Below are 56,432 nucleotides of genomic sequence, written 5' to 3' on the forward strand. Positions count from 1 at the left end.
CCTCGGTGATGGGCGTCAACGTGCAGCGCTACAAGGGCCGGGTGTTCCTGGTCAGCTCGATGTACGCCGGGCTCTCCGGGGTGATGTACGCGCTGTCGATCGGCAGCGTGGCACCGGAGTCCTTCGGCCTGGAGGTCTCCATCCAGTACCTGGCGATGATCGTGCTGGGCGGGCTGGGCTCGGTGGGCGGCGCGGCGCTGGGCGCGGTGTTCGTCAGCGCGCTGCCGCTGGTGTTCCAGCGCTACGCCGACGCCGTCCCCTTCGTCAGCGGCGTCGGCGAGGGCGGGCTGGCCGCCGGTGAGGCCGCCCGCTTCCTCTACGGCGGGGCCATCGTGCTCGTCATCCTCTTCCAGCCCGCCGGGCTGGCCGGCCTCGGCCAACGCTTCCGCCGCAGCGGCCGGGACCCCGGCGGGGGTCGGGCCGCCTCCCGCTCCGCCGCCTCGACCAGCACCTCGACCACCGACGTCCCCTCCGATCCACCGGCACAAGGGAGCACCTCATGAAGCTCGGCAAGCGATCCGGCAGCGCCGCCGTCCTGGCGGTGGTGGTCGTCACGGCGGCCACCGGCTGCAGCAACAAGGCCCAGGACTCCGGTGGCGGCACGGCCGCCGGCGGTGACGCCGAGGAGGTCGCCACCGACATCGGCATCGAGGGCACCACGATCTCGCTGGGGGTGCTCACCGACCTGACCGGCGTCTTCGCCGCGCTGGGCAAGGACATCACCAACGCCAACACGATGTTCTGGGCGGACAACCAGGTCTGCGACACCTACGACGTCGAGCTCAACGTCCAGGACACCGGCTACGTCCCGCAGCAGGGCGTGCAGCTCTACAGCGGGATGAAGGACGGCATCCTGGCGATGCAGCAGACGATCGGGTCGCCGATCAACACCGCGCTGGCCCCGGAGTACGAGGCCGACCAGATCGTGAACTTCCCCTCGGCCTGGGCGCAGACCCTCACCGAGATCCCCGGCACCGGGGTGGTCGGCGCGACGTACCAGGTGGAGATCGCCAACGGCTACGACTACATGTTCCGCGAGGGGCTGCTGGCCGAGGGCGACACCGTCGGGCACATCTACTTCGAGGGCGAGTACGGCGCCAACGGCCTGGCCGGCACCCAGGCCGTCGCCGAGGAGCGCGGCCTGGAGGTCGTCGAGGCGCAGATCAAGTCCACCGACCAGGACATGAGCTCGCAGATCACCCAGTTCCAGGCCGCGGGGGTCGACCTGGTCGCGCTCACCGTGGCACCCACCCAGCTGGCGTCGGCGGCGGTGGCGATGGAGGCGCAGGGGCTGGACGTGCCGATCCTGGGCAGCAACCCGGTCTTCGCCCCCGGCCTGCTCGCCGGCCCCGCGGCGGAGAAGATCAAGGCGGACCTGTACGTGGCCTCGCCGGTCTCCGCGTTCGACGCGCACCCCGAGCTGCTGGCGCAGTACGAGGAGGCCTACCCCGACGCGACGCCCAGCCTGGGCGTGCTGGTCGGTGTCGGGATGAGCGAGATCATGAAGCAGGTGCTCGACGCGGCCTGCGAGAACGGTGACCTCACCCGCCAGGGCGTGCTCGACGCGTTCACCGGCCTCGAGGACGTCGACACCGGCGACGTCGTGGTCCCGATCCGCGGCTTCGAGCCGGGCGCCTCCCCGAGCCTGCAGAGCTTCATCCTGCAGCCGGCCGACGTCCCGGGTGGCGCCCGGGTGCTGGAGGAGGCCTTCGAGGGCGAGTTCGCCGCGGCGATCGCCGGCTGAACGAGGACCCCTCCGCGATGGGGCCGTTCCAGCACTCACCACGGCGCCCTCTCCCCTCGGGGAGGGGGCGCCGTGGCGTGTCACAGCTGGCCGCGCCGCACGGCCGGCACCAGCCGGAGGGCGAGCAGGCCGCTGAGCGCGGCGCCCACCGCGAGCGGCACCGTCGCCGAGGTCGCCTCCGCCGCGGTGGCGATCAGGAAGGGCGCGGCGAACCCGACGTAGGCGCAGGCGAGGAACAGCGAGGCCAGCGCCCCGCGGCGGGACGGCGCCGCGAGCCGGGCGCTCAGCGTCAGCCCGGCAGCCAGGCACAGCCCGCCGCCCGCGCCGAGCAGCGGGGAGGCGGCCACCAGCCACGGCAGCGCCTCGGTGGCGGCGAACGCGGTGGCGGCGGCAAAGCCGGCCGCGCCCAGGACGGCGCCGAGCACGGCGGTCCACGGGCCGAGCCGCCGCTGCAGCCCCGCGACGAGCGTGCCGGCGCCGAGGGTGGCCCCGGCGACCACCCCGGTGACGGCGACGGCCGGACCGGGCAGGTCGACCAGCAGCGGCACGGCGGAGACGACGGCGGTCGGGAACGCGTAGACGCAGACCGCCACCGGGGCCAGCACGGTGACCACCACCGCGCCGTCGCCGGGGCGGACCAGCGGCACCGCCACCGGACGTGGGCCACCCGGACCGTCGACCGGCACCACCGGCACGGTCTCCGGGAGCCGGGTGGCCAGCGCCAGCCCGGTGGCCGCCAGCGCGGCGTGCAGCAGGTAGGGCAGCACGGTCGGCGCCGGGGCGTACTCCCCGAGGAACCCGCTGACCAGCGGCCCGAGCGAGAAGCCACCCGTCATCGCGAACGCCGCCCGCCGGCCGCCGGCCCCCTCACCGGAGGCCAGCGACAGCTCGCCGACCCAGGCGCTGCCGACGCTGAACACGATGCCGCTCACCACGCCCTGCACGAACCGCGCGGCGAACAGCAGCCCGAGCGAGCCGCCGGCCAGCGCGAAGGCCAGCGAGGCGAGCACGGCGAGGGCCATCCCGGGCAGCGCCACCCGGCGGCGGCCCAGCCGGTCCGACAGCGGGCCGGCGAGCAGCAGCGCCGGCACCAGGCCCGCGGCGTAGCAGCCGAACAGCGCAGTGAGCGCCTCGGCGGAGAGGTCCAGCCGCTCCTGGTAGACCAGCAGCAGGGGCGTGGGCACGTTCGTGCCCGCGGCGACGGCGAACAGCGCGAAGACCGCCCGCCGCCACGTCACCGGGGCGACCCTACGGACCCGCGGGAGCCGGGGAGGTCAGGCGGCCGCGGCAGCGGTGTAGAGCTGCTCGAGCTGGGCGCCCACGGTGTCGGCGTCGTGGTGCTCCCGGACCCGGGCCAGGGCGGCCGCCGACAGCGCCGGGTAGCCGTCGGGCTGGTCCAGGAACGCCTCGATCCGGGCGACGGCCTGGTCGGCCAGCGACTCGTACAGCGCGTCGAGCGCCTCCCACGACCGCTCGTGCAGGTGCACCCAGTCGCCGACGGCGTCGACCGGCACGTCCAGCACGTGGCCGTTGACGCCGTCCTGCACGACCTCCGGCAGCGCTCCGTTGCCGCTCACCAGCGCCGGGGTGCCCACGCTGAAGCCCTCGAGCACGCTGAACCCGTAGGTGTCGTGCACGGTCGGCAGCAGGGTGAAGGTGCTCTCCGCCATCAGCCGCACGACCTCGCTGTTGGGCAGCGCCCGGTGCGCCGTGACGTTCGGGGCGTCCATCAGCGCGACGTCGGCGGCGTAGCGACCGGCGTCGGGGTGGTCGGCGTACACCGCGGCGCCGTACTGGAACGCCGACACCACCGTCACCTCGACCGGCAGGCCACGCTCCCGGGCCTTGCGGGCGATGCGGACCGCCACCACCCCGCCCTTGCGGGCCCACTGCCGCCCGACGAAGAGCAGGCGCACCGGGCCGGGCGTCCAGGCCTTGGGCTCCTGCTGCACGACCGGCAGGTTGGGGTGCACGACCCGCATCTTGGCCTCGAGCGCGGGCAGCCCCGGCCAGCCGGCGTTCAGCGCGCGGGTGCGCCGCACCGCGTACTCCGACAGCGCGATGACCCCGCGGCAGTTGTCCCGCAGCAGGCGCTCCCGCAGGACCCCCCGGGCCAGTCCCTCCGCTCGGCCGTAGGTGCGCGGCAGCGCCGACTCGAAGGTGACCAGGTGCGGCTTGGCCGTGAGCGGCACCTGGTTGAAGGAGTGCATGACGTCCCAGCGCTCCCGGGGGTCCCAGGTCGCCAGCCCGTCCAGCGGTCGCCACAGCCGGCGCAGCTTCGCCGGTGGCGTGCGCCGCAGCACCTCGTGCTCCCGGGGCCGGCGCGGGGTCGTGAAGACGGCTCCGTAGTTGCCGGTCGGGACGAGGACGCGGGCCATGGGCCGGACTATAGGGGCGGCCGGCAGCCCGGGGGCCAGCCGCGAGGACGCCCCGGAGTGGTCCCTGCCACCCCGGCCGGGGTGGTCAGGCGGCGTCGTCCCGGGCGGCGTCCGCGGGCTGGGTGAGGTCGAGGTCCAGCAGCGCCTCGTTGGTCTGCAGGCTGACCAGCCAGGGGCCGACCACCTCGGCCAGCGGCCGGCCGGTCTCCTCGGTGATGCCGAGCAGCTGGGCCGCGACCAGCCCGCGGGCCGCCTGGTAGACGTCGGCCGCGGACACCGACAGCTGCAGGTCGGTCAGCCACAGCCGGCCGTCGGGCAGCACCCGCACCTCCGGTTGGTCGCCCCAGCGCAGGTCGGCGGCCGCGCTGCTCACCAGCGAGATCGCCGCCCGCAGCTCGGTCACCCGCCGCTGGCCGCTCACCGCTCGCCGTCCCGTGCGCCGTGCCCGCCGGCCGCGCCCCTGCTCCGTTCGACCACCATCCGGTCTGCTCCCCTCCGCCGCCTGCACCCGGTCGCTCCGTGCCGGCCAGCCTGGCGGCGGCAGGGGGCAGCGGACGGCAGGCCGCGGGTGGCGTGCACCCTGCCGGGGCGGGTGGGACGAACCGTTGCCCGCCGGACTCACCGGGCACCCGGTTGCGCACGACCCGATCGCCCGGCTCAACTCGCGTCCGGCGCTGCCGATGACATCGGGGAACCAGGACGGCCGGATGCGGCCGTCCTGGCACACCGGCGGAGACGTCCCGCCCGGTGGGCCCGGCGATGGAGGACAGGCATGTGGCGGCGCACCGCGAACTCGGCGTCGAACGCGACGCTCCCCGAGCAGATGCCCCGGGACGTGGAGGCCGTCGAGGCGGTCATCGACCGGCTGGACCGCGGCATCAGCAACGAGCTGCACGGCCACCAGCTGATCATCGAGAGCCTGGTCCGCGAGCTGGGGATCGGGTACGGCGCCGTCTGGCTGCCGGCCGAGGACTCCGCCTTCCACCGCCGGGGTGAGTACGGCCCGCTGGTCACCGGCGTGGGCTCCGGCCCCGGTGGGCAGGTCGACCGGATCACCCCGGACGACGGCTTCGGCGGCGAGGCGATCCGCACCCGCCGGACCCTGGTGCTCGACGCCACGTCCGACCCGCGGACCTGCCTGCGCTGGGGCGGGGCGCAGTCCGCCGGGGCGACCAGCGGCTGCCTCCTCCCGCTGGTCGAGGACGGCCGGGTCACCGCGCTGTACGAGTACTACTCCGTCGGCCAGCTGCCGTTCGTCGGCGGCCGGCAGGGCAAGTGGGACTCGCTGGCCCGGCTGATGAGCCACGCCCGCAAGTCCGCGCTGGCCCGCACGTCGCTGCAGGAGAACCTCGACGACCGGGTCGCCGTCACCACGGTGGTCGCCGAGCTCGGTGCCGCGAGCGACCAGCAGGGCGCCCTGCGGATCGCGCTGGACACCGTGCGCGAGGCGTTCGGCTGGGCGTACGGGTCGTACTGGGCGCTCGACGAGCAGGCTCACGTGCTGCGCTTCCAGCAGGAATCGGGCTCGGCCGGTGAGGAGTTCCGGAAGGTCACCCTGGCGGCGTCCTTCGCCGAGGGCGTGGGCGTCTCCGGGCGGGCCTGGCGCAACCGCGACCTCTTCTTCGTCCAGGACATCGGCGAGATGACCGACTGCGTCCGCGCACCCGCGGCCCAGCGCGCCGGGGTGAAGTCCGGCGTCTGCTTCCCGCTGATCGTCGGCGGCCGGGTCATCGGCACGATGGACTTCTTCGTCACCGAGACGATCGAGCTGTCGGACTCGCGGGCCTCCGCGCTGCGCAACGTGCAGCAGCTGGTCTCCCAGCGGGTGGACGTGCTCCGCCGCACCGAGGAGTCCGCCGACAACGCCCGCGAGCTGCTGGACACCGTCGCCCGGCTGCGCGAGGCCGCCGACGACGCCGGCCGGGTGGCCGAGAGCGCGGTCAGCCAGGCGTCGACGATGACCACCGAGGTGGAGGCGCTGGACGAGGCGTCGGCCGCCGTCGGCGAGGTCATCCGGATCATCTCCGGCATCGCCGACCAGACCAACCTCCTCGCGCTCAACGCCACCATCGAGGCCGCCCGCGCCGGTGAGCTGGGCAAGGGGTTCGCGGTCGTGGCCAGCGAGGTCAAGGACCTCGCCCGGGAGACGGCCAACGCCACCCAGCGGGTGTCGGACCAGATCGCCGGCATCCAGGCCAGCAGCAAGGCGGTCGCCTCCGGCATCCACACGACCGGGGAGATCATCGGCCAGCTGGACGTCGTCCAGGCCCGGATCGGCGAGGTGCTGGAGGAGCAGGCCCGGATGGCCTCGGCCTTCGAACGCCAGCCCTAGCCGAACGGCCCCGACGGCCCGCCACCCCACCGGGTGGCGGGCCGTTCTGCCGTGCGCAACAGGTCACCCGTCCGAGGAGGTTCCGGACGGCGCCCGGCTGGGCATGATCGCGACCATGCAGCTTCCCAAGCCACGGGGCCCCCTCAGCGCCGGACTGTGCACCGACCTGCTCGGCGGGAGTTCGATCAGCGCCACGACCACGGCCGCGGCCGACGCACTGCTCGCCGAGGTCACCGACCCGCTCACCGACGACGACCTCCAGCTGAGCCTGGCGATCTGCTACGAGCTGCACTACCGCGGCTTCGACGGCGTCGCCGACTCCTGGGAGTGGGACCCCGAGCTGCTGCGGCTGCGCGCCCTGCTGGAGCAGCGGCACACCGCCGCGCTGCGCGAGCTGACCGGCGCCCTGACGGTGACCGACGAGCCGGTCGACCAGCAGCTGGCCGCGCTGATCGCCGCCGACGACGGCCCCTCGCTGTCCCGGTACCTCGCCAAGAGCGGCACCGTCGAGGAGTGGCGCGAGTACCTGACGCTGCGGTCGGTCTACCACCTCAAGGAGGGCGACCCGCACACCTTCGCCATCCCCCGGCTGTCCGGGCGGGCGAAGGCCGCGATGGTGGAGATCCAGGCCGACGAGTACGGCGGCGGCTCCGCCGAGCGCATGCACAGCCAGCTGTTCGCCGGGATGATGCGCGACCTCGGGCTGGACACCGGCTACGGCGCGCTCTGGGACGACGCCCCCGCCGTGGCCTTCACCTCGGTCAACACGATGTCGCTGTTCGGCCTGCACCGCGGGCTGCGCGGCGCCTGCCTCGGGCACCTGGCCGCGGTGGAGATGACGTCGTCGGAGCCCAGCCGCCGCTACTCCTCGGGGCTGCGCCGGCTCGGGTTCGACGAGGGGACGTCGGTGTTCTACGACGAGCACGTGGAGGCCGACGCCGTCCACGAGCAGATCGCGGCGGTCGACATGTGCGGCTCGCTGGTCGCCGAGGACCCGTCGCTCACCGCCGACGTGCTCTTCGGCGCGCAGTGCTCGCTGGCCCTGGACGGGCTCACCGCGGTGCACCTGCTCGGCGCCTGGGAGTCCGGCCGGTCCGCCCTGCGGCAGGAGCCCGCGCTCGCCGCGTGACGAAGGACCCCTTCGCCCCCCACCACTCGCAGGCTCGCGGCGGGCCCCTGCGAGGGGGCCGCTAGCGCTCGTGCGCGGCGTCGCGGAAGAGCTGCGCGGCCGGTCGCGGCCGCGAGGGGGCGCTGGGGGCGTGGAAGCCCGCGCGCTTGTGGGTGCCGTCGCAGAACGGCTTGATGCCGGACTTGCCGCACCGGCAGAGCGCGACGGTCTTGCGCCCCGGGTCGATCTCGTTGCCCTCGGTGTCGAGGATCGTGAACTCGCCGCGGACGATCAGCGGGCCGTCGCGGTAGGGGGTGATCGTGGCGGTCGGCTCGTCGGCCGGCGGCAGGTCCCGCACCCGCTCGTCGGTCACGTCGTCGGCGGCCGGGAGCTGGGCCGGGGTCATGTCGGGCACCGGCTGACCGTGCCCCGCGGCGGCCCCGCTCAACCCCGGTCCCCCGTGCGGACGGCCTGCACGGCCGCCGCGGTGGCCGCCTCGCCGTCGGCCAGCAGCCCGCCGACGACCCCGTCGACGTCGGCGGCCGACCGGTTCTGCGACAGCTTCCACTTGGCCTCGACCCGGCTGATCCGCACCTCGACGCCGACGATCGCCCGCAGCTGGCCGGTGACGAACCGCTCCGGGGCGTCGGTCACCGCCCACGGCTCGGCGCGGTGCCCCTCGTGCGCCGCCGTCAGCCGCCCGACGTGCGCGGCCAGCCACCCGGGGTCCTCGTGCACCACCAGCTCGCCGTGCACGTGCGCCAGGACGTAGTCCCAGGTCGGCACCACCCGGCCGTGCTCGGCCTTGGTCGCGTACCAGGACGGCGAGACGTAGGCGTCCGGCCCGCGGACGATGACCAGCACCTCCCCCACCGTGTCCCGCCACTGGGGGTTGTTGCGGGCCAGGTGACCGCTCAGCGTCCCGGCCTGCGGGTCGTGCAGCACCGGCAGCGTGGTCGCGGTGAGCCCGGCCGGCGTGCTGCTGACCAGGTCGACGGCGCCGGGGGCGGCGAGCAGCTGGGCGACGGCGTCGTCCGGGGCGGCGAAGTGCGCGGGCACGTACACGGTCAGGGCTCCTCGGTGCGGCCGTAGAAGACGTGCTCGACGACGCTGCGGGCGTGCCGGGTGACCCGCCGGTAGTCGTCGAGGAACTGCCCGGCGTCGACGTCGGCGCCGTAGCCGCACGCCCGGGCGACGCCGTTGAGCTCCAGGCCCTGCCGGGGCAGCTGGTCGCCGGGGCGGCCGCGGACCAGGAACACCGCGTTGCGCGCCCGGCTGGCCAGCTCCCACGACGCCTGCAGGGCGCCGACCTGCTCGCCGTCCAGCAGGCCGGCGTCGCGCAGCGCGCCGAGCGCGGTGACCGTGGAGGTGACCCGCAGCGCGGGGTGGGCCGCGGCGTGCTCCAGCTGCAGCAGCTGGACGGTCCACTCCACGTCCGCCAGGCCACCGCGGCCGAGCTTGGTGTGGGTGGCCGGGTCGGCGCCGCGCGGCAGCCGCTCGCTGTCGACCCGGGCCTTGATCCGGCGGATCTCGGCGACCTGCTCGGAGCTGAGGCCGGCCCCCGGGTAGCGCAGCGGGTCGACCAGCGCGATGAAGTCCCGGCCGAGGTCCTCGTCGCCGGCGACGGGCTCGGCCCGCAGCAGCGCCTGCACCTCCCAGGTCGACACCCAGCGCTGGTAGTACTCGGCGAACGCGGACAGGCTGCGCGACAGCGCCCCCTGCCGGCCCTCGGGGCGCAGGTTGGCGTCGACCTCGAACGCCGGGTCGGGCGCCGGCGCGCCCAGCAGCCGGCGCAGCGCGTGGGCGACCGCGTTGGCGGCCTGCGCGGCCTTCCCCTCGTCCCGGCCGGGCCGCACCCGGTGCACGAACAGCACGTCGGCGTCCGAGCCGTAGCCCATCTCCGCCCCGCCGAGCCGGCCCATCCCGATGACGGCGACGTCCACCGGCACCTCCTCGGCGGTGGTGCCCGAGTCGGCGGCCCAGCTGCGCACCGCGGCGTCCAGGCCGGCGCGCAGCGTGGCGACCGCGACGTCGTGCAGCGCCCGGCCCACCCGCAGCACGTCGAGCCGGCCGAGCAGGTCGGCGCAGGCGATCCGGAGCAGCTCCTGCCGGCGCAGCGAGCGCAGCACCTGGACGCCGGCCGTGGCGTCACCGGCCCGGGCCACGGCCTGCCGCCAGGCGGAGGTCAGCGCGTCGGCGCTGCGCGGCTCGAGCTCGGCGTCGTCGGCCAGGATCCGCATCGCCTCCGGGGTGCGGGTGAGCAGCCCGGCGACGTACTGGCTGGAGCCGAGCAGCACGGCCAGCCGCTCGGCGGCCTGCCCCTCGTCGCGCAGCAGCCGGAGGAACCACTGGTCGTTGCCGAGCGCCTCGCTCACCCGCCGGTAGGCCAGCAGGCCGGCGTCGGGGTCGGCGCAGGAGGCGAAGGTCTGCAGCAGCACCGGCAGCAGGTAGCGCTGCATCGACGCCGACCGGCTCAGGCCGCCGGTCAGCGCGGTCATGTGCCGCAGCGCGCTCTCCGGGTCCGCGAAGCCCAGCGCCCGCAGCCAGGCACCGGCGGCCTTGGGCCCGAGCGCGAGCTGCTCGCCGGGCACCCGGGCCACCGAGGACAGCAGCGGTGCGTAGAAGAGCTTCTCGTGCAGCCGGCGCACCACTCGGGTGTGCAGCGCGAGCTCGGCCTTCAGCACGGCGACCGAGTCGCCGCGGGAGTCGGGCCGGTAGCCCAGCGAGCGCGCCAGCCAGCGCAGCTGGTCGCCGGCGACCGGCAGCAGGTGCGTGCGCCGCAGCCGGAGCAGCTGCAGGCGGTGCTCGACGGTGCGCAGGAACCGGTAGGAGGCGACCAGCGTCGAGGCGTCGTCGCGGCTGATGTAGCCGCCCGCCCCCAGCACGGTCAGCGCCGGGATGGTGCCGCCGACCCGCAGCGAGACGTCGGCCCGGCCGTGCACCAGCTGCAGCAGCTGGACGCTGAACTCGACGTCGCGCAGCCCGCCGCGGCCGAGCTTGAGCTCGCGGTCGACCTGCGCGGCCGGGATGTTCTGCTCGACCCGGCGGCGCATCGCCTGGATCTCGGCGACGAAGCCGGGCCGGTCACCGGCCTTCCACACCAGCGGCCAGAGCGCGTCGACGTACTCCCGGCCCAGCGCCGGGTCCCCGGCCACCGGGCGCATCTTCAGCAGCGCCTGGAACTCCCAGGTGCTGGCCCACTGCTCGTAGTAGGCGCTCATGCCGGCGACCGTGCGCACCAGGACCCCGGCCTTGCCCTCCGGGCGCAGCGCCGCGTCGACCTCCCAGGCGGCCTGGTGGCAGATCCGCATCAGCGCGCCGGCCACCCGGGTGGCGCTGCCCAGGGCCGCCGCGTCGTCGGCGCCGGACTCGACCGGCTCGGCCACGAAGACCACGTCGACGTCGCTGACGTAGTTGAGCTCCCGGCCCCCGGTCTTGCCCAGCGCGATGACCGCCAGCCGGCAGGGCACCGCGTCGGCCGGCTGCTCGGCCACGGCCAGGGCCAGCCCGGCGGTGAGCACCGCGCCGGCGATGTCGGCCAGCTCGCCGGCCACCTCGTCGGCGGGCAGCCCGTCGCCGAGGTCCCGGCCGGCCAGCGACAGGATGGCGCGCAGGTAGGCGTGCTTGAGGTCGCGCACCCGGCTGGCGTCGGCGTCCGGGGCCGCGGTGCCCAGCCGCACGCCCCACGGCGGGTCACCGGGGTCGGCGCCGACGGCGAAGAGCATCTGCTCCTCGAGCTCCTGCGGGCCCGGCCGGGTGCTGCGGTCCTCGGTGTCCAGCACCACCCAGTCGGCCGGGTGCGCGGCCAGGTGGTCGGCGAGCCCCGCGGAGGCCCCGAGCACGGCCAGCAGCCGGGACCGCACGGTCGCCGAGCCCCGCAGCCGGGCGAGCAGCCCGGCGGCCAGGCCGCCGTCGGGGTCGGTGCCGTCCAGCGCCTCGACCAGCCGGGCCAGCGAGCGGAGCGCGAGGTCCGGGTCGCCGGTGCGGGCCAGCGCGGAGATGACCGGCGCGGCCTCGGGGTCGGCCGGCTCGTTGCGCTCCAGGTCCCACAGCCCCAGCGCCGGGTCGCTGAGCAGCCGGGCGGCCCGGGCGCCGTCCTCGAAGCCGAACCGGACCAGCCGGACGACGGCCCGGCGGGGGACGTCGTCGTCGGGGACGGTGCCGGGCGCGATCGCCACGGTCAGCCGCCGGACGCCGGGTGCCCGCTGTGCGCCCGCGCGCGGACCAGGTCGGCGAACCGGCCGGCGAACGGCGCCCAGACCTCGGCGAGGTCGGGGTGCACGGCGGCCGCGCGGGCGCAGATGGTCTCGACGTCCAGGCCGCTGCTGCCCACCCCGGCCGGGTCGTGCTCGGCCCACTGCCGGACCAGCGCCTCGTCGGTCTCGATGTGGAACTGCAGGCCGTAGACGTGCTCGCCGACCCGGTAGGCCTGGTTGTCGTAGCGCGGGTTGCTGGCCAGCAGCGTCGCGCCGGCCGGCAGCCGGTCGATCTCGTCGTGGTGCCACTCCAGGACGTCGGGCGAGAGCGGCAGCGGGCCGAACAGAGGGTCGGCGTCGGCCGCGTCCCGCTTGGCCACCAGGGTGGCCCCGACCTCCGGACCGTCCGCCCCCACCCGGGTGCTGCCGCCGCCGACCTGGGCCAGCAGCTGGGCACCGAGGCAGACCGCCAGCGTCGGGACGTCGGCGGCCACGGCCTGGCCGAGCAGGTGCCGCACCCCGACCAGCTCCGGGGAGGTCTCCTCGTCGTCCAGCGAGGACTGCGGCCCGCCGAGCACCAGCAGCCCGTCGTGCCCGGTGAGGTCCTCGGGCAGCGGGTCGCCGGCGGACAGCCGCCGCTCGTCGAGCTCCAGCCCCGCGTCGCGGAGCCACTGGCCCAGCCGGGTGGGCGGGTCGGTGTCGGAGGGGACGACGACGAGCAGGCGGGTCACGCAGATGAGGCTAGTTCCCCGCCCCCCGGCGCAGACATGGCCATCTCCGCGGGCCATCGGGCACCGGAGATGGCCATGTTCGGGGCCGGTCGAGACCCGGAGATGGCCATCTCCGGGCGAGGGGGTCCTCTTACAGGCCGGGGAGGTAGCGCTTCAGCTCGAAGGGCGTGACGTTCTGCCGGTAGGAGTTGAACTCCTCCCACTTGTTGCGCAGGAAGAAGTCGAACACGTGCTCGCCGAGGGTCTCGGCGACCAGCTCGCTGCCCTGCATCGCGGTCAGCGCCTCGCCCAGGGAGACCGGCAGGTCCTCGTAGCCGGCGGCGCGCCGCTCGGTGTCGGTGAGCGACCAGACGTCGTCCTCGGCCTCCGGCGGGAGGTCGTAGCCCTTCTCGATGCCGCGCAGCCCGGCCGCGAGCAGCACCGCGAAGGTCAGGTAGGGGTTGCACGCGGAGTCCGGCGAGCGGACCTCGACCCGCGCGGAGTTGCCCTTGTTCGGCTTGTAGGAGGGCAGCCGCACCAGCGCCGAGCGGTTGGCCCGGCCCCAGGTCGCCGCGGTCGGGGCCTCGGTGCCGGCCAGCAGCCGGCGGTAGGAGTTGACCGTCTGGTTGGTGACCGCGGTCATCTCCCGGGCGTGCACCAGCAGGCCGGCGATGAACTGCTTGCCGGTGGTGGACAGCCGCATCGGGTCGGCCGGGTCGTGGAAGGCGTTGCGGTCGCCCTCGAACAGCGACACGTGCGTGTGCATCGCCGAGCCGGCCAGCTCGGTGAACGGCTTGGGCATGAAGGTGGCGTGCACCCCCTGGGCCAGCGCCACCTCCCGGACGACGTGCCGCAGCGTCATGATGTTGTCGGCCATCGACAGGGCGTCGGCGTAGCGCAGGTCGATCTCCTGCTGGCCGGGGGCGACCTCGTGGTGGCTGAACTCCACCGAGATGCCCATCGCCTCCAGCGCGAAGACGGCCTCGCGGCGGAAGTCGTGCGCCACGTTGTGGGTCGACAGGTCGAAGTAGCCGCCGGTGTCGGCCGGCTCGGGCGGGCTGCCGTCGCTGGGCAGGTCCTTGAGCAGGAAGAACTCGACCTCGGGGTGGGTGTAGAAGGTGAAGCCCATGTCGGCGGCCTTGGCCAGCGCCCGGCGCAGCACGTGCCGCGGGTCGGCCCAGGCCGGCGAGCCGTCGGGCAGCGTGATGTCGCAGAACATCCGCGCCGTGTCGCTGGGCTGGCCCTTCGTCGCCGGCATCACCTGGAAGGTGCCCGGGTCGGGCTTGGCCAGCATGTCGGACTCGTAGACCCGGGCGAAGCCCTCGATCGCCGAGCCGTCGAAGCCGATGCCCTCGGCGAAGGCGGCCTCGATCTCGGCCGGGGCGACCGCCACCGCCTTCAGGTACCCCGAGACGTCGGTGAACCACAGCCGCACGAAGCGGATGTCGCGCTCCTCCAGGGTGCGCAGGACGAACTCCTGCTGACGGTCCATGCTGGGCATCGTCGTCTCCGGGCATGTCGGGGTTGTTACGGCGGCGGTGGTGCGGCACCCCCAGCCTGCCTCCTCGGGGTGGCGCCGCGCACCAGGCCCCCGGGGGTGTCGCCCAGGTCAGCTCGCCGGGGGCACCAGCGCGGACCCGGCCTGCCACTGGTCCCAGCTGGCGTTCCAGTCGCCGTAGCCGTCCCAGACCTCCAGCGCCGGGCCGGCGTTGGCCACCTCGACGACGTCGCCGCGGCCGAAGTTGTCGTAGAACCAGCCGGCGTTCGCGGTCGAGACGTTCAGGCAGCCGTGGGAGACGTTGCGCCGCCCCTGGTCGCCGACCGACCAGGGCGCGGCGTGCACGAAGATGCCCGAGTTCGACAGCCGGGAGGCGTACTCGACCGGGGTCTCGTAGCCGCCGGGGGCGTCGAGCGGGACGCCGTAGCTCGCCGAGCGCATCGTGTAGTTGCGCGACTGCTGCATGACCACGTACGTGCCGGTCGGCGTTGGGCTGCCGCTCTTGCCCAGCGAGGTGGGCATCTCCTTGACCAGCTGGTCGTCGACGTAGAGCCGCAGCACCCGCTCGGTGGCGTCGACGACGGCGACCTTCTTGGCGCCGACATCGAACTCGACGTGCTCGCTGCGCTGACCGCGGATGCCCGCGCCGACGTCCAGGCCGTACACGTCGACGTCGACCGCGACGTGGGTGTGGGCCGGCCAGTACTGCTGCGGGCGGTAGTGCACGGTGCGGTCGGACAGCCACGACCAGGAGCCCACGACCGGCGGGGTCGTCGTCACGTGCAGCTGCCGCTCGACCGCGGCCCGGTCGGTGACGTCCTCGTCGAAGGTGACAGAGATGGGCTGGCCGACGCCCACCGTGCCGGAGTCGGCGCTGGGGAAGACCGACGCCAGGGTGAGCGTCCTCGGGCTGACGGTGGTGATGGTGCCACCGGCCTGGGTCGGGGTGCCCTCGGCGTCCACCGCGGTCGCCGCGACCGTGTAGGTGGTGCCGTAGGCGAGCTCGGCCGAGGCCGTCCACGTCGCCGCACCGGCGTCCAGCGCACCGGGCAGCGCCGCTCCGTCCTCGTCGGTCACGGTGACCGCGGTCAGCGTCCCGTTGCCCGCGTTGACGTGCAGCGGGGTCACCGGCGCGACGTCGACGCTGTCCAGCGGCGGGTCGGTGCTGATGACCGCGGGCTCCACCGGGTCGGGCTCCTGGGCCGTGCTCGTCGCGGCGGCCGCGGGCTCCGGCGCACCCTCCTCCCCGCTCTGGCAGGCCGGCAGCGCGAGCACGGCGAGAGCGGTCAGGACAGCGGCGGAGCGGCGGGACCGGGAGCCGGTCATGGAGAACCCCAGGGCTTCGAGGAGAACGACATCTCCCGTATCGGCGAGACGAGGCAGGAGTGTGACATGCCTCAACCGGCGGACCTGGTCCCCGCCTGGTCACTGACCGGGGACGACGACCAGACTGTGGCCGTGACTGCACCGGTACAGCTACGCGTCGCGCTCGCCCAGGTCGACACCCGGGTCGGGGACCTGGCGGGCAACGCGGACCTCGTCGTCGACTGGACCCGGCGGGCGGCCGAGGACGCCGCGCACCTGGTCGTCTTCCCGGAGATGACCCTCACCGGCTACCCCGCCGAGGACCTCGTGCTCCGCGAGTCCTTCGCCCGGGCCAGCGAGCAGGCCCTGGTCGACCTCGCCGGCCGGCTCGCCGCCGACGGGCTGGGCGGCACCGCCGTCGTCGTGGGCTACCTGGCGCACACCGAGGGCAGCGGTCCGGCCCCGGTCGACCGGGCGCCCACCGACGCCGACGACGTCCCCGGCGACGCCAACCCGCGCCGCGGCGCCCCGCGCAACGCCGCCGCCCTGCTGCACGGCGGCGCCGTCGTGGCCCGCTACTACAAGCGCCACCTCCCCAACTACGGCGTCTTCGACGAGGCGCGGTACTTCGTGCCCGGCACCGAGCTCCCGGTCGTGCGACTGCACGGCGTCGACGTCGCCCTGACCATCTGCGAGGACCTCTGGGTGGAGGGCGGCCCCTGCGGCGTCGCCGGCCAGGCCGGGGTCGACCTGGTCGTCTCCCCCAACGCCTCCCCGTACGAGCGGGCCAAGGACGACCTGCGGCTGCCGCTGGTGCAACGGCGGGCAGCCGAGGCGGGGGCGACCATCGTCTACTGCAACCAGGTGGGCGGTCAGGACGAGCTGGTCTTCGACGGCGACTCGCTGGCCGTCTCGCCGTCGGGTGAGCTGCTGGCCCGCGCACCGCAGTTCGTCGAGCACCTGCTGACCGTCGACCTGGCGATCGACCCGGCCACCGTGCCCGAGCGGCGGGAGGGCCGGATCGGCCCGATGACGGTCACCCGGCACCTGGTGTCGGACTCCCCGGTCGCGCCGTTCGAGCCGTGCCCGGGCACGGTCGTCGAGCCGCTGAGCGACTGCGAGGAGGTCTGGCGGGCGCTGGTGCTGGGCCTGCGCGACTTCATCGACAAGAACGGCATGCCCTCGGTGGTGCTCGGCATGTCCGGCGGCATCGACTCCGCGCTGGTCGCCGCGCTCGCGGTCGACGCGCTGGGCGCGCACCGGGTGGTCGGCGTCGGGCTGCCGTCGAAGTACTCGAGCGAGCACTCGCTGTCCGACGCGGAGGACTCGGCGAAGCGGCTGGGCATGCACTACTCCGTCGTCCCGATCGCGCCGATCGTCGAGGCGTTCGCCGGGTCGGTCGAGCTGTCCGGGGTGGCGGCGGAGAACCTGCAGGCCCGGGTGCGCGGCACGCTGCTGATGGGGCTGTCCAACCAGCACGGCCACCTGCTGCTGGCCACCAGCAACAAGAGCGAGGTGGCCGTGGGCTACTCGACGCTCTACGGCGACGCCGCCGGTGGCTTCGCGCCGATCAAGGACGTGCTCAAGACGCTGGTCTGGGACCTCGCCCGCTGGCGCAACGCCCACGCCCGGGACCGCGGCGAGGTCGAGCCCATCCCGCAGAACTCGATCGACAAGCCGCCCTCGGCGGAGCTGGCCCCCGGGCAGCAGGACAGCGACTCGCTGCCCAGCTACTCCGAGCTCGACGCCGTCATCACCGACTACGTCGACCGGGACCTCGGGATGGCCGAGCTGCTCGAGCGCGGGCACGACCCCGAGGTCGTCGCCCGGGTGCTGCGGCTGGTCGACACGGCCGAGTTCAAGCGCCGGCAGTCGGCACCGGGCACCAAGATCTCCCTGAAGGCGTTCGGCCGTGACCGGCGGCTGCCGGTCACCAACCGCTGGCGGGAGAGCCTGCCCAGCGTCCGCGAAGGAGCAGCAGGATGACCGAGTCGGTGTTGTACGGCGGGGGGTCGACCGCCCGGGTGCGCGTGCACCACCTGCAGCAGGCCAAGGAGCGCGGCGAGAAGTGGGCGATGCTCACCGCCTACGACACCTACGCAGCAGGGGTCTTCGAGGAGGCCGGCATCCCGGTGATGCTGGTCGGTGACTCGGCGGGCAACGTCGTCCTCGGCCACAGCTCCACGGTGCCGGTGACCGTCGAGGACCTGCTGCTGCTCACCAAGGCCGTCACCCGGTCGACGTCCCGCTCGCTGATCGTCGCCGACCTGCCCTTCGGCAGCTACGAGTCCGGCCCGCAGCAGGCCTTCGAGACCTCGGTGCGGCTGATGAAGGAGGGCGGCGCCCAGGCGGTCAAGCTCGAGGGCGGGGTGCGGGTCGCCCCGCAGATCCGGCTGCTCACCGAGTCGGGCATCCCGGTGATGGCGCACATCGGCTTCACGCCGCAGAGCGAGCACGCCCTCGGCGGGTTCCGGGTGCAGGGCCGCGGGGCGGGTGCCGAGCAGCTGCTCGCCGACGCGCACGCCGTGCAGGACGCCGGGGCCTTCGCCGTGGTGATGGAGATGGTGCCCGCCGAGATCGCCGGTCAGGTCACCAAGGAGCTGGCCATCCCGACCATCGGCATCGGCGCCGGCCCGGACTGCGACGCCCAGGTGCTCGTCTGGCCGGACATGGCCGGGATGACCGCCGGGCGGGTGCCGAAGTTCGTGAAGCGGTACGCCGACCTGCGCGGTGAGCTGCTGCGCGCGGCCCAGGAGTACGCCACCGAGGTCCGCGAGGGTGTCTTCCCCGGCCCCGAGCACTCCTTCGACTGACGCCCTCCGGACGTCACCGCGGCCAGGAGCCTCGAAGGACCCCCTGCCCCCCACCACTCGCGAGCTCGCGGCGGGCCCCTGCAGGGGGCCGGGCGACCTACGGTCGCGTCACCTCAGACATCCGTGATGCGGACGCCGGCGTGGGCCTTGTAGCGGCGGTTCACCGAGACCAGGTTGATCGTCAGCGCCTCGACCTGCCGCGCGTTGCGCAGCCGCCCGGCGTAGACCCCGCGCATGCCCGGCAGCCGCCCGGCGAGCGCCTGCACCACGTCGGTGGCCTCGCGGGTGTCGCCGACGACCATCACGTCGCCGTCCAGGGTGGGCTGGGAGAGGTCCTCCAGCGTCACCGCCGACAGGTGGTGGAACGCGCCGACGACGGAGCTGTCGGGCAGCAGCACGGCCGCCTGCTGGCAGACGCTGCCCTCGGGGACGTCGAGCACGTAGGCGCCGAGCTCGTCCCAGCCCATCGGGACGACGCAGTCGACGACGACCTTGCCGGCCAGCGGGGTGGCCAGCTCGGCGAGGGTGTCGGCGTGCCCGGCGTACGGGACGGCGATGACCACCAGGTCTGCGGCGCCGGCGACGTCGACGTTCGACCCGCCGCGCACCGACACCTCGACCCCGCCGGCGGCCGCCCCGGCGCGGGTGGCGACCTCGGCGGCGACCTCCTCGGCGCGCTCGGCGTCCCGGGACCCCAGCAGCACGCGCTGCCCGGCCGCGGCCAGCCGCACCGCCAGGCCACGGCCCTGCGGCCCGGTCCCCCCGAGCACCCCGACCACGAGGTCCTCCACCGCACGTCCGTCCGTCACGACCCCTCCAGTCCCTGCCGGCCGCCCGGCCGGGCGCGCCACCTCGCGACGATCATGCCCCGGCCGGCGCCCCCCGGCCGATCGGGTCAGCGGTCGCCCTCCTCCCAGGCGCGGTCGGCGGCGTCGGCCGCCTCGTTGCGCTCGGCGACCTTCTGCAGGGCGTGCTCCGCCTCGGCGCGGGTGGCGAACGGACCGAGGCGGTGGCGCTCGGCGCAACCGTCCCGGGTCTCGACGGTGTGGTGCTTGAGGCAGAAGAACCAGGGGCCCTCGTCCAACGTCGTGCTCCTCTCAGCGCGCGCGTCCAGGTCACCAGCCTCGCACCCGCGCCCGCGTCCGCGCTCCTCCGCAGGGGCGGCCGTACCTCCCGGCCGGGTTCCGGATATGCGGTGACCAAGTGCCTTCTGCCCGGGCCGCCAGTGGTGCATCCTGCAGCCATGTCGGGTCAGCAGCGGCCGGTGGCCCGGCACCGTCGCGCGCCCGCGGGTGACCTGTTCCTCGTCGAGGACGCAGCGGTCGCACCGGACACCTCGGAGACCCGGCTGGCCGCCTTCTGCCTGGCCGCGCTGCTGACCGCCGGGGCCGCGCTGGGCTCGCTGAACCTGCTGATCGACGGCGTGCTGCGCCCGGGCCCGACCCGGCTGCTCTACGCCGCCACGATGGCGCTCCTGCTGCTGCTTGCCGTCGCCCTGGTGCTGCGCCGCCGGGTCGACCCGGCGACCACCGCCGCGCTGGTGGTCGTGGGCGACGTCGTCTACGTCGTCGTCGCCGAGTCGACGCTCGACCCGCTGCTGTACGCCTCGCCGCTGATGCTGCTGTTCTGCTGCGCCGCCGCGGCCTGGTTCCTGGGCCCGCGGATGCTGGCCGTGCACATGGTGCTGGTCGTGGTCGCCTGCGCCCTGGCGCTGGGCCGCAGCTACCCCGACACCGCCGGGCTGGTGGTCCAGGTGACGGTGAACGCCGCCGTCCTGGACCTGGTCACCCTCGGGGTCTTCCTGCTCCGCCGGTGCAGCGCCTGCTCGCGCGCACGCTCGCGCTGTCCTCCACCGACCCGCTCACCGGGCTGGCCAACCGCCGCTCGCTGGTCGAGCAGGCACCGCGGATCTGGCGGCAGGCCCGCCGCGACGGCCAGCGGGTCGCCGTCCTGGTGCTCGACCTCGACCACTTCAAGCGGCTCAACGACGCCTACGGCCACGCCACCGGCGACGCCGTGCTGCGCTGCGTCGCCGCTGCCCTCGGCGCCACCGTCCGCCCGCCCGACGTGCTGGCGCGCACCGGCGGGGAGGAGCTGGTGGTGCTCGGGCTGGTCTCCGACCCCAGCGAGGCCCGCCACCTGGCCGAGCGGCTCCGGCTGGCGGTGTCCTCCAGCGGCGTCGGGCTGCAGTGCGAGGTCACCGTCTCGATCGGCGTGGCGCTGGCCCGGCCGGGCGACGGCGAGGAGCCCGGCGACGCGCTGTGGCGGCTGGTCGACCGCGCGGACGCCGCGATGTACGAGGCCAAGCAGCACGGCCGGGACCGGGTCGTGGTGGCCGGTGCCGCCGTCGTGCCGCTCCCCCGGGCCACCCCGCGCAGCGCCGGCGGCATGGCCTGACCTGCACCGATCCCGCCCCCGAGCGGTGCGGGGGCGCGTTGTCTGCTTTCCTGCTGGCATGACCGTGACCGCCGACCGGACCGTCCCGGACCCCACCCGCACCGTGCCGCTGCCGCTGCGCGAGCAGGCCGACGTGCGCGACCGCTGGCTCACCCAGCGGCTGCTGGACGTGCTGCCCGGGCTGATGGACCGGGCCGGGATCGACCTGTGGGTCGTGGTCGGCCGCGAGTACAACGAGGACCCGGTGCTGCAGACGCTCCTGCCGGCGACGTGGCTGTCGGCCCGGCGGCGGACGATCCTGCTGTTCCACCGCAGCGACGACGGCGTCACCGCGGCCGCGGTCTCGCGGTACCCGGTGGGCCAGTTCATGCCCGCGTGGGAGGCCGACGAGCAGCCCGGCCGCACCAACGAGGAGTCGCAGTGGGCGGCGGTCCGCCGCTTCGTCGACCAGGCCGCGCCGCGCACGATCGGCATCGACGTCTCGGCGACCTTCGCGCACGCCGACGGGCTCTCGCACACCGAGCACGACCTGCTGGTCGCCGCGCTCGGGCCGCACGCGGAGAAGCTGGTGTCGGCCGAGGCCGTGGCCATCGGCTGGCTGGAGACCCGGCTGCCCGAGGAGATCGCGGCGATGCACGCGATGAACCGGCTGGTGCACCAGGTGATCGACGAGGCCTACTCCCCCGCGGTCATCACCGTCGGGCAGACCACGGCCGCCGACGTCGCCTGGTGGATCCGGCAGCGCTTCGCCGACCTGGGCGTCGACGGCTGGTTCCAGCCGACCGTCGGCCTGCAGCGGGCCGGGTCCCCGCTGGCGGAGGTGCGCGGCACCGCGGTGCCCAGCGTGCCCTGGGACGCCGTGATCGAGCCCGGCGACCTGGTGCACTGCGACGTCGGCCTCTCCACGCTGGGGCTGACGACCGACACCCAGCGCAACGGGTACGTGCTGCGGCCCGGGGAGACCGCGCCGCCGGCCGGGCTGGTGGCCGCGCTCGCGGTCGGCAACCGGATGCAGGACGTGACGACGGCGGCGCTGCAGCCCGGCCGCACCGGCGACCAGGTGCTGGCCGCGGCCCGTACGGCAGCGGCTGCCGAGGGCATCGACGGCGACGTCTACTCCCACCCGGTCGGCGTGCACGGCCACGGCGCCGGCCCGGCCATCGGCATGTGGGACCAGCAGGACGGCGTGCCCGGGGCGGGTTCGGCGGAGGTGCGCACGGACACGGTGTGGGCGCTGGAGCTGTGCGTGCGGGTGCCGGTGCCCGAGTGGGGCGGTCAGCTGGTGCGGATGGCGCTGGAGCAGGGCATCGCGCTCACCGACCGCGGGGTGGAGTACCTCGACGCCCGGCAGACCGAGCTCATCCTGATCCCGTCGTCCTGACCGGGGCCGCCCCGTCCCGGTCGGCGAGCTCGGCGCGCAGCCGGCGGACCTCCTCGGCGAGCTCCCGCACCTCGGTCAGCAGGGCGGCGTCGTCCGCGTCGTCCTGGGCCTGGGCGGCCTCGGCGACCCGGCCGACGAACCAGGAGGCGACGGCGGCGGTGACCACACCGAGCAGCGCGATGCCGCTGACCATCAGCAGCACCGCGACCAGCCGCCCCTCCGGGGTGACCGGGTACTCGTCGCCGTAGCCGACCGTGGTGATCGTGGTGACCGCCCACCACACGGCGTCGCCGTAGCTGGTGATCGAGGCACCGGGGGCCGCGCGCTCGGCGTCGTAGGCGGCCAGCGAGGCCATGAAGACGACGAGCGAGGCGGTGGCGGTGACGTAGGCGGCGACCCGGCCGTGCAGCGTGCTGGTCAGCCGCCGGTCGATCACCCGGGCGACCCGGACCAGGCTGATGATCCGCAGCGGCCGCAGCAGCGGCAGCAGCACCGCGACGCCGTCGACCCAGTTCTCCCGGACGAACCGCCAGCGGTGCCGGGCCAGCCCCAGCCGCAGCAGGTAGTCGGCGAGGAACACCGGCCACGCCACCACGGTGACGACGTCCAGCGTGCTCAGCAGCCACCCCGGCAGGTCCGGCCGCAGCACGCCCCAGGCGTAGGCCGCCACGAACAGCAGGGCCAGCACGACCAGCGGCCACTGGCTGAGCTCCTCGTACCGGCGGCGCAGGTCGTCCTTGCTCACCCGGTCAGTCTGGCCGGGTCACCTCCCGCGGGACCGGGCGGTCTCCCGGTCGTTGGCCTTCTGGACGGCGTCCACGAGCTCGGCCTTGGTCATCGACGACCGGCCGGGCACGTCCAGCCGCCGGGCCAGGTCCATCAGGTGCTCCTTGGTGGCGTTGGCGTCCACCCCGCCCTTGGTCTCCCGGTCGGTGCCCGCGCCGCCCTCGGCCTGCGGGTCGCTCGGGCCCTCGTGGTCCTTGGGCTCCCAGTGGTCGCCGACCTTCTCGTGGGTGTGCTTGACCGCCGCCCACGCCACCCGGTTCGCGCGCTGCTCGTCGCCGTAGGACTCGGCGGCCGAGTCGTGCGCCTTGGCGAAGGTCCGCTGGGCCTTCTCGTCGGAGCGCTGCAGGGTGCTGGGGATCTCGTCCTGGCGGGCGTCGCCGCTCTTCGTGGTCTTGGGCATGGCCCCTCCTCCCGGTCGGTCGTGCGTCCTACCCCGGGCCGGCGGACCTGACGCCTCCGGGTGAGCCGGCTCGTCACCCGGTCCGCCCGCACAGCCCCGCCCCCTAGGCTGGGCGACCGGACGAGGAGGACCAGTGCCGGACAGCCGGACCCGCGGGGTCACGATCGCCACCATCGCCACGGAGGCAGGTGTCTCCGTGCCGACCGTCTCCCGGGTGCTCAACGGGCGCTCCGACGTGGCGCCGCACACCCGCGAGCGCATCGAGCAGCTGCTCCGCGACCACGGCTACCGCCGCCGCGGGCAGCGCCCGAACACCACCGCACGCCTCATCGACCTGGTCTTCAACGACCTGGACAGCCCCTGGGCCGTGGAGATCATCCGCGGGGTCGAGGACGCCGCCCACGCCGAGGGCGTCGGCACCGTGGTCACCGCGATCCACCGGCGCGCGAGCGACACCCGGTCGTGGCTGGACAACCTCGCGGCCCGGGCCAGCGACGGGGCGATCCTGGTGACCAGCGACGTCGACCCGGCGCTGCACGCCGAGCTGCAGCGGCTCCACGTGCCGGCGGTCGTCGTCGACCCGGCCGGCGTGCCCGCGCTCGACGTGCCGACCATCGGGGCGACGAACTGGGCCGGCGGGCTGAGCGCCACCGAGCACCTGATCGGGCTGGGCCACCGGCGGATCGGCGTCGTCGCCGGCACGCCGACCCTGCTGTGCAGCCGGGCCCGGCTCGACGGGCACCGCGCCGCGGCCGAGGCGGCGGGGCTCACCGTCGACCCGGAGCTCGTCGTCGTCGGCGACTTCAGCCACGAGGCCGGCTTCCGCGCGGGCACGCAGCTGCTCGACCGCCCGGAGCCGCCGACCGCGATCGTCGCGGCGAACGACCAGATGGCCTACGGGGTCTACGAGGCCGTCCGCCGCCGCGGCCTGCGGGTGCCGGAGGACGTCAGCGTGGTCGGCTTCGACGACCTGCCGGGGGCCCGCTGGGCCTCCCCGCCGCTGACCACCGTGCAGCAGCCGCTGTCGGAGATGGGCGCGCTGGCCGCCCGCACGGTGCTGCGCCTGGTGCGCGGCGAGCACCTGGAGACCCCGCGGCTGGAGCTGGCCACCCGGTTGGTCGTCCGGGAGAGCACCGCACCGCCGCGGGCGGGCTGACCGCTCAGGGCAGGTCTGCGGTCTCCGCCGACTGCCGGTGCCCGCCCTGGGCGTCGTCGGGGTCGGCGTGCACCGTGCGCTCCTCGGACTCGGCCAGGATGATCGCCGCCTGCTTCTCCGGGTCGGCGCTGGGCCCGGCGGAGCGCTCCTCAGGCAGCAGCTGCGACCGGGTCTCGACGTTGTGCTCGGTGACGTTGGCGAGCGCCTCGGGGGACGGTTCCTTCATGTCGGGCATGCCCCTGCCCCTACCCCGATCCCCCGAGGCGCTACACCGCGGTGCGGCCCGTCCCGAGGCTCACCCCGAGCTCGCGAGGGGTGAGGAGGACGGGGTCCTTCGTCAGAAGCGCTGCTGCTCGGTGCCCAGGCCGAGCGCCTGCGCGACCTCCTGCACGTTGGTGAACTCGGTGCCGGCCGGCAGCCGGCGCAGCTGCCCCAGGACGGCGTCCGGGGCGTTCGACTCCTGCGCCTTGCTGACCAGGGTGTCCCGGTCGGCCGGCCACACCTCCTTGCCCAGCGCCTCGGCGAGGGCGGCCCGCCGCTCGATGTCGGCCGGGTCGGTGCCCGACGGGGTGGCGGGCTGGTGGGGGTCGGTCATGGGTGGTGCTCCGTTCTGTGGGTCAGCCGCGGCGCGGCTGGGGTCGGGGGCTGACGGGACGTCAGCTGGGGGTGGAGGCGTCGGTGTAGCGCAGGACGGCGGCGACCGGGATGTCGCCCGGCATGGCGCCGCGCGGGACGACGACGACGGCGGCGTCGCTGCCCACCGCCGCGTGCAGCAGCGCGCGCTCGGCGGGCACCTGCGCGGCGTCGCTGACCCCCAGGGCGGCCATGTCCTCGCTGCTCACGCCCACCTCGAGCGGGGAGCTGCCGACGAACAGCTGCTCGTCGTCGGGCTGGTCGGCCAGCACCAGGGTCTCGACCTGGGCCTTGCGCAGCGCCTCGACGACCAGCGCCGTCCCGGTCACCGCCAGCCCGTGGGCCGATGCCGACTCGATCTGCTCGATCGCGCGGGCGGACTCCTGGGCCTCGTTCTCCGCGATCAGCTCGGTGGCCCGGGCGTCGATCACCGAGCGGTCGGCACCGGCGGCCCGCCCACCGCCGTCCATGGTGACCAGGACGTCGGAGACCTCCTTGCTGGCCTTGTCCGCGATGAGCTGGCGGGCCCGGACGTCGCCGGCGAGGAGCACGAAGCGGGAGCCGTCGCGGGTGACGACGTCGTGCACCTGGTCGGCGACCCGGCCGGCGTTCTCCTCCCACTGGTTCTCCGCGGTGTGCATGTAGGTGTTGTGCGCCCAGCCGCCGACCTGGACCTTCCGCATGTGGAAGGTGTCGCCGTCGACCTGCTGGGTCTCGACCTGCTGGCCGGTGCCGCCGGCCACCGAGATGTCGGCGCCCACGCGGTCGGCGACCACCACGACGTGCGGCACGCGGCCGGCGAGCTGGCGGAGCACGGGCAGCAGGTCGGGCGTCGGCGACCACGCGGTCACCGGGTCGCGCGGGGCGTCGGCGAGGGCCTCGTCGAGCACCACCGTGCCGTCGGCGGCCACGATCAGCGCGCGGCCGCGGAGCGTGGCGATCTGGCCGCCCTCGTTGGCCTGCAGGAGGGTGCCGCGCACCGCGTCGACGACCGGCTCGGGCGCGCCCTGGGCGGCCAGCTCCTCGCTGATCGCGCGGACCCGCAGGTCGAGCTCGGTGTCGGCGTTCTCGGTGACGTGGGTGACGTCGGCGCAGACCGTCGCGTACGGGCCGGGCGCGGCGAAGACCGGTGCCAGGAAGGTCACGTCCATGGGACGGGGGAACTCCTTCGGTGCGTGCGGGCAGGGGCCGGTGCTGGGCCCCGTGTCGTTCGCCGGTCGGGCTACCCACCGCCCCCTGCCTCACACCCTGGGGTGTCAGCACCAGTCGGCCGGGTAGGCGGTTCCGGACCTGTTCCCCCGAACGGAAGGAGCCGGGATGTCCGAGCGCACCGACCTCCCCGTGCCCGACTACGACCACCTGCCCGTGGGCAGCCTCACCTCGCGCATCCGCACCCTGGACGCCGACGACCTGCAGACCCTGCTGAGCTACGAGAAGGCGCACGCCAACCGGATCCAGGTGGTGCAGGCGATGACCCATCGGCTGGACGAGCTGAAGTCCGGCGCCCAGCCCTCCGGCGGCGACCCGGCGGCGGCCCAGCCCGAGCACGCCGCCGCCCCGGCCGGTGGCTCCCAGGTCTCCGAGGCGACGTCCGGTCCCCCGGTGAACCCGCCGTCGCACGGCGACCCGACCAACCCGGCCCAGCCCCGCTGAGCCCTCGGGTGCGCGCCCGGCCTGCCGGACGCGCACCCGCCGGCCGGGTCAGCGGCGGACCGCTCCGCCGAGCAGCCGCTCGACCAGCCGCTGGTGGCCCGGCCACGCCGCCAGCACCACCTCGCGGGGCACCTGCCGGGCGGCGTAGCGCAGCGCGAGCGCCACCACCACGACGTCGTCCAGCGGCCCGATGACCGGCAGGAACTCCGGGATCAGGTCGATCGGCGAGAGCACCCACAGCCCGGCCACCAGCAGCGCCAGCCGGGCCCGCCGCGGCACGTCGGGGTGCCGGCGCAACCGGCGGACGGTGGTGACGCAGGCCGGCAGGAACCGGGCGAGCTCCCGGGCGGTGCCCGGCGGCAGCCGGCGCGCCAGCAGCACCAGCACCGCCCAGCTGAGCAGCACCACGGCGAAGCCGGCACCGACGAGGGTCAGCCAGCGCCGCGCGTCCACCGGCTCATCCTCCCCGACCCGGCCGCCCGAACGGGTGAGCCGCGGTGCGATCCGCTCCACCGCGGCGGCGGACCGGCCGATGACCGGTCCATGCCGGTACTGCCGCGGTTCCTCCCCGGGGCGCCGAGGTGGGCCCTCGCCCTCCCCCTCGTCGCCCTCCTCGCGGCGCCCAGCGCCCTGGCCGCCCGGCCCGGTTCCGCGACGCCCCCGCTGGCCGCGCTGGCCGGCGGTGCGCTCGCCGCGGGCGGGCTGGCCGTCGTGCTGGTCTGGCGGGTGCGCACGGTGCCCGGTGAGCGGTCCCTCTGGGCGCGGATGGCCGTCGCCGGCCTGGTCGCGCCCGCCGCGCTGCTGCTCGCCGACGTGCTGCTGGCCCTGCCGGTGCCGGCTGCCGTGGTGGCCACCCCGCTGCTGTGGGCGCCGGTCGTCGCGTTCCCCTTCGCCTACGGCGGGCTGGTGCGGTGGAACCGGTACAGCACCAGCCTCGCCGACCCCAACGACGTGCTCAACGGGTCGGCCGCGGTGCTCGCCGTCGTCGCCGTCCTGGGCACGGTGGTCGAGCACACCGGCGGCCGGCTGGCCGACCTCCCGTGGTGGCGGCTGCAGCCGCTGCTCGCCCAGGACGCCGCGCTGTTCGTCGTCGCCGGCACCGCGCTGTCGATGGTGTTCCTCGGGGCCATGTGGCGCGACCCGCGGACCTGGCTGGTCCTCGGCGCGTTCGTGGTCCAGCTGTCCGGGGCTGCGGCGACGACGCTGGCCGGTGGCGAGCCGGTCGGCTGGACCGCGCTGGCCGGCGCGGTCGGTGCCTGCTGCCTCGGGCTGGCCGCGGTGCTGGAGCCCGCGCCGTCCAGCCCCCAGCCGGCGGACCCGACCGCCTCGACGGTCGGCGCGTTCGTCGTGATCGCCGCCTCGACCGCGATCCTGGTGACCAGCGCGCTCACCGGCTCCAGCGGGTTCCCGGTCTGGTGCGCCGCGGTGGCCGCCACCGGGTCCAGCGTGCGGCTGCTGGTCAACGTCCGGGAGCTGGCCCAGCTGGCCGTGAGCCGACGCGAGGCGCTGACCGACGAGCTGACCGGGGTCGCCAACCGGCGGGCGGTGCTGCGCCGGGTGGAGGAGCTGTGCGACGAGCGGTCGCCCGTCGTCCTCGCCCTGCTCGACCTGGACAAGTTCAAGGAGGTCAACGACGGCCTCGGGCACTCCGCCGGCGACGACCTGCTGCGGCTCGTGGCCGCCCGGCTGGGGCCCGCGCTGGCGCCCAGCGACGTGCTGGGCCGGCTGGGCGGCGACGAGTTCGCCGTGGTCTCGCGGGTGCCCGGCGGGCAGGCCCCGACGGAGCGCGCCGAGCTGCTGGGCCGGCTGCTCTGCGACCGGCTGGCCGAGCCGTTCGAGGTCGGCGGGCTGAGCCTGCACGTGACGGTGAGCATCGGGCTGGCCTGCAGCGACGGCGCCACCGGCGCGCCGGGGGGCGCCGGCCGCGCGCTGCTGCTGCGGCAGGCCGACGCCGCCATGTACGACGCGAAGCGCACCGGTGCCGAGGTGGCCGTCTACGACAGCAGCCGGCACGGCGACAGCAGCGGCCACCTCGCGCTGGTCGAGGAGCTCCGGCACGGGCTGAGCAGCGGGCAGTTCGTGCTGCACCACCAGCCGCAGCTGGACATCGCCAGCGGGCGGCCGGTGGGCGTGGAGGCGCTGGTGCGCTGGGAGCACCCGACCCGCGGCCTGCTCGGCCCGGCGGAGTTCCTGCCGCTGGCCGAGGTGCACGGGCTGATGGGCGCGCTGACCGACACGGTGCTGTGCCAGGCGGTCGCCCAGGCGGCGGCCTGGCGCCGCGCCGGGCACGACCTGCGGGTGTCGGTGAACCTCTCCGCCAGCAACCTGCTCGACACCGGGCTGCCGGGCCGGGTGGCCGGGCTGCTCGCCGACCACGGCGTGCCGCCCTCGGCGATCGTGCTGGAGGTGACCGAGAGCGTGCTGCTCAGCGACCCCGACCGCAGCCTCACCGTCGTCGCCGCGCTGGCCGCGCTGGGCACCACGGTGAGCATCGACGACTTCGGCACCGGCTACGCCTCGCTGACCTACCTGCGGCAGCTGCCGGTCGCCGAGCTGAAGCTGGACCGCTCGTTCACCGCCGACCTGCTCACCGACGCCCGCGCGGCCGCGATCGTCTCCAGCACCATCGGCCTGGCCCACCAGCTGGGTCTGCGGGTGGTCGCCGAGGGCGTGGAGGACGCCGCCACGCTGGCCGACCTGCGGCTGCTCGGCTGCGACGAGAGCCAGGGCTACCTGCACTCCCGGCCGCTGCCGGCCGACCGGCTCGAGCAGTGGCTGGCCGCCCGGCCGGTGCCCGCCGTGCTGGGCTGAGCGGGCTCAGCCCAGCAGCACCCCGTCGCTGAGCTGCACCACCCGGTCGGCGGCGGCCACGGCCAGCGGGTCGTGGCCGGCGATCAGCACGCCGGTGCCCGCGGCGGCGTGGACCTCGCGCAGCGTGGCCAGCACCCGGGTGGACATCTCCTCGTCCAGCCGGGCGGTCGGCTCGTCGGCCACCAGGAACGCCGGCCGGACGACGAGCGCGCGGGCCAGCGCGGTGCGCTGCTGCTCGCCCAGCGAGACCTCGTCGGGCAGCCGGTCGGCCAGGTGCCCCAGCTGCAGGGCACCCAGCGTGGCGAGCGCGGCCTCCCCCGGGTCCGCGATGCCGGCCAGCTGGGCGGGGACCGCCACGTTGTCGGCGAGGGTGAGCTCGTCGAGCAGCCCGAACCGCTGTGGCACGACCGCGACCGTCCGCCACGGGGCCGCGCCCGGCTCGGCGGCACCGGGCACGGTGACCTCGCCGGAGTCGGGGGTCTCCCAGCCCAGCAGGCAGTTGAGCAGCGTCGTCTTGCCCGAGCCGGACCGGCCGAGGAGCGCGACCACCTCGCCGGGGTGCACCTCCAGGGTCACCCCCCGCAGTGCGTGCACCTGCTCCCGTCCCCGGCGGTAGGCCTTGTGCACGTCGACGGCGCGCAGCGCGGTCACGACGGTTCCCGCAGGACGACGCCGTCGGCGGTCACGTCGATCTGCACCCGCCGGGCGCTGAACCGGCGCAGCGCCTCCTCGGGCAGCTGCACCCGACCGTCGCCGTCGATGACCGCCAGCCGCTGACCGGCCACCTCCTCGTGGGCGACCGTGCCCGACCGCAGGTGCACCACCTGGTCGGCGGCCGCGGCGGCCAGCGGGTCGTGGGTGGCCAGCACGACGGTGGTGCCGGCCAGGGTCAGCTCCCGGACGGCGGCGAGCAGCTCGGCCGTCGTCTGCGAGTCCAGCTCGCCGGTCGGCTCGTCGGCGACGACGAGCGCCGGGCCGCCGATCACCGCCTGGGCGAAGGCCAGCCGCTGCTGCTCGCCGCCGGAGAGCTCACCGGGCAGGTGGCCGGCGCGGTCGGCCAGCCCGAGCAGGTCCAGCAGCTCGGCGCCCTCGCGGGCGGCGCGGGCCCGCGGGACGCCGCGCAGCCGGGCGGCCACCGCCAGGTGTTCGCGGCCGTCGAGGTGCGGCGCCAGGTTCTGCGCCGGCCGGGGGAAGACGTAGCCGATGTGCCGGCGGCGCACCGCGCGCAGCCGGCGGCTCGACATGCCGGAGAGCGACTCACCGGCGACCTCCGCCCGTCCCGCGGTGGGCCGGTCCTGGGCGGCCAGGATGCGCAGCAGGGAGCTCTTGCCCGAGCCGGACGGTCCGGTGATCGCGGTCAGCCGGCCGGCCGGGACGACGGCGTCGACGCCCTTGAGGGCGTGCACCTCGCCGCTGCGGGACCAGTAGATGCGCACCAGCCCCTCGCACAGCGCGGCCGGTGCCCGGCGGTCAGCCGGCATCGCGCATCACCTGCCCCCCGCTGGTGCGCCCCGCGGCGCGGCTTCCCAGCAGCGCTGCGGCGCCGGTCGCGAGCAGGGCACCGGCTGCGACCAGCCCGATGCTGCCCCACGGCACCTGCAGCGAGGGGCCGGGCAGCACCGCGGGCACCGGGTCGAGCAGCGGCAGCACCAGCGCGGACGCCGGCAGCGCGACCGCGACCGCGACCACGGTGGCCAGGGCTGCGAGCACCCCGGTCTCCGCTCCCCCGGCGGCGTCCGCGGCGCGGCGGCTCATCCCCATCCGGGAGAGCAGCAGCGCGGCCACGGTGCGCCGGCGCTGCTGGGCCGCCGCGTGCATGGCCAGCGCGATCAGCCCGAGCGCGCCCGCGCCCAGCGCAACCGCGCGGAGGTACCCCAGCGACCAGGACAGCGCCCGCACCTCGGGCCGGAGCGCGAACGCCCCGCCGGTGTCGACCCCGGTCTCGTCGACGCCGTAGAGCGCCGCGTCCAGCGCCTCCAGCAGCGGCGTCGCCTCACCGGCGGCCCACACCTGCCGGTCGAGGACGTCGGCGGTCTCCCGCCCGGCAACTTCCAGCGCCGCGCTGAGCCGGTCCCAGTCCGCCACGAGCAGCGGCAGCCGCGACCGCTGGCCGGGGAAGGCCTCGGCCCGGGCCACCACCACGACCGGCACCGCGTAGTAGCGGCCCAGCGCCACCTCGAGCTCCCGGCCCACCGCGGCCTCCTCGGGCACCGGGCCGGCGGCGACCACCGGCACCCGCCCGCCGCCGTCGCCGTCGGCCAGCGCGGCCAGCAGCTGGTCCAGCGGCTCGTCGGCCAGGGCGTCGTCCCAGCGGACGATGCCGGGGAGCTGGTCGGGGCGGACGGCGAGCAGGTCGGCGGTGGAGCCGCCGGGGAGCACGTCCAGGTCGGTCTCGTAGCCGACGATCGTGGCGCCGGCCGGCAGCGCGCCCTCCTCCACCGTGCGGCGGACCAGCGGCACGACGACGTCGGCGGGCGTGGCCACCGAGGACTTCGCCGCGAGCGCCCGTTGGCTGGAGTCGGCCAGTGCACCGGCGTAGACGACCAGCCCCAGCGACAGCGCCGTGGTCACGACCACCAGCCGGGTGCCGCCGGGCGCGGCCAGCACCCGGCGGGCGACCAGGAAGGCGGCCGGCGGCAGGCGCCGGAGCCGCGCCCCGGCCCGCCGGCCCAGCAGCGGCAGCGCCGCGGTGACCGCGCCGGCCACGACCACGGTGACCAGCAGCGGCACGGCCAGCGTCACCGGCCCGAGCGTCCGGCCGCCGGGGTCGCCGGTGACCAGCGGCACGACGGCGACGACGGTGACCGCGGCGGTCATCGCCAGCCAGGGCACCCGGCCCAGCCACTGGGCGAGCGGGTTCGGGGTCAGCTGCCCCGCCCGGGTCACCAGGGCGCCGGTGGTGACGCCGACGACGACCAGCGCGGCCAGCGCCCCGGCGGCCAGCGCGGCGACGGCAGGCGGCCACACCGCACCGGGCAGCTCGGCCGCCGGCCCGCCGGCCCGGACGAGCGCCCAGGCAGCGACGGCGCCCAGCAGGCCGCCGGCCAGCACCGGCAGCACGGCCTCGCGCACCGCCGTCCCGGCGCTGCTCAGCGGGGAGACCCCCCGCGCGACCAGCGACGCCAGCTCGTCCGCGCGCCGTCGCACGCGCCAGCCGGCCCAGGCACCGACCAGCACCCCGGCCGCGACGCCGGCGCCGGTGCCGACCGCGCGCACCTGCGGCCGGAGCAGCGCCACCGTGTCGTCGACCGTGTCCAGCGAGGCCGCCAGCTGCGACGTGGGTCGGGGCGCGGGGAAGTCCGCGTCGGCCACCAGCTGCGCGACGGGTCGGGCCGGGTCGGACAGGACGGTGCCCAGCTGATCCAGCTGCGCGGCGGCGTCGCGGGCCCCGCCGACGCCGATCCCCTCGGCCAGCGGCAGGAACCACTGCAGGAACACGTCCTGCGCGACGTCCCCCGCCGCCGCCAGCACCACGTCCCGGTCGGCGATGACGACCGGTGGCGAGGGCATCGTGGTGATCTGGCCGAACCTCGGCTCCGCGCGGGGCGCGAACAGCTCGCGCTGTCCCTCCCACCACGCCGGCAGCGGGGTCCCCAGGTCGGCGTAGACCCCGGCGACCGGGAGCGCGGTGGGCAGCCCGTCGGCGGACTCGGCGGTCCAGGTGTCGCCCGGGCCGAGCCCGAGGTCGTCGGCCAGCCGCTGCGGCAGCAGCACGCCGCGGTCGTCGGCGCTGCCCGCGACCACCTCCACGTGCTCGGCGGCGCCGTCCCGGTGGAGCAGCTGGGCGCGGCTGACGAAGCTCGCCCGGGACGGCGTGAAGAGGGGCACCCGCAGCCGGGTCAGCGCCACCGGAACGCCGGTCCTGGTGTCCAGGGCCGCCTGGGTGACCGCGGCGTCCAGCCGGGGCACCAGGTCGAGGGGCCCGGCCGGGACCGTCTGGACGTCGGCGGAGCCCGGCGCGAGCGCGGTGCCCTCGACGTCCGGCGGCTTGGCGGCGGAGTAGAGGGTGGCCCCGATCTGCGTCTCGGTGAGCCCGCGGCGCTGCTCGGCCCACGCCCCCTGCTCGGCGGACCCCAGCACGAGCGGCACCGAGACCAGCGCGGCGGCGAGCACCGCGACGAGCGCGGCCAGCCCGAGCGACTGCCCGGGCGCGGGGAGCAGCGCGATCCGCAGCCGCCGACGCCGCGACCCGGGAGCGCTGCGCCGCGTCGCCATCGGCGGAGGGTAGCGCCAGGTCCGGGCCTCACGAGCTCTCCGAGCCGGGCGAGAACCGCAGCGTTCGGATTGAGATCTGCCCGTCGGCTGCCGTTTGTCCGTGAGAAGGCCGGCTGCACGGATGCGGCGGGGGCACGGATGGGGAGGCACCGCATGGGCATGCGCATCGCCACGAACATCGCGGCGCTGGCCGCACACCGATCCGTCTCGTACACCGACCGGGCGATGACCCGGTCCATCGAGACGCTCTCGTCCGGGTACCGGGTCAACCGGGCAGCCGACGACGCCGCAGGTCTGGCCATCTCCGAGGCCCTGCGCTCCCAGATCGGCGGGATGACCCGGGCCGTCCGGAACACGCAGGACGGCATCAGTGTCGTGCAGACCGCCGAGGGCGCCCTCGGTGCGACGACCGCCGTCCTCCAGCGCATGCGCGACCTCGCCGTGCAGGCCGCCAACGACGGGGGGCTCGACAGTGCCGCCCGGGTCGGCATCCAGACCGAGGTGGACCAACTCAAGGCCGAGGTGGACCGGATCGCCCACACCACGTCCTTCAACGGCAGGGACCTGCTGGACGGCACCTACGCCGGCCTCTTCCAGGTAGGCGCCAACGAGGGCGAGACGATCACCGTGCGTATCGGCACGCGAGATCAGGGCCTCGACGTTCCCGGCCTGCAGCTGGCGCCGGTCGATCTCAGGGACGCCGCGGACCTGCCGACGACGGTCGACGCTGCGGTATCCGCGGCCGACGGCACCCCCACGGCGGGCCGGCTCAGCGTGGCCGGCGACTTCTCGCAGGCCGACAGCTACACGGCGATGAAGGGCTCCATCGTCTACGCCGGCCGCACGTTCGACCTGGACAGCGTCGACTACTCGGGGGCAGTGACGGCTCAGCAGCACCTCGACGCCCTGAACACGGCGGCACTGGCCGCGCTCGGGACAAGCGGCTACCCGTTCATGGCCACTTCCGGCGAACTGGTGTTCGCCGGCGACACCCCGTCGGGGACCTCCACCGCTGCTGATGCCGCGGCGCTGACCCCCAGCTACGTCGGGCGGACCGGCGCCGCGGGCGCGCTACCGGTGATCGACCGGGCCCTGGGGCGGGTCTCGTCGACCAGGGCGGACCTCGGCGCCGTGCAGAACCGCATGGAGCACACCCTCGCCCGGCTGAACGTGTCGATCGAGAACACGGCCGCGGCCGAGTCGCGGATCCGTGACGCCGACATGGCGCAGGAGATGACGACCTTCACCCGCAACCAGGTGATGACGCAGGCGGGAACCGCGATGCTGGCTCAGGCGAACCAGACGCCACGGGCCGTGCTCGAGCTGCTGGGCTGATCTCCCAACCCGTGTGACGGGTGCATCACGTGGGACGGCGGAGGTACCGTGAGACGACACGGTGCCGCAACGTCCCACGCTCCGGTGGACGATCTGCCTACCGTCCGTCCATGCGCGAGAACCGACTCCCCCCGGTCCCCGGCTCCACGGCCCGACTGCACCAGCTGAAGCTGATCGCCGCCGCCCGCGTGAGCGCCGCCCGTTCCACGTCCCGCGAGCAGGTCACCGACATCGTCCGGGTGACGGTCGACAACGAGGTGGACACCAGCACGTTCCGGGCGATCGTCGACGACGTCGCCCCCGACTCGCTGCGCTGACCACGGCGCAGGACCGGCGGGGGCGACGGACGAGTCGGCCTGTACGCCGGGTTCTGTCCCCGGGCGCCTCGCGGCGTCCCGATGAGCGGCCATCCATCTAGGCCTGCCGTTGCCGGCAGGCTCGAGCGGTCCACCCGCAGGCTCGGGCGGGCAGCCCTCGAACGCCTGCGCAGGACGGCGGCGGACCGCCGTCCCTTTTCGACCTTGCTCCGGGTGGGGTTTACCGAGCCACACCGGTCACCCGGTGTGCGGTGGTCTCTTACACCGCCGTTTCACCCTTACCAGTGCGAGCACTGGCGGTCTGTTCTCTGTGGCACTGTCCCGCGGGTCACCCCGGGTCGCTGTTAACGACCACCCTGCCCTGTGGAGCCCGGACGTTCCTCGGCGACGGGGTCTCCCCCGCCGACGCGACCGCCCAGCCGACTCGTCCGTCGTGCCCAGCAGTCTAGGGGGTGCTCATCCCCAGAAGAGCCGGAAGCCGACCCGGCGGCGTCCGTCCTCGGTCAGCGTCGACATGTCGATGACCTGCTGGGCCTGCTCCTCGACCGGCACGTCCGACAGCAGCTCGAGGTACCGGCGGTGCTCGGTCAGGGAGCGGACGGCCGCGTCGACCTGCCCCTCCACCGCCACCTCGTGCGGCGGGTCGGACGGCTCCTGCACCGCGATGTACTGCACGCCCGTCCACCGCGGCTCGGCCAGGTCCCGGAAGATCCACTCGTTCGCCGCGTCCGCGACGGCGTCGAGCACGCACTGGCCCAGGGCCTGGTGGTCGGCGGAGTTCAGGTAGGCCGGCGACACCCCCGGCGGGGTCCAGGTCGGCCCGAAGTACCCGGTGACGACCAGCTCCGGCCGGTGCCGGCGGATCGCCGCGGCGAGGTCCCGCCGCAGCTCCGGGCCCGCCACGAGCACGCCGTCCCGGTGGTCGAGGAACTCGACCTCGGTGACGCCGACGACGGCGGCCGACCGCCGCTCCTCCTCCTCCCGCAGCGGCCCGGCGGTCTCCGGCGGCACGCCCTCCATGCCGGCCTCGCCGCGGGTGGCCAGCACGTAGTGCACGTCCTTGCCCGCCGCCGTCCAGACCGCGACCGCCGCCGCGATGCCGTACTCGATGTCGTCGGGGTGGGCGGCCACGACGAGGGCGCGCTGCCAGTCGTCGGGCATCGGGGAGGTCGCCATGCGGGGAGTCTGCCCGCTCTCAGCGGGCGGTGGCAGGCTCCGACTGCGCGCCGGCCGGCCGGCCGCTGGACGGCGCCGCGGCCCGCACCAGCCAGAGCACCAGCACGCCCCCGAGCAGGCCGGCGCCGCCGCAGACCAGGAAGACGTCGCGCAGGCCGCTGGCGTAGGCGGTGCCCAGCAGGTCGGCGAGCCCCGCCCGGTCCGCGGCGGGCGCCGAGCCGATCAGCTGGCCGGCCTGCCCGGCGGTCAGCGCCGAGGCGGTGCCGGGGGCGTCCGGCGCCCCGCCGTCGCGCAGCGACGCGGTGGCCTGCGCGGTGAAGACGCTGCCCAGCACGGCGACGCCGAGCGCGAAGCCGAGCTGCCGGAAGGTGTTCACCGCACCCGAGGCCATCCCGCTGCGCTCGCGCGGGACGGCGGCCAGGGCGGCGGAGGCCAGCGTCGGGTTCGCCATGCCCACCCCGGCGCCGAGCACGGCGAGGCCGGGCACCAGCACCCGCCAGGTCGAGTCGGCGCCGACCAGGGCGAGCAGCAGCCCACCGGCCCCGACCAGCAGCAGCCCCCCGCCGAGCACCAGCCGCGGCGGCCGGTCCGTCAGCGACCGCCCGGCGACGGCGGCGACCCCGAAGCTCAGCGCCGACAGCGGGATGAAGACGCAGCCGGCCTGCAGCGGCGACAGCCCGCCGATCGACTGCAGCCACAGCGACATGTAGATCAGCGAGGCGAACGCCGCGGCGTTGAGCAGCAGCGCGCCCAGCATGATCCCGGTGAACGAGCGGCTGCGGAACAGCCCGACGTCGAGCATCGGGTCCGACCGGCGGGCCTCGACGACGACCCAGCCGGCCAGGACGAGCAGGCCCGCGGCGATCGGCCCCCAGGAAGCGGGCTGCCCCCAGCCGTCGGCGGCGGCGCGCACCAGGCCGAAGACGAGGCCCCCGGCGCCGAGGCTGAACAGCGCGATCCCGGGGACGTCGGGCCGCGGCGCCCCCGGCTGCCGGGCCTCCTGCACCGCGGTGAGGGTGAGCACCACGGCGAACACGGTCACCGGCAGGTTGACGAAGAAGATCCAGCGCCAGGACAGCTCGGTGAGGGCGCCGCCCAGGATGGGGCCCAGCGCCGCGGAGGCACCGACCACCGCACCCCAGATGCCGAACGCCGTCCCGCGGTCCCGGCCCTCGTAGCTGGTGTTGATCAGCGCGATCGTGGTGGCGAACATGACCGCCCCGCCGATGCCCTGCAACCCACGGGCGGCGATGAGCAGACCGGCGTCCGGGGCGAGCCCGGAGGCCAGCGACGCCACCGCGAAGAGCACCAGCCCGATCAGGTAGAGCTTCCGCCGGCCGTAGAGGTCGGCCAGCGACCCGGCACCCAGCACCAGCGCGGCCAGGGCCAGCGCGTAGACGTCGACGACCCACTGCAGCTGGCCGAAGCTCGTCTGCAGGTCGGTGGCCATGTCGGGCAGGGCGACGTTCACGATCGTGACGTCGATCAGGAGCATGAACGTGCCGGTGCAGATCGCGACCAGCGGCAACCACTTGCGCATGGCACCACTCTGCGGTCGGTGGCGCACCACCGACCAATCGAGCCGCCGATCCTGCCGGGATCCTCCACGCACAGCCGCGTCAGGGAGGATGGTGCCGTGATCGACGCCATCGACCGCCAGATCGTGCACGCGATGCAGGTCGACGGCCGTGCCCCGTTCAGCCGGGTGGCCGCCGTGCTGGGGGTCTCGGAGCAGACGGTCGCCCGGCGCTGGCGGCGGCTGCGGGCCGACGGCGTCGTCCGGGTGCTGGGCCTGACCACCCCGGAGGCCACCGAGCCGAGCTGGCACATCCGGGTGCGCGTGCAGCCGGCGGCAGCGGGCGCGGTGGCCGACGCGCTGGCCCGCCGTCCGGACGTCTCCTGGGTGAGCCTCACCGCCGGCGGCGCGGAGATCACCTGCTCGACCAAGCCGCGCACGCCCCGGCAGCGCGACGCCCTGCTGCTGGACCGGCTGCCGCGCACGGTCCAGGTGATCGACCTGACCGCCTTCTCGGTGCTGCACGCCTACGTCGGCGGACCCTACGAGTGGACCGGCTTCGAGGACCCGCTGACCGACGAGCAGATCGCCGCCCTCACCCCCGAGCAGCCCCGGACGGCGAGCCCCCCGCTGGCGCTGGACCCCGAGGACGAGCTCCTGCTCGCCGCGCTGGCCACCGACGGCCGGCTGAGCTACGCCGAGCTCGCCGGGGTGACCGGCTGGTCGGAGAGCCGGGTGGCCCGGCGGGTCGACGCGCTGCGCGCGGCCGGGACCCTCTACTTCGACCTGGAGATCGCCAGCGAGCTGCTCGGCCACCCGGTGAGCGCCCTGCTCTGGCTCGGGGTGGCGCCGGCCGACATCGCCCACGTCGGGGAGTCGCTGGCCCGCGAGCCGGAGACCGCCTTCACCGCGGTGGTCACCGGCCCGGTCAACCTGATGGTGGCGGTGACCTGCCGGGACACCGCGCACCTGTACCGCTTCCTCACCGACCGGGTCGGCGCGCTGCCGGTGCGCACCCTGGAGACCTCGACCGTGCTGCGGCGGGTCAAGCAGGCCGGCAGCCTGATGGACGGCCCGCGGCTCACCGACCCCGAGCCCCCGCCGGTCCGCGGCCGCTAGCGCGGGCGGGCGACCCGCAGCGCGGCCTGCAGCATCGGCAGCTGGAACGGGATGCGGGCGACCGCCGCCGCCAGCTTCGCCCCGCGCAGCACCCGCAGGGTCTGCAGGTGGGCGGGGAGCACCCCGACCAGCACCGCCACCGCCGCCCAGCCCCCGGCGCGGCGGGTCGCCGGCACCGCCAGCAGGGCCGCGGTGGCCAGCTCGGCCACGCCGCTGCCGGTCACCCACGGCCGGGCCGGGCCGAGCTCCGGCGGGATCATCCAGTCGTAGGTCTGCGGCCGGACCAGGTGCAGCACCCCGCTACCGGCCATGCCCGTCGCGATGGCCAGCGCCTGCACGTCTCCCCGCATGCGCACACCGTAGGGTCCGCTGTCGTGTCCGCTGTCGACCTCCTCATCGCTGCCGGGGTCGCGCTGCTGGCCGGCGGGATCAACTCCATCGCCGGGGGCGGCTCGCTGATCCTCTTCCCCACCCTGGTCGGGCTGGGCCTGGGCACCGTGCAGGCGAACGTCACCAACTCCATCGCCCAGTGGCCGGGCTACGTCGGCGGGGTGCTCGGCTTCCGCGCGGAGTACGCCGGGCAGCGCGGCCGGCTGGTGCGGTTCGGCGCGACTGCGGTCGTCGGCGGCACGGCGGGCTCGATCCTGCTGCTCACCACCCCCAGCGAGGCCTTCGACGCCGTCGTCCCGGTGCTGGTGTTCCTGGCCAGCGTCCTGCTGGCGTTCCAGCCGCTGATCACCCGGCGGCTCCGGACGCGGGAGGACGGCGGCCGCACCGGCGACCCGGTCTGGCTCTACGTCGCGCTGTTCCTGGCCACCGTCTACGGCGGCTACTTCGGCGGCGCGCTCGGCGTCATCCTGGTCGGCGTCCTCGGGTTGGGACTGGGCCGGCTCAAGTTGGCCAACGCGATGAAGAGCGCGATCTCGCTGGTGACCGCCACGGTGACCGTGGTCGTCTTCGGCATCTGGGCCGACGTCGCCTGGGAGTACGTGGCGGTCTGCGCCCCGGCGAGCCTGCTCGGCGGCTTCCTCGGCGCCAAGGTCGCCACCCGGATCCCGAGCACACCGCTGCGGGTGCTCATCGTGACCTTCGGCGTCGCGGTCTCGGTCTACCTCTTCCTGCGCAGCTGACCGGCCGCACCGCGTGTCCGACCCCGTCGCCCTGCTGCTGGCTGCCCTGCTGCTGGCCGGCACCCTCGCCGCGGCGGCAGCCGACTCCCCCCGGCTGCCACCAGCGGTGATCGCGGTGCCCGGTGCCCTGCTGCTGGCCGGGCTGGGCGCGGTCGGCTGGGACGACGCCGCGGCGACCCTGCGGGAGGTCGGCCCGACGGTCGCCTTCCTGGTCGTCGTGCTGCTGCTGGCCGACCTCGCCGACCGGGAGGGGCTGTTCGGCTGGGCGGCCGCCGTGACGGCCCGGCAGGCGGGCAGCTCGGCGCAGGGGCTGCTGGCCCGGGTGTTCGTGCTGGCCGCGGCGGTCACCGCGGTGCTGAGCCTGGACGCCACCGTCGTGCTGCTCACCCCGGTGGTGGTCGCCCTCGCCCGCCACCTGCGGGTGCCGGTGGGGCCGCACGGCTACGCCGTCGGGCACCTGGCCAACAGCGCCTCGCTGCTGCTGCCGGTGTCCAACCTGACCAACCTGCTCGCGGTGGCGGCCACCGGGCTGTCGTTCGTGCACTTCGCCGGGCTGATGGTGCTGCCGCAGGTGGCCGCGCTCGCGCTGGAGTACCTGGTGCTGCGCCGGCTGTTCCGCGCCGACCTCCGGGACGCGATCGACGCCCCGGTGCACGACGTCCCGCCGGCACCGGTGCTGGCGCTGGCCGTGGTCGGGGCCACCGTGGCGGGGTTCGCCGTCGCGTCCCTGGTCGGCGTCGGACCGGTGTGGCCGGCCACTGCGGGCGTCGTCGTCCTCGCCGTCCGGCAGCTCGTCGCCGGCCGCACCCGGGTGCCCGACCTGGTGCGCGCGGCGAACCTGCCCTTCGGCCTGTTCGTGCTGGGGCTGGCGGTGCTGGTGCTGGTGCTGCGGCAGCACGGCCTGGAGGCCCTGCTCGGCGACCTGCTGCCCCGCGGCGACGGGCTGCTCGCGCTGCTGGCGGTCGTCGGGATCGCCGCGCTGCTGGCCAACCTGGTCAACAACCTGCCGGCGACGCTGGCGCTGCTGCCGGTGGCCGCAGTGGGTGGCGTGCCGACGGTGCTCGCGGTGCTGATCGGGGTGAACCTCGGCCCCAACCTCACCTACGCCGGGTCGCTGGCCAACCTGCTGTGGCGGCGGGTGCTCGGCGCCGACGCCCCCGGCGCGGTCCGGTTCAGCGCCGTCGGGCTGGCGACCGTGCCGCTCACCCTGGTCGGCGCCACCGCCGCGCTGTGGCTGGCGCTGCTGGTCTGACGTCGGCCCGCCCCCGCGTTGATCATGGGCGTTCTGCCGCTCGGCGCGCCGGGCCCGGGCGTGTCACCGGGCAGCACGCCCATGATCAACGGACGGGCGGGCCCGCTACTCCCCGCCGCGGCCGGGCTCGCCGATGGCGACCATCGCCTCGACCGCCCGCCGGGCCCGGGCCGCGACCTGCGGGTCGACGTCGACCGCGCCCTCGCCGGTGCGCAGCGTGTGCAGCAGCTTCGCCGGGGTGATCATCTTCATGTAGCGGCAGGAGGCGCGCTCGTTCATCGGGATGAACTCGGTGCCGGAGTTGAGCGCCCGCAGCTGGTGCAGGATGCCGATCTCGGTGGCCACCAGCACCTGCGGGGCGCGGGTCGCCGCGGCCGCCTCGACCATCCCGCCGGTCGACAGCACGCGGGTCCGGTCGGCGGGGAGGTCGCCGTGGCTGACCAGGTCGAGCACCGAGGTGGTGCAGCCGCACTCGGGGTGCACCAGGATCTCCGCCCCCGGGTGGGCGGCGATCTGACTCCGGACGTCGCTCGGGCTGATGCCGGCGTGCACGTGGCACTCCCCCGCCCAGATCGAGATGTTCTCCCGGCCGGTGACCCGCTTGACGTGCGCGCCGAGGAACTGGTCGGGGCAGAACAGGATCTCCCGGTCGGCCGGGATCGACCGCACGACGTCGGCGGCGTTGGAGCTGGTGCAGCAGATGTCGGTCTCGGCCTTCACCGCCGCGGTGGTGTTGACGTAGCTGACGACGACGGCGCCCGGGTGCTCGGCCTTCCACTCGCGCAGCTGCTCGGCGGTGATGCTGTCGGCCAGCGAGCAGCCGGCCGCGTGGTCGGGCAGCAGCACGGTCTTGTCCGGCGACAGGATCTTGGCGGTCTCGGCCATGAAGTGGACGCCGCAGAAGACGATCTCCCGGGCGTCGGTCTCCGCGGCGACCCGGGACAGGTACAGCGAGTCGCCGGTGAAGTGGGCGACGTCCTGGATCTCGGGCACCTGGTAGTTGTGCGCCAGGACGACGGCGCCGCGCTCGTCGGCCAGCCGCCGCACCTCCGCCGCCCACGCCTCGTACTCGAGGTCGGACATGGTGCGGTCGCCCGTGGCGCGGGCGGTGCTGGTCGTCGCGGTCATGGCGGTGCTCCCGGTGCTCGCTGTCCACCTGTCGCCACCCAGTGTCCCCCGTGGCGTCCCGGGCCCGGCACGGCGCGGCCCGGACCCTAGGATGCAGCTGCTCGTACAACGCTCAAGCACCCCGATCGAGGTCCCCCATGCGCCGTCGTCCCCTCGCCACCCTGGCCCTGCTGGCCGCCGCGACCGTCTCGGTCAGCGCCTGCGCCGCCGAGGAGACCGCCGACGACGCCGCCTCCGCCAGCGGGTCCGGCAGCTGCTCCCCCGGCGACCTGCCCACCCTCGAGGACGGCACGCTCACCATCGGAACCGACGCCCCCGCGTACGAGCCGTGGTTCAGCGACGACGACCCGACCAACGGCGAGGGCTTCGAGTCCGCGGTGGCCTACGCCGTCGCCGAGCAGCTCGGGTACGCCGAGGACGAGGTCACCTGGGTGACCGCGCAGTTCAACAGCGTCATCCAGCCCGGCCCGAAGTCCTTCGACTTCGACGTCAACCAGTTCTCCATCACCGACGAGCGCCGGCAGGCCGTCGACTTCTCCTCGCCGTACTACGACGTCACCCAGGCGGTCATCACCACCGGGGGCTCCGCCGCCGAGGGGGCGACCAGCCTCGCCGACCTGAAGGACCTGCGGATCGGCGCGCAGGTGGGCACCACGAGCCTCGACGTGCTGATCGAGACCATCGCCCCGGACAGCGACCCGGTCGTGTTCAACACCAACGACGACGCCAAGCTCGCCCTGCAGAACGGCCAGGTCGACGCGATCGTCGTCGACCTGCCCACGGCCTTCTACATCACCGCCGCCGAGCTGGACGACGGCGTGATCGTCGGGCAGGTCGCCGACTCCGGCAGCAGCGCCGACCAGTTCGGGCTGGTGCTGGCCAAGGACAGCCCGCTCACCGACTGCGTCAGCCAGGCCGTCGACGCCCTGCGCGAGGACGGCACGCTGGCCGACCTCGAGCAGCAGTGGCTGTCGGACGTCGCCGACGCCCCCGTCCTCTCCTGAGCCGCGTGCCGGACGGCGTCCTCCCGCCGGCCAGCGAGCTCGAGCTCTCCCGCCGGGCCTGGCGCCGCAGCCGGGCCCGGCGGTCGACGCTGGTCGCCCTCGCCTCCACCCTGCTGTTCGCCGTGGTGGCCTGGCTGGCCGTCACCCGCTCACCGGGCTGGCCACGGGTGCAGGCGACGTTCTTCTCCCCGCAGGTGGCCTGGGAGTCGCTGCCGGACATCGCCCGCGGGCTGCTGCTGAACCTCCAGGTGCTCGTGGTCGGCGGGCTGCTGGTGCTGGTCTGCGGCCTGGGCGTGGCGGTGTTGCGGACCCTGCGCGGGCCGGCGCTCGCGCCGGTGCGGATCGTCGCCACCGCCTACGTCGACCTCTTCCGCGGCGTCCCGCTGATCATCGTGCTGTACCTGGTCGGCTTCGGCTTCCCGGCGCTGGGCCTGCAGGGCGTGCCGACTTCGCCGTTCGTGCTGGGCACCGCGGCCATCGTGCTGACCTACTCCGCCTACGTGGCCGAGGTGTTCCGGGCCGGCATCGAGTCGGTGCACCCCAGCCAGCGGGCCGCCGCCCGGTCGCTGGGGCTGACCCACCGGCAGAGCATGCGCATCGTGGTGCTGCCCCAGGCGCTGCGCACCGTCACCCCGGCGCTGCTCAACGACTTCGTCGCGCTGCAGAAGGACGTCGGGCTGATCTCGGTCCTCGGCGCCGTCGACGCCGTCCGGTCCGCCCAGATCCAGGTCGGGCAGAGCTTCAACTTCACGCCGTACGTGGTCGCCGGGCTGCTGTTCGTGCTGCTCGCCGTCCCCTCGGCCCGGCTGGCCGACGCCTACGCGGCCCGCGCCCGGCGCCGCCAGCAGTCCGGGAGCCTCCTGTGAACAACGCACCGGTGGTGGACGTCCGCGGCGTGGTCAAGGCCTTCGGCTCCAACGCCGTGCTGCGCGGGGTCGACCTGACCGTCGACGAGCACCAGGTGGTGGCGCTGATCGGCGGCTCGGGCTCGGGCAAGTCGACGCTGCTGCGCTGCGCCAGCCTGCTGGAGACGGTGGACGACGGCCAGGTGCTGCTGGACGGCGAGGACGTCACCGACCCGCGGGTGGACGCCGATGCGGTGCGCCGCCGGCTGGGTGTGGTCTTCCAGGCCTACAACCTGTTCCCGCACCTGTCCGTGCTGGACAACGTGACCCTGGCGCCGACCGTCGTGCACGGCCGGCCGAAGGCCGAGGTGCGGGAGGAGGCGCTGGCGCTGCTGGCCCGGATCGGGCTGGCCGACAAGGCCGGCGAGTACCCCGACCGGCTGTCCGGCGGCCAGCAGCAGCGGGTGGCGATCGCCCGGGCGCTCGCGGTGCGGCCGCGGGTGCTGCTGCTCGACGAGATCACCAGCGCGCTGGACCCCGAGCTCGTCGGCGAGGTGCTCCGCGTCGTCCGCGAGGTGGCCGCGCAGGGGATGACCATCGTGATGGCGACCCACGAGATGGGCTTCGCCCGCCAGGTCGCCGACACGGTGGCGTTCCTCGACGGCGGGGTGGTGCTGGAGTCCGGGCCGCCGGCGCAGGTGCTCGGCGACCCCGTCGAGGCCCGCACCCGGCAGTTCCTCGCCCGGGTCATCGACGCCGGGCGGCTCTAGCCGCGCTTCAGCGCGACTGAGCACGCGCGCTTTCGCGCGATCAAGCCCTCAGCCGAGGTGCGACGTGTCGTTCACCAGGCGGACGCTCGTGCGGCCGTCGGTCGACCAGGTCACCGTCGACAGCGACGCCGCCTCCAGGAACACCCGGTGCACGATCTCGTCGCCGACGCCGAGCCCGGCGGCCAGCAGCAGCTTGATCGGCGTCACGTGGCTGACCACGAGCACCGTCCTGCCGGCGTGCCGCTCCAGCACCCGGGCGCGGGCCCGGGCCACCCGGGTGGAGACGTCGGCGATCGACTCCCCGCCGGGCGGCCGGACGTCGAGCGCCCCGGACCAGCGGCGGTAGGCCAGCGGGCTCTTCGCCGCGGCCTCGGCGGCGGTCAGCCCCTCCCAGCCGCCGAAGTCGAGCTCGCGCAGGTCGCCGTCGACCTCGACCGGGACGCCGAGCACCTCCGCGGCGGCCTCGGCGGTCTGCCGGGTGCGCTGCAGCGGCGAGGTGACGATGACGTCGATGCCCCGGCCGGCCAGGTGCCGGGCAGCGGCCGCGGCGTCGGCCCGGCCGAGCTCGGACAGCGGCAGGTCGCTGCTGCCGCTGAACCGGCGCTCGGGGGTGTGCTCGGTGCGGCCGTGCCGGAGCAGGAACGTGGTGGTGACGACGACCGGCGCCGGCTCGGTGACCGGCTGGACGTCGTCCTCGACGACGACCGGCTCGGTCGACAGGTCGCGGCGCACCGGCTTGCCGTCCATGGCGCTGTTGGCCAGCGCGTCGGCCGCGCCGTTCTGCGCCCGCGGCACCCAGGTGTAGCGGACCGTGCCCAGCTGCCGGGCCAGGTCACGGGCCTGCACGGCGAGCTTCTTCATGTCCGGGTGCTTGATCTGCCAGCGACCCGACATCTGCTCCACGACGAGCTTGGAGTCCATCCGGACCTCGACGCTCGCCGTCGGGTCGAGGTCGAGGGCGGCCTGCAGCCCGGCGACCAGCCCGCCGTACTCGGCGACGTTGTTGGTGGCCCGGCCGACGGACTCCGCCCGCTCGGCGAGCACCCGCCCGGTCTCCGCGTCGCGCACCAGCGCGCCGTAGCCGGCCGGCCCCGGGTTGCCCCGTGACCCGCCGTCCGCCTCGACGATGAAGCGCCGGCCCGAGGAGCCGGCCGTCACAGCCCCGACTCGGCGTTGCGGACCAGGATCCGGCCGCAGTTCTCGCAGCGCAGCACGGTGTGCGGGTCGGCGTTGCGGTACGTGGCCAGCTCGGTGCCGTAGAACTCGATCCGGCAGCCCTCGCAGCGGCCCGCGTGCAGGTGGGCCGCCCCGGTGCCACCGGTCTGCTTGGCGATCCGGTCGTACAGCGCCAGCAGCGGCGCGGGCACCGCGGCGGCGATCTCGTCGCGCGTGGCCTGGTGCCGGGTCGTCGCCTCGGCGATGTCGGCGAGCGCCGCGTCGCGCTGCTGCTCGGCCCGCTCCTGCTCGGCCTGGGCGCCGGCCAGCCCACCCTGCGCCGCGGCCAGCGCGGCGTCGGCGGCCTCGCGGCGCTCCATCAGCTCGAGCACCTGGTCCTCGAGGTCGGACTGCCGCCGGTGCAGCGACTCCAGCTCGTGCTGCAGCCCGGTGATCTCCTTGGGCGTGGCGCCGCCGGAGTCGATCCGCGACTGGTCGCGCGCCGCGCGCTGGCGGACGGTGTCGACGTCGCCCTCCAGCCGCTTCTGCTCGCGGTCGAGGTCGCGCACCTCGGTCTCGGCCCGGACGACGTCGTCGGACAGGGTCCGCTGCGCCTCCTGGGCCGCCTCGACGGCGGCGAGCTCGGGAAGGGTCCGCCGGCGGTGGGCGAGTTGCGCGAGGGCGACGTCCTCCGCAGCGAGGGCCAGCAGCTTCTGCTGGTCGAAGTGGTCAGCCTGCACACGGTCAACCTACCCGCGCGCCGGTGCCGCCCCGGACCACCTCGCCACGACCGCTCAGTCGGCCTGCTCCTCGGCCGAACGCAGCCGTGCGTGGTCGCCGTACCCGCCGACCAGCTGGCCACCGACCTGGTCCGCGCCGACCTGCCAGCTCCACGGGTCGGTCGGCCGGGCGGAGACCGCCACCTGGACCCGCGCGCCGAGGTCGCGGTGCAGCAGGTCGGCGGCGACGGGCAGCCACGGCCACTCGGACGCGAAGTGCGCCACGTCGCACAGGGCCGGCCCGGGGTGCTCGGTGGCCTCGGAGGCGGCGTGGTGCTTGAGGTCGCTGGTGACGAAGACGTCGGCCTCGGCCGACGCCGCCGCGGCGAGCATCGAGGCGCCGCTGCCGCCGCAGACGGCCACGGTGCGCACGACGCGGTCGGGGTCACCGGCGACCCGCACGCCACAGGGGGTGCCGGGCAGCGTGGCGGCCACCCGCTCGGCGAACTCCCGCAGGGTCACCGGGCGGGTCAGCTCGCCGACCCGGCCCAGGCCCGCGCGGCTGGCGGTCGCGGAGTTCTCGAAGAAGGCGTAGCCCGGGTCCTCGTAGGGGTGCAGCTCCAGCAGGGCGCGCAGCACCTCGGCGCGGCAGGCGCGGGGCACCACCATCTCCAGCCGGATCTCCGGGACCCGCTCGACCTGGCCGCGCCGGCCGATGGCGGGGTGGGTCTCGTCGCCGGGGATGAAGGTGCCGGTGCCGGTGGTCTGCCAGACGCAGCGGGTGTAGTCGCCGATCACCCCGGCACCGGCCGCGGAGAGGGCGTCGACCAGCTGGTCGCTCACGCCGACCGGCACGAACACGACCAGGGTGTCGGTCTCCGGCGCGGCCACCGACTCCAGCGGGTGGACGTCGCCGACGCCGAGCGCGGCGGCCAGCGCGTCGTTGACCCCGTGGTCGGGTGCCCGGTCGGCATTGGTGTGGGCGACGAACAGGCCGATGCCGGCGCGGATCAGCCGGTGCACCAGCCGGCCCTTGGGGTCGCTGGCCGGCACGCCGTGCACCGGGGTCAGCAGCAGCGGGTGGTGGGTGACCAGCAGGTCGACGCCGAGGGCGATCGCCTCGTCGACCACCGCGGCGGTCGGGTCGACGGCGAACAGGACCGACCGGACGGGCTCCTCCGGGTCGCCGCACACCAGGCCGACCGCGTCCCAGTCCTCGGCCAGCGCCGGGTCGTACCGGGCCTCCAGGGCCGCGACCACCTCGCCGAGGGCGAGGCCGGGGAGCGGCAGCTCCCGGACCCTCGCGGGCACGTCCTCGTGCATCGGCAGGGCCACGAGATCGGACTGTAGGTCAGCCCTCCGGGAGCGGCCTGTTGTGCGCGATGCACCTGCTGAGGAGCTGCTCAGCGGCCGTTCAGCTGGCTCAGGGGAGGTCGTCGTCATCGCCCGGCGTTCGCGGCCGGTGCCCCATCCGGATGGGTGGCCGGGCTGGACGTCCGCGGGGTCCGAGGTGATCTCCGAGGTCGTGCTCACCGGGTGGGGGTCGATCCGCTCATGCGGTGGGTGGTGCCCGCGCGGGCACCCCGGCTAACGGGCCGGGACCGCCCGGACCATCACCGTCCGCCGGCCGTGGCGGTCCAGACCGAGCGCCGCCTCGCGCTCGCGCAGGGCCCGCAGCCCGGCCGTGGGCTGGTCCAGCGGCCGCCAGCCGTGGCGGGCGTAGAACGGCGCGTTCCACGGCACGTCGGCGTAGGTGATGAGGGTCACCCGGTCGAGCCCCTCGTGGCGGGCGGCCTCGACCGTGGCGGCCAGCAGCGCGCTGCCCAGGCCGCGCCGGCCGGCGGCCGGGTGCACCGAGAGCTGCTCGAGGTGGACGGCGCCGTCGAGCAGCTCGAGGACGGCGAGGCCCTGCACCGGCCGACCGGTCACCAGCACCCGCCAGGCGAGCGCCCGCTCATCGGCTGGCGGCGGTGGCGGCAGGTCGGTGATGCCCAGCGGCACGAACAGCTCGTCGGCGGCCGCCTCGACCGCGGCCAGCTGGTCCAGGTCCGCGGCGTCGGCGGTGCGCACCTCGAGCACCGCTCCACCCTGCCCCGAACGCACGCACCCGGTCGAGCGACTTCCCGGACGGGCCCACCCCGGACGCGCTTGACGGCGGGGCGGACCCTCGGGACAGTTCCCGCCGTGACCACCCCCGCGGTGCGGCAGCGGACGACGACCGAGCAGGTCACCTGGCGGTCGGTGGCGGTGCTGGCCACGCTGCTCGTCGTGCCGGCAGCGGCCTACGTCGCCACGGTGCTGCGGCCGTACGAGCTCGGCGAGCCCAGCCGGCTGGTGGGGTTCGCCGTCCTGCTGGTCGGCCCGGTCGGCGCGCTGCTGGCGCTCGGCGGTGCGGTGCTGCAGGCGCTGGCGCTCTTCCGATTCGACCGGCGCACGGTGGCCCCCGGGGTCGTCGTGGCGCTGGGCGTGGTCGGGCTCGGCGCGCTCGCCGCCCTGCTGTGGCTGGCCTCCCCGGCCGGCACCGCGGTCAGCACCTGGCAGTTCGACTGAGGGAGGACCCAGCTGCAGGGAGCAGCGGGGTCCTCAGTCCATCAGCGGGTCGGCGTCCTCGTCGGCGGTGAACGCCGCCCACAGCGCCGAGTAGGCACCGCCGGCGGCCAGCAGCTCGTCGTGCGTGCCGACCTCCACCACCCGGCCGTGGTCGAGCACCGCGACCCGGTCGGCACGGGCGGCGGTGGTGAGCCGGTGCGCGACGACGAGCGTCGTCCGCCGGCGGGCCACCGCGTCGGCCGCCCGGGTGACGGCGGCCTCGGTGGCCAGGTCCAGCGAGGCGGTCGCCTCGTCGAAGAGCAGGACGTCGGGGTCGACCAGCTCGGCGCGGGCGAGCGCCAGCAGCTGCCGCTGCCCCGCCGAGAGCGCCCGGCCCCGCTCCCCCACCCGGGTGCGGTAGCCCTGCGGCAGCCCGGCCACCATCTCGTGCGCGCCGACCGCGCGGGCCGCGGCCTCGACCTCGGCGTCGCTGGCCTCGGGCCGGCCGTAGGCGATGGCGTCGCGCACCGTGCCGGCGAACAGGTAGGCCTCCTGCGGCACCACGCCCAGCCGCTGGCGGTACTGCAGCAGGTCCAGCGAGCGCAGGTCCGCGCCGTCCACGCAGACCGCTCCGCTGGTCGGGTCGTAGAACCGGGCGACCAGCTTGACCACCGTCGACTTCCCCGCGCCGGTCTCGCCCACCAACGCCAGCGTCTCCCCCGGCGCGACGGTCAGCGTGACGTCGCGCAGCGCCGGGGTGGGCGCACCGCGGTAGGAGAACGTGACGTCGGCCAGCCGCACCTCGCCACGCAGCGGGCCGACGGGCCGGGGTGAGGCGGCGGCCGGCGTCGACTCCGGCGTGCGCAGCAGGTCGCGCAGCCGGCGCAGCCCGACCGACGCCTGCTGGTAGCTGTCGAAGACCTGGGAGAGCTGCTGCACCGGGGAGAAGAACGTGTCGACGTAGAGCACGAAGGCGATCAGCACGCCGGCGGTGATGGTCTCCGACGACAGACGCGCGGCGCCGACCGCCAGCACCGCGGCCGCGGCGACCTCGGAGAGGAACTCGACGAACGGGAAGTAGGTGGCGATGTAGCGCTGCGCCCGCAGCCGGACGTCGCGGTAGCTGCGGGCGTAGCTCTGGAAGACGGCGGTGGAGTGCTCGGAGCGGTTGAACGCCTGGGTGACGCGCACCCCGGCGACGTCCTCCTGCAGGCGGGCGTTGACCGCGCTGACCCGCTCCCGCGCCTCGGTGTAGGCCGGCACCGACCGGGCGCGGAACCACACCGTGGCGACCACCAGCACCGGCAGCGTGGCCACCAGCACCAGCGCCAGCTCGACGTCGAAGAGGAACAGCGCCACCAGCACCCCGACCAGGGTGAGCACGCTGACCACCGCGGTGGTCAGCCCGGTCTGCAGGAACGCCGACAGCGCGTCGACGTCCGTCGTCATCCGGGTCATGATCCGGCCGCCGAGCTCGCGCTCGTAGTAGTCCAGGCCCAACCGCTGCAGCTGCGCGAAGGTCTTGACCCGCAGCGTGTAGAGCAGCCGCTCGCCGGTGCGCCCGGTCAGCCAGGCCGAGCCGCGGGCGACGGCGAAGTCGGCGAGGACCACGGCCAGCGCGATGCCGGCGACGGTGAGCAGCAGCGACGTCGAGCGGGCGGCGATGCCGTCGTCCACGCCCTCGCGGACCAGCGCCGGGATGGCCAGCTGGGCGGCGGTGTCCGCGGCGACCAGCACGAGCGCGGCGGCCAGCGGCCAGCGGAACGGCCGGATCAGCCGCCACAGGGTGAACCCGCGGTCGGCCGCCCGGGCCCGCTCGGCCGGGACGTCGGGCTCGTCGACGGTCGGCGGCAGCCGGTCGACCAGCGCCCGCAGGGCCGGCGTCGGGGCCGCGGCGGCCATCGCCGCACCGCGCCCGCCGATCGAGGCGCTGGCGGCGCGGGCCGGGCCGGCGTCCTCCTCGGCGTCCGGCACGGGGTCCGGCCAGGCCGCCGGGGTGGTGCCGGTGGCCGGCGGCCGGTCCTGCGGCGGCGGGGCGTCGGCGTCGGTGCCGGACAGCAGCAGCCGGTACAGCGGCGAGCGCGCCTCCAGCTCGGCGGCGGTGCCGACGTCGACCACCCGGCCGGCGTCGAGCACGGCCACCCGGTCGGCGAGCGCCAGCGTGGACCGGCGGTGCGCCACCAGCAGGGTCGTCCGGTCCCGCACCCCGTCGCGCAGCGCCTCGTGGATCCGCGCCTCGACGGCGGCGTCGACGGCGGAGGTGGCGTCGTCGAGCACCAGCACCCGGGGCTCGACGAGCAGCGCGCGGGCCAGCGCCACCCGCTGGCGCTGGCCGCCGGACAACGTCAGCCCCTGCTCGCCGACCACCGTGTCGTAGCCGTCGGGCAGCTCGCCGATGAAGCCGTCGGCCTGGGCGGCGCGGGCGGCGGCGCGCACCTCGGCGTCGGTGGCGTCCGGGCGGCCGAAGGCGATGTTGGCCCGCACGGTGTCGGAGAACAGGAAGCTGTCCTCGAAGACGACGCCCAGCGCCGCGCGCAGCTGGTGGGTGTCCAGGTCGCGGACGTCGTTCCCGCCCACCCGCACCGCCCCGGCGGAGACGTCGTAGAACCGCGGCAGCAGCCCGACGACGCTGGACTTGCCCGAGCCGGCGGTGCCGATCAGCGCGAGGGTCTCCCCCGGCTCGACCCGCAGCGACACCCCCGACAGCACCGGCCGGCCGTCGTCGTGGGCGAAGGTGACGTCGTCCAGCTCCACCGTCAGCGGCCCGTCGGGCAGCGCCCCGGTGCCCGACACCAGGGCCGGCCGGGCGTCGATGACCTCCAGCACGCGCTCGACGCCGGCGCGCGCCTGCTGGCCGATGGTGAGCACGGCGGCGAGCTGGCGCACCGGCGAGACCAGCGCGGCCAGGTAGGTGGCGAAGGCCAGGAAGGTGCCGAGGGTGATCGTGCCGCGCAGCGCCAGCCAGCCGCCGAGGGCCAGCACGCCGACCTGGCCGAGCGCCGGGATGGCCTGCAGCAGCGGGTTGTACCGGGAGGTGAACCGGACGACGCGCATCCGGGCGCCGAACAACCGCCGGGCGCCCTCGTCGATGCGGTCCAGCTCGCGGTCCTCCTGGCCGAAGCCCTTGACCACCCGGACGCCGGTGACCGCGGCCTCGACGTCGCCGGCGACCGCCCCGGCCTGCTGCTGCGCCGCCCAGTTCGCCGGGAAGAGGTCGCGGCGCGAGCGCAGGGCCAGCCACCACAGCGCGGGGCCGACGGCGAGCGCGACCACGGTGAGCAGCGGCGAGAGCCACGCCATCACGCCCAGCGAGACGACGAACAGCAGCGCGTTGCCGGTCAGGTTGGGCAGGAACGCCAGCAGCCCCTGGACCAGCGTGACGTCGCTGATCGCCCGGCTGACCGTCTGGCCGGTCTGCAGCCGGTCCTGCGCCGGACCGTCCAGCCGGGACAGCGCGGCGGCCAGGTCGTTGCGCAGGTCCATCTGGACGTCGAGCGACAGCCGCCCGGCCAGGTACCGGCGGACGAACCCGGCGGCGAACCGCAGCACCCCGGCGAGCACCAGCGCGACGATGAACGGGGTGACGTGGGCCGCCGTGCCCGAGCCGGACGCGGCGACCACCCGGTCGACGACGGCGCGGGTCAGCAGCGGCGCGACCGCGGCGATCACCGAGCCGACCAGCGCGGCGGCGAAGGCCCCGATGAGGTCGCCGCGGTGCCGCAGGCAGTAGCCGACCAGCCGCTTGAGCCAGCCGCCCTCGGGCGGGGGCGCGGGCGCCGCGCCGCGGGTGCCGGTGGTCTCGGCGACGGTGGCCGTCACGGGGTGCCCGCCGCCCCGGGCGGGACGACGAGGGGGCGCGGCACGCCGTCCAGTGTGCGACGACCTGCGCGGCCGCGCCGCTGCCGGGGTGGGAGGCTCGCGGGCGTGGTGGACCGGGGGTTGCACGCGCCGGCCTGGCTGGAGGAGCTGGTGCGCACCAGCCGCCCGCCGGTGCCGTGGCGGGACGTCGCCCGGTTCGCCCTGGTCATCCCCGCCCCGCTGGCCCTGGCGATCGCCGTCGGCGGCATGGCCGGCAGCGCGCTGGGCGCCGGGGTGTTCGCCACCATGGGCTCGCTCGCCGCCACGCTGGCCCCGCAGTCCGGGCCGCTGCGGGGGCGGATGCGCCGGGTCGCCGCGGCGTCGCTGCTCGGCGGCACCGGGCTGGTGATCGGGCACGGGCTGAGCGGCGGCGGCTGGCAGCCGGTGCTGCTGATGGCCGTGGTCTCCGCGGTCGCGGCGCTGATCAGCTCGATCAGCGGCGCCTTCTCCCTCGGCGCGCTGCAGCTGCTGGTCTACACCGCGATCTCCTCCGGGCTGGAGACGCCGCTGCCGGCGGCGGCGGAGGTCGGGTTCTTCCTGGCCGGGGCCGCCTGGGGGGCGCTGGCCGTGCTGCTGCAGTCGCGCACCGAGTCCCTCGACCCCGACCGGGCCTCGGTCGGCGCGGTCTTCGACCGGGTGGCCGACCTGCTGGAGGCGGTCGGCACCGACCGGGCCGAGGACGCCCGCCGGGCCCTGGCCCAGGCGCTCAACGAGGGCTACGACCGGGTCATCCACACCCGCAGCCGGTCGGCCGGGCGGAGCCGCGAGCTGGCCGAGCTGGCCGGGGTGCTCAACTCGGCGGCGCCGCTGGTCGAGGCCGCCGTCGCCAGCGCCCGCGGTGAGGTCGCCGTCGACTCCCGGGACATCGGCGCCGCGCGCGCCCTGGCCACCGCGGTCACCCAGCGGCGACCGGTGCTCGGGGAACGGCCGCCGGCGGTCGAGGACGGCCCCGCTCCCCGCCGGGCGGTGCGGCACGGGCTGCGGCTGGTGTGGCACGTCGTCGGCGACCCGGAGGAGCGGGCCCGGGCCGCCGTGCAGCGGGCCGAGCGCGACTGGCGGCTGCGGCTGCACGACCTGCAGGACAAGACGGTGGGCAACGCCGACTCCCGCGCCTTCGTCGTCCGGCTGACGCTGTGCATGACCATCGCCGAGGTCGCCCGCCAGCTGCTGCCGATCGAGCGGCCGTACTGGGTGCTGCTGACCGTGGCGATCGTGCTCAAGCCCGACTACGGGTCGGTGTTCACCCGGGCGGTGCAGCGCGGCGCCGGCACGCTGCTCGGCGTCCTGATCGGCTCGCTGCTGCTCACCTTCCTGGGCCGGGACGCCTGGGTGCTGCTGCCGATGGCGCTGGCGGCCGGCGCGCTCCCGTGGGCGCGCAGCGGCAACTTCGGGCTGTTCTCGGTCTTCCAGACCCCGCTGATCATCCTGCTGCTGGACCTGGCCACGCCCAGCGGCGCTGAGCTCGTCGGGGCGCGGCTGGTCGACACCCTGATCGGCTGCGGCATCGTGCTGCTCTTCGGCTACCTGCTGTGGCCGCAGACCTGGCGGGCCCCGCTGGACGACGCCCTGCGCGGGGCCGCGCTGGCGCTGGACCGGTTCATCGACGCGGCGTTCAACGAGAGCCCGGTGGAGACCCGGCGGGCGCGGCGGGCCAGCTACCGGGCGCTGACCGAGCTGCAGACCCAGCTGCAGCGCCGGCTGGCCGAACCGCCGCCGATCAGCACCCGGGCGGCGGCGTGGTGGCCGGTCATCGTGCAGCTGGAGCGGACGTCGGACGCGGTCACCGAGGCGGTCATCGCGATGCGCTCCGGCGAGCCGCAGCCCGACCCGGGCCAGGTGACCGTGGTGCGCCGGGCCGTGCGGGAGCTGGAGGAGGACCTGCGCGACCACCGCCTCCCCGACGACGCGGAGATCCACGCCGAGGGGGTGCTGGCCCCGGTCGCCCGGGAGGTCGACGCGGCCCGCCGGCTGGTGCGGGAGACCACCCCCGGACGCCGGGTCGGCGTCCGCGGCGCCGACGACTGAGCAGTCCCGGACCGCCGACGGCCCGGGCTCAGCCCGTCGTCGACCGCACGCGGGCCAGCAGCGCGCCCGCGTCGGCGGCCGTCAGCGGCCGGTGCAGCAGGTAGCCCTGGGCGTGGTCGCAGCCGTCGGCCAGCAGCCGCACCAGCTGGGCCGGCTCCTCGACGCCCTCGGCCACCACGGTCAGCCCGAAGGTGTGCGCGGCGCGGATGATCAGCGCGACCAGCTCCTCGTGCCCCGGCTCGGCGGAGCCGATGAAGCTGCGGTCGATCTTCAGGGTGTCCACCGGCATGTGCCGCAGCTGGCCGATCGAGGTGTAGCCGGTGCCGAAGTCGTCGATGGCCACGGACGTGCCCAGGGCGCGCAGCGCGGCCAGGTTGTCGAGCGCCGCGGGGGCGTCGACCAGCACCGTCTCGGTCACCTCCAGCACGAGCAGCGCGGGCGGCAGCCCCGAGGCGGCGAGGACGTCGGCGACGTCCTGCACGACGCTGCGGTCGGCCAGGTGCCGGCCGGAGATGTTGACCGCCATCGTCGGCTCCGGGGTGTCGGGCGCAGCCGGGTGGACCCGGCGCCACTCCGCCAGCTGCCGGGTCGCCTCGTGCAGCACCCAGCGGTCCAGGTCGCAGATCAGCGAGGAGGCCTCGGCGACCGGGATGAAGTCGTCCGGCGCGACCCAGCCGTGGCCCGGGCGCTGCCACCGGATCAGCGCCTCGTAGCCGCTGACCCGGTCGTCGGCGACGTCCACGACCGGCTGGTAGTGCAGCTCCATCTCGCCGTTGGTCAGGCCCGCGGCGATGGCGGCCTCCAGCTCGGCGCGCTCGGCCAGCTGGGCGCGCAGCACGTCGTCGAAGACCTCGGCGCGGCTGCGGCCCTGCCGCTTGGCGCGGTAGGTGGCGGTGTCCGCCTCGGCGAACAGCACGTCCGCGTCGGCGATCCCGTCCCGGCTGACGGCGACGCCCACGCTGACGCCGATCCGCACGGTGTGGCCGCCGGCGCCGATCGGCTCGCTGATCGAGGTGATGAGCCGCTCGGCCAGCTCCA

The 56,432-nt window shown here is 75.5% G+C and carries 50 protein-coding genes, 1 other RNA gene and 1 pseudogene (2 of these 52 running past the window's edge); 21 read left to right on the forward strand and 31 right to left on the reverse strand.

Annotated features, from left to right (window positions below; translation table 11 throughout):
- Both FHX36_RS07375 and FHX36_RS07380 read left to right on the forward strand, forming a co-directional pair.
- Positions 1-503: the 3' end of a branched-chain amino acid ABC transporter permease gene (locus FHX36_RS07375; protein WP_110552467.1), read on the forward strand. Its footprint begins 727 nt before the window's first position; 503 of the gene's 1,230 nt are visible here — the last part of the coding sequence; the start codon falls outside the window, past its left edge; the stop codon is at positions 501-503.
- The gene (locus FHX36_RS07380; protein ID WP_110552466.1) at positions 500-1,744 is read left to right on the forward strand and encodes an ABC transporter substrate-binding protein; all 1,245 of its coding nucleotides are present in this window, start codon (positions 500-502) and stop codon (positions 1,742-1,744) included. Before FHX36_RS07375 ends, FHX36_RS07380 begins: the two co-directional genes overlap by 4 nt.
- Before the next feature lie 80 nt (positions 1,745-1,824).
- Here FHX36_RS07380 and FHX36_RS07385 read toward each other — a convergent pair whose 3' ends face one another.
- The 3 genes from FHX36_RS07385 to FHX36_RS07395 form a co-directional block, all read right to left on the reverse strand.
- On the reverse strand, positions 1,825-2,982 hold the full coding sequence (locus FHX36_RS07385; RefSeq protein ID WP_183513647.1) for an MFS transporter: 1,158 nt from the start codon (positions 2,980-2,982) through the stop codon (positions 1,825-1,827).
- 36 nt (positions 2,983-3,018) lie between these two features.
- Complete coding sequence (locus FHX36_RS07390; protein WP_110551164.1) at positions 3,019-4,122, reverse strand: glycosyltransferase family 4 protein; 1,104 nt, start codon at positions 4,120-4,122, stop codon at positions 3,019-3,021.
- 85 nt (positions 4,123-4,207) lie between these two features.
- Positions 4,208-4,543, reverse strand: a complete 336-nt coding sequence (locus tag FHX36_RS07395) for a hypothetical protein (protein WP_110551163.1) — start codon at positions 4,541-4,543, stop codon at positions 4,208-4,210.
- 351 nt (positions 4,544-4,894) lie between these two features.
- Here FHX36_RS07395 and FHX36_RS23415 point away from each other — a divergent pair, with 351 nt between their 5' ends.
- Complete coding sequence (locus tag FHX36_RS23415) at positions 4,895-6,454, forward strand: methyl-accepting chemotaxis protein (RefSeq protein ID WP_110551162.1); 1,560 nt, start codon at positions 4,895-4,897, stop codon at positions 6,452-6,454.
- 115 nt (positions 6,455-6,569) lie between these two features.
- Positions 6,570-7,583: an iron-containing redox enzyme family protein gene (locus FHX36_RS07405; protein ID WP_110551168.1), complete on the forward strand. Its 1,014-nt coding sequence runs from the start codon at positions 6,570-6,572 to the stop codon at positions 7,581-7,583.
- A 61-nt stretch (positions 7,584-7,644) separates the two neighbouring features.
- Here the strand turns inward: FHX36_RS07405 and FHX36_RS07410 are convergent, their stop codons facing one another.
- The 6 genes from FHX36_RS07410 to FHX36_RS07435 form a co-directional block, all read right to left on the reverse strand.
- Positions 7,645-7,968 (reverse strand): CDGSH iron-sulfur domain-containing protein, encoded by a 324-nt coding sequence (locus FHX36_RS07410; protein ID WP_110551167.1) that lies wholly within the window; start codon positions 7,966-7,968, stop codon positions 7,645-7,647.
- A 38-nt stretch (positions 7,969-8,006) separates the two neighbouring features.
- Positions 8,007-8,627, reverse strand: a complete 621-nt coding sequence (locus FHX36_RS07415; protein ID WP_110551161.1) for an FMN-binding negative transcriptional regulator — start codon at positions 8,625-8,627, stop codon at positions 8,007-8,009.
- A gap of 2 nt (positions 8,628-8,629) precedes the next feature.
- Positions 8,630-11,740, reverse strand: a complete 3,111-nt coding sequence (locus FHX36_RS07420; RefSeq protein ID WP_110551160.1) for a bifunctional [glutamine synthetase] adenylyltransferase/[glutamine synthetase]-adenylyl-L-tyrosine phosphorylase — start codon at positions 11,738-11,740, stop codon at positions 8,630-8,632.
- 2 nt (positions 11,741-11,742) lie between these two features.
- Positions 11,743-12,489 carry a type 1 glutamine amidotransferase gene (locus tag FHX36_RS07425; RefSeq protein ID WP_110551159.1) on the reverse strand — a complete coding sequence of 249 codons (747 nt, stop codon included), beginning with the start codon at positions 12,487-12,489 and terminating at the stop codon, positions 11,743-11,745.
- A 130-nt stretch (positions 12,490-12,619) separates the two neighbouring features.
- Positions 12,620-13,960, reverse strand: coding sequence for a type I glutamate--ammonia ligase (gene glnA / locus FHX36_RS07430; RefSeq protein WP_110551158.1), 1,341 nt, complete (start codon positions 13,958-13,960; stop codon positions 12,620-12,622).
- A 117-nt stretch (positions 13,961-14,077) separates the two neighbouring features.
- Positions 14,078-15,292 (reverse strand): L,D-transpeptidase, encoded by a 1,215-nt coding sequence (locus tag FHX36_RS07435; protein WP_110551157.1) that lies wholly within the window; start codon positions 15,290-15,292, stop codon positions 14,078-14,080.
- A 132-nt stretch (positions 15,293-15,424) separates the two neighbouring features.
- Here FHX36_RS07435 and FHX36_RS07440 point away from each other — a divergent pair, with 132 nt between their 5' ends.
- Together FHX36_RS07440 and panB are read left to right on the forward strand one after the other, a co-directional pair.
- On the forward strand, positions 15,425-17,257 hold the full coding sequence (locus FHX36_RS07440; RefSeq protein WP_110551166.1) for an NAD+ synthase: 1,833 nt from the start codon (positions 15,425-15,427) through the stop codon (positions 17,255-17,257).
- Positions 17,254-18,084 (forward strand): 3-methyl-2-oxobutanoate hydroxymethyltransferase, encoded by an 831-nt coding sequence (gene panB / locus FHX36_RS07445; protein ID WP_110551156.1) that lies wholly within the window; start codon positions 17,254-17,256, stop codon positions 18,082-18,084. The genes FHX36_RS07440 and panB overlap by 4 nt, the downstream gene beginning before the upstream one ends.
- A 113-nt stretch (positions 18,085-18,197) precedes the next feature.
- On the opposite strand, the gene npdG is transcribed toward panB, so the two are convergent.
- On the reverse strand, positions 18,198-18,893 hold the full coding sequence (gene npdG / locus FHX36_RS07450) for an NADPH-dependent F420 reductase (protein WP_110551155.1): 696 nt from the start codon (positions 18,891-18,893) through the stop codon (positions 18,198-18,200).
- Between the two features lie 86 nt (positions 18,894-18,979).
- The gene (locus FHX36_RS07455; protein WP_110551154.1) at positions 18,980-19,168 is read right to left on the reverse strand and encodes a hypothetical protein; all 189 of its coding nucleotides are present in this window, start codon (positions 19,166-19,168) and stop codon (positions 18,980-18,982) included.
- Positions 19,169-19,896: 728 nt separating this feature from the next.
- On the opposite strand from FHX36_RS07455, the gene FHX36_RS22705 reads away from it, so the two are divergent.
- Positions 19,897-20,481 carry a GGDEF domain-containing protein gene (locus FHX36_RS22705; RefSeq protein WP_258372616.1) on the forward strand — a complete coding sequence of 195 codons (585 nt, stop codon included), beginning with the start codon at positions 19,897-19,899 and terminating at the stop codon, positions 20,479-20,481.
- A 58-nt stretch (positions 20,482-20,539) separates the two neighbouring features.
- Positions 20,540-21,862, forward strand: coding sequence for a M24 family metallopeptidase (locus tag FHX36_RS07465; protein WP_110551153.1), 1,323 nt, complete (start codon positions 20,540-20,542; stop codon positions 21,860-21,862).
- Here FHX36_RS07465 and FHX36_RS07470 read toward each other — a convergent pair.
- Positions 21,840-22,607, reverse strand: coding sequence for a potassium channel family protein (locus FHX36_RS07470; RefSeq protein ID WP_110551152.1), 768 nt, complete (start codon positions 22,605-22,607; stop codon positions 21,840-21,842). The genes FHX36_RS07465 and FHX36_RS07470 overlap by 23 nt on opposite strands.
- Positions 22,608-22,625: 18 nt before the next feature.
- Positions 22,626-23,048: a ChaB family protein gene (locus tag FHX36_RS07475; protein WP_110551151.1), complete on the reverse strand. Its 423-nt coding sequence runs from the start codon at positions 23,046-23,048 to the stop codon at positions 22,626-22,628.
- 133 nt (positions 23,049-23,181) lie between these two features.
- Between FHX36_RS07475 and FHX36_RS07480 the strand changes: the two genes are divergently transcribed.
- Positions 23,182-24,204: a LacI family DNA-binding transcriptional regulator gene (locus FHX36_RS07480; RefSeq protein WP_110551150.1), complete on the forward strand. Its 1,023-nt coding sequence runs from the start codon at positions 23,182-23,184 to the stop codon at positions 24,202-24,204.
- 4 nt (positions 24,205-24,208) lie between these two features.
- Here the strand turns inward: FHX36_RS07480 and FHX36_RS07485 are convergent, their stop codons facing one another.
- The 3 genes from FHX36_RS07485 to FHX36_RS07495 all read right to left on the reverse strand — a co-directional run bounded on the left by FHX36_RS07485 (position 24,209) and on the right by FHX36_RS07495 (position 25,988).
- Positions 24,209-24,439: a hypothetical protein gene (locus FHX36_RS07485; protein ID WP_110551149.1), complete on the reverse strand. Its 231-nt coding sequence runs from the start codon at positions 24,437-24,439 to the stop codon at positions 24,209-24,211.
- A 102-nt stretch (positions 24,440-24,541) separates the two neighbouring features.
- Positions 24,542-24,799, reverse strand: a complete 258-nt coding sequence (locus tag FHX36_RS07490; RefSeq protein ID WP_110551148.1) for a DUF2795 domain-containing protein — start codon at positions 24,797-24,799, stop codon at positions 24,542-24,544.
- Positions 24,800-24,860: 61 nt separating this feature from the next.
- Positions 24,861-25,988: a baeRF2 domain-containing protein gene (locus tag FHX36_RS07495; protein ID WP_110551147.1), complete on the reverse strand. Its 1,128-nt coding sequence runs from the start codon at positions 25,986-25,988 to the stop codon at positions 24,861-24,863.
- A 166-nt stretch (positions 25,989-26,154) separates the two neighbouring features.
- Here FHX36_RS07495 and FHX36_RS07500 point away from each other — a divergent pair, with 166 nt between their 5' ends.
- Positions 26,155-26,490 carry a DUF8129 domain-containing protein gene (locus FHX36_RS07500; RefSeq protein ID WP_183513648.1) on the forward strand — a complete coding sequence of 112 codons (336 nt, stop codon included), beginning with the start codon at positions 26,155-26,157 and terminating at the stop codon, positions 26,488-26,490.
- 155 nt (positions 26,491-26,645) lie between these two features.
- Here the strand turns inward: FHX36_RS07500 and FHX36_RS24130 are convergent.
- A pseudogene (locus FHX36_RS24130) lies at positions 26,646-26,724 on the reverse strand (DUF1232 domain-containing protein); the annotation flags it as partial.
- Positions 26,725-27,033: 309 nt separating this feature from the next.
- Here FHX36_RS24130 and FHX36_RS07510 point away from each other — a divergent pair.
- A complete protein-coding gene (locus FHX36_RS07510; RefSeq protein ID WP_183513649.1) occupies positions 27,034-29,301 on the forward strand; it encodes a putative bifunctional diguanylate cyclase/phosphodiesterase in 2,268 nt (755 codons plus the stop codon).
- A gap of 6 nt (positions 29,302-29,307) precedes the next feature.
- Here FHX36_RS07510 and FHX36_RS07515 read toward each other — a convergent pair whose 3' ends face one another.
- The 3 genes from FHX36_RS07515 to FHX36_RS07525 are packed head-to-tail and all read right to left on the reverse strand — an operon-like array spanning position 29,308 to position 33,516.
- Entirely contained in the window at positions 29,308-29,952 is a 645-nt protein-coding gene (locus FHX36_RS07515) for an ABC transporter ATP-binding protein (protein ID WP_110554198.1), read from the reverse strand.
- Complete coding sequence (locus FHX36_RS07520; protein WP_183513650.1) at positions 29,949-30,782, reverse strand: ABC transporter ATP-binding protein; 834 nt, start codon at positions 30,780-30,782, stop codon at positions 29,949-29,951. Before FHX36_RS07520 ends, FHX36_RS07515 begins: the two co-directional genes overlap by 4 nt.
- Entirely contained in the window at positions 30,772-33,516 is a 2,745-nt protein-coding gene (locus FHX36_RS07525; RefSeq protein WP_183513651.1) for a hypothetical protein, read from the reverse strand. Before FHX36_RS07525 ends, FHX36_RS07520 begins: the two co-directional genes overlap by 11 nt.
- 153 nt (positions 33,517-33,669) lie before the next feature.
- On the opposite strand from FHX36_RS07525, the gene FHX36_RS22715 reads away from it, so the two are divergent.
- Both FHX36_RS22715 and FHX36_RS07535 read left to right on the forward strand, forming a co-directional pair.
- Positions 33,670-34,851, forward strand: a complete 1,182-nt coding sequence (locus FHX36_RS22715; RefSeq protein WP_246405427.1) for a flagellin N-terminal helical domain-containing protein — start codon at positions 33,670-33,672, stop codon at positions 34,849-34,851.
- Positions 34,852-34,961: 110 nt separating this feature from the next.
- The gene (locus tag FHX36_RS07535) at positions 34,962-35,168 is read left to right on the forward strand and encodes a hypothetical protein (protein WP_110551830.1); all 207 of its coding nucleotides are present in this window, start codon (positions 34,962-34,964) and stop codon (positions 35,166-35,168) included.
- Between the two features lie 26 nt (positions 35,169-35,194).
- Here the strand turns inward: FHX36_RS07535 and rnpB are convergent.
- The 3 genes from rnpB to FHX36_RS07550 all read right to left on the reverse strand — a co-directional run bounded on the left by rnpB (position 35,195) and on the right by FHX36_RS07550 (position 37,884).
- Positions 35,195-35,595, reverse strand: an RNA gene (gene rnpB / locus FHX36_RS07540) — RNase P RNA component class A.
- A gap of 29 nt (positions 35,596-35,624) precedes the next feature.
- Positions 35,625-36,344, reverse strand: coding sequence for a PIG-L deacetylase family protein (locus FHX36_RS07545; protein ID WP_110551831.1), 720 nt, complete (start codon positions 36,342-36,344; stop codon positions 35,625-35,627).
- 19 nt (positions 36,345-36,363) lie between these two features.
- Entirely contained in the window at positions 36,364-37,884 is a 1,521-nt protein-coding gene (locus tag FHX36_RS07550) for an MFS transporter (protein WP_110551832.1), read from the reverse strand.
- 96 nt (positions 37,885-37,980) lie between these two features.
- Between FHX36_RS07550 and FHX36_RS07555 the strand changes: the two genes are divergently transcribed.
- A complete protein-coding gene (locus FHX36_RS07555) occupies positions 37,981-38,979 on the forward strand; it encodes an Lrp/AsnC family transcriptional regulator (protein WP_220035897.1) in 999 nt (332 codons plus the stop codon).
- Here the strand turns inward: FHX36_RS07555 and FHX36_RS07560 are convergent.
- Positions 38,976-39,329 carry a DoxX family protein gene (locus FHX36_RS07560; protein ID WP_181428731.1) on the reverse strand — a complete coding sequence of 118 codons (354 nt, stop codon included), beginning with the start codon at positions 39,327-39,329 and terminating at the stop codon, positions 38,976-38,978. The genes FHX36_RS07555 and FHX36_RS07560 overlap by 4 nt on opposite strands.
- 24 nt (positions 39,330-39,353) lie before the next feature.
- Between FHX36_RS07560 and FHX36_RS07565 the strand changes: the two genes are divergently transcribed.
- Together FHX36_RS07565 and FHX36_RS07570 are read left to right on the forward strand one after the other, a co-directional pair.
- A complete protein-coding gene (locus FHX36_RS07565) occupies positions 39,354-40,109 on the forward strand; it encodes a sulfite exporter TauE/SafE family protein (RefSeq protein WP_110551834.1) in 756 nt (251 codons plus the stop codon).
- Positions 40,110-40,122: 13 nt separating this feature from the next.
- The gene (locus tag FHX36_RS07570; protein WP_181428732.1) at positions 40,123-41,361 is read left to right on the forward strand and encodes an SLC13 family permease; all 1,239 of its coding nucleotides are present in this window, start codon (positions 40,123-40,125) and stop codon (positions 41,359-41,361) included.
- Positions 41,362-41,466: 105 nt separating this feature from the next.
- Here the strand turns inward: FHX36_RS07570 and nadA are convergent, their stop codons facing one another.
- Entirely contained in the window at positions 41,467-42,489 is a 1,023-nt protein-coding gene (gene nadA, locus FHX36_RS07575; RefSeq protein WP_220035898.1) for a quinolinate synthase NadA, read from the reverse strand.
- A gap of 137 nt (positions 42,490-42,626) precedes the next feature.
- Here nadA and FHX36_RS07580 point away from each other — a divergent pair, with 137 nt between their 5' ends.
- From FHX36_RS07580 to FHX36_RS07590, 3 genes are read left to right on the forward strand one after another with little or no spacing between them, the layout of a single operon-like run.
- Positions 42,627-43,493, forward strand: coding sequence for an ABC transporter substrate-binding protein (locus FHX36_RS07580; protein ID WP_110551835.1), 867 nt, complete (start codon positions 42,627-42,629; stop codon positions 43,491-43,493).
- Positions 43,494-43,498: 5 nt separating this feature from the next.
- Positions 43,499-44,359 (forward strand): amino acid ABC transporter permease, encoded by an 861-nt coding sequence (locus tag FHX36_RS07585; protein ID WP_220035899.1) that lies wholly within the window; start codon positions 43,499-43,501, stop codon positions 44,357-44,359.
- On the forward strand, positions 44,356-45,108 hold the full coding sequence (locus FHX36_RS07590; RefSeq protein WP_309147304.1) for an amino acid ABC transporter ATP-binding protein: 753 nt from the start codon (positions 44,356-44,358) through the stop codon (positions 45,106-45,108). The genes FHX36_RS07585 and FHX36_RS07590 overlap by 4 nt, the downstream gene beginning before the upstream one ends.
- 48 nt (positions 45,109-45,156) lie before the next feature.
- Here the strand turns inward: FHX36_RS07590 and FHX36_RS07595 are convergent, their stop codons facing one another.
- The 4 genes from FHX36_RS07595 to FHX36_RS07610 form a co-directional block, all read right to left on the reverse strand.
- Positions 45,157-46,266 carry a bifunctional RNase H/acid phosphatase gene (locus tag FHX36_RS07595; protein WP_110551836.1) on the reverse strand — a complete coding sequence of 370 codons (1,110 nt, stop codon included), beginning with the start codon at positions 46,264-46,266 and terminating at the stop codon, positions 45,157-45,159.
- Complete coding sequence (locus FHX36_RS07600; RefSeq protein ID WP_110551837.1) at positions 46,263-47,003, reverse strand: zinc ribbon domain-containing protein; 741 nt, start codon at positions 47,001-47,003, stop codon at positions 46,263-46,265. The genes FHX36_RS07595 and FHX36_RS07600 overlap by 4 nt, the downstream gene beginning before the upstream one ends.
- Positions 47,004-47,057: 54 nt before the next feature.
- Positions 47,058-48,317 carry a Nif3-like dinuclear metal center hexameric protein gene (locus FHX36_RS07605; RefSeq protein ID WP_258372669.1) on the reverse strand — a complete coding sequence of 420 codons (1,260 nt, stop codon included), beginning with the start codon at positions 48,315-48,317 and terminating at the stop codon, positions 47,058-47,060.
- 252 nt (positions 48,318-48,569) lie between these two features.
- Positions 48,570-49,061 carry a GNAT family N-acetyltransferase gene (locus tag FHX36_RS07610; RefSeq protein WP_110551838.1) on the reverse strand — a complete coding sequence of 164 codons (492 nt, stop codon included), beginning with the start codon at positions 49,059-49,061 and terminating at the stop codon, positions 48,570-48,572.
- A gap of 105 nt (positions 49,062-49,166) precedes the next feature.
- On the opposite strand from FHX36_RS07610, the gene FHX36_RS07615 reads away from it, so the two are divergent.
- A complete protein-coding gene (locus tag FHX36_RS07615) occupies positions 49,167-49,532 on the forward strand; it encodes a hypothetical protein (protein ID WP_110551839.1) in 366 nt (121 codons plus the stop codon).
- Between the two features lie 33 nt (positions 49,533-49,565).
- On the opposite strand, the gene FHX36_RS07620 is transcribed toward FHX36_RS07615, so the two are convergent.
- Positions 49,566-53,330 carry an ABC transporter transmembrane domain-containing protein gene (locus FHX36_RS07620; RefSeq protein WP_183513652.1) on the reverse strand — a complete coding sequence of 1,255 codons (3,765 nt, stop codon included), beginning with the start codon at positions 53,328-53,330 and terminating at the stop codon, positions 49,566-49,568.
- Between the two features lie 105 nt (positions 53,331-53,435).
- Here FHX36_RS07620 and FHX36_RS23425 point away from each other — a divergent pair, with 105 nt between their 5' ends.
- On the forward strand, positions 53,436-55,394 hold the full coding sequence (locus FHX36_RS23425) for an FUSC family protein (protein ID WP_183513653.1): 1,959 nt from the start codon (positions 53,436-53,438) through the stop codon (positions 55,392-55,394).
- A gap of 28 nt (positions 55,395-55,422) precedes the next feature.
- Here FHX36_RS23425 and FHX36_RS07630 read toward each other — a convergent pair whose 3' ends face one another.
- Positions 55,423-56,432, reverse strand: the 3' portion of a protein-coding gene (locus tag FHX36_RS07630) for a putative bifunctional diguanylate cyclase/phosphodiesterase (protein ID WP_110554032.1). Its footprint extends 1,657 nt past the window's final position; only the last 1,010 of its 2,667 coding nucleotides appear in the window; the start codon falls outside the window, past its right edge; the stop codon is at positions 55,423-55,425.

Source organism: Modestobacter versicolor, from assembly GCF_014195485.1.
In the GTDB taxonomy this organism is placed as follows: domain Bacteria; phylum Actinomycetota; class Actinomycetes; order Mycobacteriales; family Geodermatophilaceae; genus Modestobacter; species Modestobacter versicolor.

Coding starts and splice junctions, on each gene's coding strand:
- FHX36_RS07380 (WP_110552466.1), top strand. CDS start 500: ATGAAGCTCGGCAAGCGATCCGGCAGCGCCGCCGTCCTGGCGGTGGTG.
- FHX36_RS07490 (WP_110551148.1), bottom strand. CDS start 24,799: ATGACCGACCCCCACCAGCCCGCCACCCCGTCGGGCACCGACCCGGCC.
- FHX36_RS07390 (WP_110551164.1), bottom strand. CDS start 4,122: ATGGCCCGCGTCCTCGTCCCGACCGGCAACTACGGAGCCGTCTTCACG.
- FHX36_RS07550 (WP_110551832.1), bottom strand. CDS start 37,884: ATGCGCAAGTGGTTGCCGCTGGTCGCGATCTGCACCGGCACGTTCATG.
- FHX36_RS07405 (WP_110551168.1), top strand. CDS start 6,570: ATGCAGCTTCCCAAGCCACGGGGCCCCCTCAGCGCCGGACTGTGCACC.
- FHX36_RS23415 (WP_110551162.1), top strand. CDS start 4,895: ATGTGGCGGCGCACCGCGAACTCGGCGTCGAACGCGACGCTCCCCGAG.
- FHX36_RS07475 (WP_110551151.1), bottom strand. CDS start 23,048: ATGCCCAAGACCACGAAGAGCGGCGACGCCCGCCAGGACGAGATCCCC.
- FHX36_RS07520 (WP_183513650.1), bottom strand. CDS start 30,782: ATGCCGGCTGACCGCCGGGCACCGGCCGCGCTGTGCGAGGGGCTGGTG.
- FHX36_RS07435 (WP_110551157.1), bottom strand. CDS start 15,292: ATGACCGGCTCCCGGTCCCGCCGCTCCGCCGCTGTCCTGACCGCTCTC.
- glnA (WP_110551158.1), bottom strand. CDS start 13,960: ATGGACCGTCAGCAGGAGTTCGTCCTGCGCACCCTGGAGGAGCGCGAC.
- FHX36_RS07580 (WP_110551835.1), top strand. CDS start 42,627: ATGCGCCGTCGTCCCCTCGCCACCCTGGCCCTGCTGGCCGCCGCGACC.
- FHX36_RS07545 (WP_110551831.1), bottom strand. CDS start 36,344: ATGGCGACCTCCCCGATGCCCGACGACTGGCAGCGCGCCCTCGTCGTG.
- FHX36_RS07535 (WP_110551830.1), top strand. CDS start 34,962: ATGCGCGAGAACCGACTCCCCCCGGTCCCCGGCTCCACGGCCCGACTG.
- nadA (WP_220035898.1), bottom strand. CDS start 42,489: ATGACCGCGACGACCAGCACCGCCCGCGCCACGGGCGACCGCACCATG.
- FHX36_RS07500 (WP_183513648.1), top strand. CDS start 26,155: ATGTCCGAGCGCACCGACCTCCCCGTGCCCGACTACGACCACCTGCCC.
- panB (WP_110551156.1), top strand. CDS start 17,254: ATGACCGAGTCGGTGTTGTACGGCGGGGGGTCGACCGCCCGGGTGCGC.
- FHX36_RS07465 (WP_110551153.1), top strand. CDS start 20,540: ATGACCGTGACCGCCGACCGGACCGTCCCGGACCCCACCCGCACCGTG.
- FHX36_RS07485 (WP_110551149.1), bottom strand. CDS start 24,439: ATGCCCGACATGAAGGAACCGTCCCCCGAGGCGCTCGCCAACGTCACC.
- FHX36_RS22715 (WP_246405427.1), top strand. CDS start 33,670: ATGGGCATGCGCATCGCCACGAACATCGCGGCGCTGGCCGCACACCGA.
- FHX36_RS07410 (WP_110551167.1), bottom strand. CDS start 7,968: ATGACCCCGGCCCAGCTCCCGGCCGCCGACGACGTGACCGACGAGCGG.
- FHX36_RS07560 (WP_181428731.1), bottom strand. CDS start 39,329: ATGCGGGGAGACGTGCAGGCGCTGGCCATCGCGACGGGCATGGCCGGT.
- FHX36_RS07510 (WP_183513649.1), top strand. CDS start 27,034: ATGCCGGTACTGCCGCGGTTCCTCCCCGGGGCGCCGAGGTGGGCCCTC.
- FHX36_RS07495 (WP_110551147.1), bottom strand. CDS start 25,988: ATGGACGTGACCTTCCTGGCACCGGTCTTCGCCGCGCCCGGCCCGTAC.
- FHX36_RS07525 (WP_183513651.1), bottom strand. CDS start 33,516: ATGGCGACGCGGCGCAGCGCTCCCGGGTCGCGGCGTCGGCGGCTGCGG.